The organism is Zhihengliuella salsuginis, assembly GCF_014651715.1.
In the GTDB taxonomy this organism is placed as follows: Bacteria; Actinomycetota; Actinomycetes; order Actinomycetales; family Micrococcaceae; genus Zhihengliuella; species Zhihengliuella salsuginis.
In genome coordinates this window covers 144,806-201,531 of the sequence record NZ_BMXK01000006.1, presented here as the reverse complement: position 1 = coordinate 201,531, position 56,726 = coordinate 144,806, and the positions used below count along the sequence as shown (strand labels likewise).

50 protein-coding genes (1 of these 50 cut by a window edge) are annotated in these 56,726 nt (G+C 72.3%); 22 read left to right on the top strand and 28 right to left on the bottom strand.

Annotated features, from left to right (window positions below; translation table 11 throughout):
* On the top strand, positions 1–595 hold the 3' end of the coding sequence (locus IE069_RS08650; protein ID WP_189349729.1) for a cation:proton antiporter domain-containing protein. It extends 1,004 nt beyond the left edge of the window; 595 of the gene's 1,599 nt are visible here — the last part of the coding sequence; its start codon lies off the left edge, out of view; its stop codon occupies positions 593–595.
* Between the two features lie 28 nt (positions 596–623).
* Here IE069_RS08650 and IE069_RS08645 read toward each other — a convergent pair whose 3' ends face one another.
* On the bottom strand, positions 624–3,143 hold the full coding sequence (locus IE069_RS08645; RefSeq protein ID WP_189349728.1) for a Tex family protein: 2,520 nt from the start codon (positions 3,141–3,143) through the stop codon (positions 624–626).
* 97 nt (positions 3,144–3,240) lie between these two features.
* Here IE069_RS08645 and IE069_RS08640 point away from each other — a divergent pair, with 97 nt between their 5' ends.
* A complete protein-coding gene (locus tag IE069_RS08640; RefSeq protein ID WP_189349727.1) occupies positions 3,241–3,600 on the top strand; it encodes a hypothetical protein in 360 nt (119 codons plus the stop codon).
* Here the strand turns inward: IE069_RS08640 and IE069_RS08635 are convergent.
* On the bottom strand, positions 3,597–4,160 hold the full coding sequence (locus IE069_RS08635; RefSeq protein WP_189349726.1) for a TetR/AcrR family transcriptional regulator: 564 nt from the start codon (positions 4,158–4,160) through the stop codon (positions 3,597–3,599). The two genes, IE069_RS08640 and IE069_RS08635, sit on opposite strands and share 4 nt — an antisense overlap.
* A gap of 143 nt (positions 4,161–4,303) precedes the next feature.
* Between IE069_RS08635 and IE069_RS08630 the strand changes: the two genes are divergently transcribed.
* Positions 4,304–5,845: an MFS transporter gene (locus IE069_RS08630; RefSeq protein WP_189349725.1), complete on the top strand. Its 1,542-nt coding sequence runs from the start codon at positions 4,304–4,306 to the stop codon at positions 5,843–5,845.
* Between the two features lie 32 nt (positions 5,846–5,877).
* Positions 5,878–6,405 carry a DUF1697 domain-containing protein gene (locus IE069_RS08625; RefSeq protein WP_189349724.1) on the top strand — a complete coding sequence of 176 codons (528 nt, stop codon included), beginning with the start codon at positions 5,878–5,880 and terminating at the stop codon, positions 6,403–6,405.
* 7 nt (positions 6,406–6,412) lie between these two features.
* Here the strand turns inward: IE069_RS08625 and eccCa are convergent, their stop codons facing one another.
* The 4 genes from eccCa to IE069_RS08605 are packed head-to-tail and all read right to left on the bottom strand — an operon-like array spanning position 6,413 to position 13,118.
* Complete coding sequence (gene eccCa, locus IE069_RS08620) at positions 6,413–10,429, bottom strand: type VII secretion protein EccCa (protein WP_189349723.1); 4,017 nt, start codon at positions 10,427–10,429, stop codon at positions 6,413–6,415.
* The gene (locus tag IE069_RS08615; protein WP_189349722.1) at positions 10,426–11,532 is read right to left on the bottom strand and encodes a hypothetical protein; all 1,107 of its coding nucleotides are present in this window, start codon (positions 11,530–11,532) and stop codon (positions 10,426–10,428) included. Before IE069_RS08615 ends, eccCa begins: the two co-directional genes overlap by 4 nt.
* 9 nt (positions 11,533–11,541) lie before the next feature.
* Positions 11,542–12,855, bottom strand: a complete 1,314-nt coding sequence (locus tag IE069_RS08610; protein WP_189349721.1) for an EsaB/YukD family protein — start codon at positions 12,853–12,855, stop codon at positions 11,542–11,544.
* On the bottom strand, positions 12,852–13,118 hold the full coding sequence (locus IE069_RS08605) for a hypothetical protein (protein WP_189349720.1): 267 nt from the start codon (positions 13,116–13,118) through the stop codon (positions 12,852–12,854). The genes IE069_RS08610 and IE069_RS08605 overlap by 4 nt, the downstream gene beginning before the upstream one ends.
* Positions 13,119–13,420: 302 nt before the next feature.
* Here IE069_RS08605 and IE069_RS08600 point away from each other — a divergent pair, with 302 nt between their 5' ends.
* Both IE069_RS08600 and IE069_RS08595 read left to right on the top strand, forming a co-directional pair.
* The gene (locus IE069_RS08600; protein ID WP_308425383.1) at positions 13,421–13,840 is read left to right on the top strand and encodes a WXG100 family type VII secretion target; all 420 of its coding nucleotides are present in this window, start codon (positions 13,421–13,423) and stop codon (positions 13,838–13,840) included.
* A gap of 10 nt (positions 13,841–13,850) precedes the next feature.
* The gene (locus tag IE069_RS08595) at positions 13,851–14,156 is read left to right on the top strand and encodes a pore-forming ESAT-6 family protein (RefSeq protein ID WP_189349719.1); all 306 of its coding nucleotides are present in this window, start codon (positions 13,851–13,853) and stop codon (positions 14,154–14,156) included.
* 114 nt (positions 14,157–14,270) lie between these two features.
* On the opposite strand, the gene IE069_RS08590 is transcribed toward IE069_RS08595, so the two are convergent.
* The 3 genes from IE069_RS08590 to nirB form a co-directional block, all read right to left on the bottom strand.
* The gene (locus tag IE069_RS08590) at positions 14,271–15,380 is read right to left on the bottom strand and encodes a uroporphyrinogen-III synthase (RefSeq protein ID WP_189349765.1); all 1,110 of its coding nucleotides are present in this window, start codon (positions 15,378–15,380) and stop codon (positions 14,271–14,273) included.
* Between the two features lie 83 nt (positions 15,381–15,463).
* Positions 15,464–16,522 carry a uroporphyrinogen-III C-methyltransferase gene (gene cobA / locus IE069_RS08585; protein WP_189349718.1) on the bottom strand — a complete coding sequence of 353 codons (1,059 nt, stop codon included), beginning with the start codon at positions 16,520–16,522 and terminating at the stop codon, positions 15,464–15,466.
* Positions 16,519–19,215 carry a nitrite reductase large subunit NirB gene (gene nirB, locus IE069_RS08580; RefSeq protein ID WP_189349717.1) on the bottom strand — a complete coding sequence of 899 codons (2,697 nt, stop codon included), beginning with the start codon at positions 19,213–19,215 and terminating at the stop codon, positions 16,519–16,521. The genes cobA and nirB overlap by 4 nt, the downstream gene beginning before the upstream one ends.
* A 359-nt stretch (positions 19,216–19,574) precedes the next feature.
* On the opposite strand from nirB, the gene nirD reads away from it, so the two are divergent.
* The 3 genes from nirD (at position 19,575) to cspE (ending at position 21,299) form a co-directional block, all read left to right on the top strand.
* Entirely contained in the window at positions 19,575–19,943 is a 369-nt protein-coding gene (gene nirD / locus IE069_RS08575; RefSeq protein WP_189349716.1) for a nitrite reductase small subunit NirD, read from the top strand.
* Positions 19,944–19,960: 17 nt separating this feature from the next.
* Entirely contained in the window at positions 19,961–20,740 is a 780-nt protein-coding gene (locus tag IE069_RS08570) for a sirohydrochlorin chelatase (RefSeq protein ID WP_189349715.1), read from the top strand.
* Between the two features lie 355 nt (positions 20,741–21,095).
* A complete protein-coding gene (cspE, locus tag IE069_RS08565) occupies positions 21,096–21,299 on the top strand; it encodes a transcription antiterminator/RNA stability regulator CspE (RefSeq protein WP_102157271.1) in 204 nt (67 codons plus the stop codon).
* A 102-nt stretch (positions 21,300–21,401) separates the two neighbouring features.
* On the opposite strand, the gene IE069_RS08560 is transcribed toward cspE, so the two are convergent.
* Positions 21,402–21,698, bottom strand: coding sequence for an antibiotic biosynthesis monooxygenase family protein (locus IE069_RS08560; RefSeq protein ID WP_189349714.1), 297 nt, complete (start codon positions 21,696–21,698; stop codon positions 21,402–21,404).
* 78 nt (positions 21,699–21,776) lie between these two features.
* Here IE069_RS08560 and IE069_RS08555 point away from each other — a divergent pair, with 78 nt between their 5' ends.
* Positions 21,777–22,787, top strand: coding sequence for an LLM class flavin-dependent oxidoreductase (locus tag IE069_RS08555; protein ID WP_189349713.1), 1,011 nt, complete (start codon positions 21,777–21,779; stop codon positions 22,785–22,787).
* Here IE069_RS08555 and IE069_RS08550 read toward each other — a convergent pair.
* From IE069_RS08550 to IE069_RS08525, 6 genes are all read right to left on the bottom strand, one after another.
* The gene (locus tag IE069_RS08550; RefSeq protein WP_189349712.1) at positions 22,784–23,638 is read right to left on the bottom strand and encodes an IclR family transcriptional regulator domain-containing protein; all 855 of its coding nucleotides are present in this window, start codon (positions 23,636–23,638) and stop codon (positions 22,784–22,786) included. The genes IE069_RS08555 and IE069_RS08550 overlap by 4 nt on opposite strands.
* 19 nt (positions 23,639–23,657) lie before the next feature.
* Entirely contained in the window at positions 23,658–24,314 is a 657-nt protein-coding gene (locus IE069_RS08545) for a CoA-transferase (RefSeq protein WP_189349711.1), read from the bottom strand.
* Between the two features lie 11 nt (positions 24,315–24,325).
* Positions 24,326–25,024, bottom strand: coding sequence for a 3-oxoacid CoA-transferase subunit A (locus IE069_RS08540; protein ID WP_189349710.1), 699 nt, complete (start codon positions 25,022–25,024; stop codon positions 24,326–24,328).
* 9 nt (positions 25,025–25,033) lie between these two features.
* Positions 25,034–26,269 (bottom strand): thiolase family protein, encoded by a 1,236-nt coding sequence (locus IE069_RS08535; protein ID WP_189349709.1) that lies wholly within the window; start codon positions 26,267–26,269, stop codon positions 25,034–25,036.
* Between the two features lie 419 nt (positions 26,270–26,688).
* Positions 26,689–27,249 (bottom strand): hypothetical protein, encoded by a 561-nt coding sequence (locus IE069_RS08530; protein ID WP_189349708.1) that lies wholly within the window; start codon positions 27,247–27,249, stop codon positions 26,689–26,691.
* A 90-nt stretch (positions 27,250–27,339) separates the two neighbouring features.
* On the bottom strand, positions 27,340–28,551 hold the full coding sequence (locus IE069_RS08525; protein ID WP_229791032.1) for a glycerophosphodiester phosphodiesterase family protein: 1,212 nt from the start codon (positions 28,549–28,551) through the stop codon (positions 27,340–27,342).
* A 194-nt stretch (positions 28,552–28,745) separates the two neighbouring features.
* On the opposite strand from IE069_RS08525, the gene IE069_RS08520 reads away from it, so the two are divergent.
* Both IE069_RS08520 and IE069_RS08515 read left to right on the top strand, forming a co-directional pair.
* Positions 28,746–29,522 carry an alpha/beta fold hydrolase gene (locus IE069_RS08520; protein ID WP_229791031.1) on the top strand — a complete coding sequence of 259 codons (777 nt, stop codon included), beginning with the start codon at positions 28,746–28,748 and terminating at the stop codon, positions 29,520–29,522.
* A gap of 88 nt (positions 29,523–29,610) precedes the next feature.
* Positions 29,611–30,708, top strand: a complete 1,098-nt coding sequence (locus IE069_RS08515; protein WP_189349706.1) for a 3-hydroxyisobutyryl-CoA hydrolase — start codon at positions 29,611–29,613, stop codon at positions 30,706–30,708.
* Positions 30,709–30,775: 67 nt separating this feature from the next.
* On the opposite strand, the gene pcaDC is transcribed toward IE069_RS08515, so the two are convergent.
* The 7 genes from pcaDC to IE069_RS08480 all read right to left on the bottom strand — a co-directional run bounded on the left by pcaDC (position 30,776) and on the right by IE069_RS08480 (position 37,595).
* A complete protein-coding gene (gene pcaDC / locus IE069_RS15785; RefSeq protein ID WP_189349705.1) occupies positions 30,776–31,999 on the bottom strand; it encodes a bifunctional 3-oxoadipate enol-lactonase/4-carboxymuconolactone decarboxylase PcaDC in 1,224 nt (407 codons plus the stop codon).
* Positions 31,992–33,416, bottom strand: coding sequence for a lyase family protein (locus tag IE069_RS08505; RefSeq protein ID WP_229791030.1), 1,425 nt, complete (start codon positions 33,414–33,416; stop codon positions 31,992–31,994). The genes pcaDC and IE069_RS08505 overlap by 8 nt, the downstream gene beginning before the upstream one ends.
* Before the next feature lie 34 nt (positions 33,417–33,450).
* A complete protein-coding gene (gene pcaG, locus IE069_RS08500) occupies positions 33,451–34,029 on the bottom strand; it encodes a protocatechuate 3,4-dioxygenase subunit alpha (RefSeq protein WP_189349704.1) in 579 nt (192 codons plus the stop codon).
* Positions 34,030–34,845 (bottom strand): protocatechuate 3,4-dioxygenase subunit beta, encoded by an 816-nt coding sequence (gene pcaH, locus IE069_RS08495; RefSeq protein ID WP_189349703.1) that lies wholly within the window; start codon positions 34,843–34,845, stop codon positions 34,030–34,032.
* A gap of 55 nt (positions 34,846–34,900) precedes the next feature.
* On the bottom strand, positions 34,901–36,106 hold the full coding sequence (locus IE069_RS08490) for a 4-hydroxybenzoate 3-monooxygenase (RefSeq protein WP_189349702.1): 1,206 nt from the start codon (positions 36,104–36,106) through the stop codon (positions 34,901–34,903).
* An 89-nt stretch (positions 36,107–36,195) separates the two neighbouring features.
* On the bottom strand, positions 36,196–36,939 hold the full coding sequence (locus tag IE069_RS08485; RefSeq protein ID WP_189349701.1) for an IclR family transcriptional regulator: 744 nt from the start codon (positions 36,937–36,939) through the stop codon (positions 36,196–36,198).
* A 32-nt stretch (positions 36,940–36,971) separates the two neighbouring features.
* The gene (locus IE069_RS08480; RefSeq protein ID WP_189349700.1) at positions 36,972–37,595 is read right to left on the bottom strand and encodes a helix-turn-helix domain-containing protein; all 624 of its coding nucleotides are present in this window, start codon (positions 37,593–37,595) and stop codon (positions 36,972–36,974) included.
* Between the two features lie 94 nt (positions 37,596–37,689).
* Here IE069_RS08480 and IE069_RS08475 point away from each other — a divergent pair, with 94 nt between their 5' ends.
* Positions 37,690–38,634: an NAD(P)/FAD-dependent oxidoreductase gene (locus tag IE069_RS08475; protein WP_189349699.1), complete on the top strand. Its 945-nt coding sequence runs from the start codon at positions 37,690–37,692 to the stop codon at positions 38,632–38,634.
* 9 nt (positions 38,635–38,643) lie between these two features.
* Here IE069_RS08475 and IE069_RS08470 read toward each other — a convergent pair whose 3' ends face one another.
* On the bottom strand, positions 38,644–39,189 hold the full coding sequence (locus tag IE069_RS08470) for an acyl-CoA thioesterase (RefSeq protein WP_189349698.1): 546 nt from the start codon (positions 39,187–39,189) through the stop codon (positions 38,644–38,646).
* Positions 39,190–39,293: 104 nt separating this feature from the next.
* On the opposite strand from IE069_RS08470, the gene IE069_RS08465 reads away from it, so the two are divergent.
* A complete protein-coding gene (locus IE069_RS08465; RefSeq protein ID WP_189349697.1) occupies positions 39,294–40,736 on the top strand; it encodes an MFS transporter in 1,443 nt (480 codons plus the stop codon).
* Here IE069_RS08465 and IE069_RS08460 read toward each other — a convergent pair.
* Complete coding sequence (locus IE069_RS08460) at positions 40,733–42,571, bottom strand: glycoside hydrolase family 15 protein (protein ID WP_189349696.1); 1,839 nt, start codon at positions 42,569–42,571, stop codon at positions 40,733–40,735. The two genes, IE069_RS08465 and IE069_RS08460, sit on opposite strands and share 4 nt — an antisense overlap.
* A gap of 317 nt (positions 42,572–42,888) precedes the next feature.
* Between IE069_RS08460 and IE069_RS08455 the strand changes: the two genes are divergently transcribed.
* From IE069_RS08455 to IE069_RS08435, 5 genes are all read left to right on the top strand, one after another.
* A complete protein-coding gene (locus IE069_RS08455) occupies positions 42,889–43,674 on the top strand; it encodes a DeoR/GlpR family DNA-binding transcription regulator (RefSeq protein WP_189349695.1) in 786 nt (261 codons plus the stop codon).
* On the top strand, positions 43,671–44,657 hold the full coding sequence (locus IE069_RS08450; protein ID WP_189349694.1) for a 1-phosphofructokinase family hexose kinase: 987 nt from the start codon (positions 43,671–43,673) through the stop codon (positions 44,655–44,657). The genes IE069_RS08455 and IE069_RS08450 overlap by 4 nt, the downstream gene beginning before the upstream one ends.
* Positions 44,654–46,708: a PTS fructose transporter subunit IIABC gene (locus tag IE069_RS08445; RefSeq protein ID WP_189349693.1), complete on the top strand. Its 2,055-nt coding sequence runs from the start codon at positions 44,654–44,656 to the stop codon at positions 46,706–46,708. The genes IE069_RS08450 and IE069_RS08445 overlap by 4 nt, the downstream gene beginning before the upstream one ends.
* The gene (ptsP, locus tag IE069_RS08440; protein WP_189349692.1) at positions 46,705–48,423 is read left to right on the top strand and encodes a phosphoenolpyruvate--protein phosphotransferase; all 1,719 of its coding nucleotides are present in this window, start codon (positions 46,705–46,707) and stop codon (positions 48,421–48,423) included. Before IE069_RS08445 ends, ptsP begins: the two co-directional genes overlap by 4 nt.
* 67 nt (positions 48,424–48,490) lie before the next feature.
* Positions 48,491–48,769, top strand: coding sequence for an HPr family phosphocarrier protein (locus IE069_RS08435; RefSeq protein ID WP_189349691.1), 279 nt, complete (start codon positions 48,491–48,493; stop codon positions 48,767–48,769).
* A 127-nt stretch (positions 48,770–48,896) separates the two neighbouring features.
* On the opposite strand, the gene IE069_RS08430 is transcribed toward IE069_RS08435, so the two are convergent.
* Complete coding sequence (locus tag IE069_RS08430) at positions 48,897–49,265, bottom strand: arsenate-mycothiol transferase ArsC (RefSeq protein WP_189349690.1); 369 nt, start codon at positions 49,263–49,265, stop codon at positions 48,897–48,899.
* A gap of 265 nt (positions 49,266–49,530) precedes the next feature.
* On the opposite strand from IE069_RS08430, the gene IE069_RS08425 reads away from it, so the two are divergent.
* Positions 49,531–50,607 (top strand): IS1249 family transposase, encoded by a 1,077-nt coding sequence (locus IE069_RS08425; protein WP_189349689.1) that lies wholly within the window; start codon positions 49,531–49,533, stop codon positions 50,605–50,607.
* Between the two features lie 30 nt (positions 50,608–50,637).
* Here IE069_RS08425 and IE069_RS08420 read toward each other — a convergent pair whose 3' ends face one another.
* Complete coding sequence (locus tag IE069_RS08420; protein ID WP_189349688.1) at positions 50,638–50,853, bottom strand: hypothetical protein; 216 nt, start codon at positions 50,851–50,853, stop codon at positions 50,638–50,640.
* A gap of 224 nt (positions 50,854–51,077) precedes the next feature.
* Entirely contained in the window at positions 51,078–54,656 is a 3,579-nt protein-coding gene (locus tag IE069_RS08415; protein WP_189349687.1) for a proline dehydrogenase family protein, read from the bottom strand.
* A 94-nt stretch (positions 54,657–54,750) separates the two neighbouring features.
* Between IE069_RS08415 and IE069_RS08410 the strand changes: the two genes are divergently transcribed.
* Positions 54,751–55,686: a LysR substrate-binding domain-containing protein gene (locus IE069_RS08410; RefSeq protein WP_189349686.1), complete on the top strand. Its 936-nt coding sequence runs from the start codon at positions 54,751–54,753 to the stop codon at positions 55,684–55,686.
* An 81-nt stretch (positions 55,687–55,767) separates the two neighbouring features.
* Positions 55,768–56,726: sodium:solute symporter family transporter (locus IE069_RS15630; RefSeq protein WP_444545868.1), on the top strand; the 959-nt coding region annotated here is incomplete at its 3' end.

Here is a 56,726-nt window from a genome sequence, read left to right as displayed (position 1 = left end):
GTTGACCATCGTCGCGGTCGCCGTCGCCCTCAGCATGGTCGTCTCCTCGATGGTCAACGGGCGCGGCCACCACTTCGCCAGCCGCATCGCCTCGTGGTTCCGCGAGCAGGACGTCCACCGGCTCCGGCTCGAGGACCGGCCGATCGACACGAGCCAGGCCGACGTCGTCGTGCTCGGCATGGGCCGCGTCGGGCGTTCGGCCTACGAGCGGATCCACGCCGACAGCAACCTGCGCGTGCTCGGCATCGACAACGACCACGCGGTCGTCTCGCGGCTCCGGGAGGAGGGCTACTCGGTCCTCGAAGGCGACGCGACGGATATGGAGTTCTGGACGCGGCTCTGCTCGGGCGGCTTCGTGCAGACGGTCGTCCTGGCCATGCCGATCCACGACTCCAACACGTTCGCCCTCGACCAGCTGCGGCAGGCCGGATTCGAGGGGCGGGTCGCCGCCATGGCCCGCCACCAGGACCAGGTGGAGCACCTCGCCGAGGAGGGCGTGCACGGAGTCTTCAACCTCTACGAGGGTGCCGGTGTGGCCCTCGCGGACCTGGCCCTCGGCCCTGCGAAGCCACCGCGGCTCCCCCGCGACTCCTGACCCGGCGCTCGCACCGGGCCGCGCCGGATCAGGCCAGTCCGGCCTTGCGCAGCGCCTCCGCCATCGCGGTGTCGTCGCCTCCGCCCTGACGCTGGCTCGCGTCGGCGCCGCGCCTCGATTCGCCGCGCTGCGGAGCCGGCTTCGACTGGCCCCGCCCGCCGCTGCGGCCGGCCTCCCGGTTCCGGTCCCCTCGGCCCTGACCCGCACCGCGCGTGCCCGCGCCACGGCGCGGCTCCGGCGGACCCGGCTCGGCGGCGGCGCCGTCGTGCCTCGCCTCCCCGGGCAGCGGATCGTCGAGCCGCAGGGTCAGCGAGATGCGCTTGCGCTTCGTGTCGACCTCGAGGACCTTGACCTTGACGATGGCGCCGGAGGTGACGACCTCGCGCGGATCGGAGACGTACCGGGTGCTCATCGCGGAGACGTGCACCAGACCGTCCTGGTGCACCCCGACGTCCACGAACGCTCCGAACGCCGCCACGTTGGAGACCGTGCCCTCGAGGATCATGCCCGGGGCCAGGTCTGTGATGGCCTCGACACCCTCCTTGAGGGCCGCCGTGACGAACTCGCCGCGCGGGTCGCGGCCCGGGCGGGCGAGCTCGTCCATGACGTCGCGGACCGTGGGGACGCCGAACCGCTCGTCCACGAACCGGGCCGGATCGAGCGTGGCGACGGACGCGGCGGCGGCGCCGACGTCGTTCCGGGTCACCCCCGCGGCCGACAGGATGCGCTCGGCCAGGCCGTAGGCCTCGGGGTGGACGGCGGACGCGTCGAGCGGGGAACCGCCGGTGACGCGGAGGAAGCCGGCGCACTGCTCGAACGCCTTCTCCCCCAGGCGCGGGACCTTCTTGAGGTCCTTGCGGGAGGCGAACGGGCCGTTGGCGTCGCGGTAGGCGACGATGTTCCTGCCCAGGGTCGGGCCGACGCCGGCGACGCGGGAGAGCAGCGCCGGCGAGGCCGTGTTCACGTCGACGCCGACCGCGTTCACGCAGTCCTCGACGACGGCGTCCAGCGAGCGGTCGAGCTTGGCGGCGGTCAGATCGTGCTGGTACTGCCCGACGCCGATCGACTTCGGTTCGATCTTGACCAGCTCGGCGAGCGGGTCCTGCAGGCGGCGGGCGATCGAGGCGGCCCCGCGCAGGGAGACGTCCAGGTCGGGCAACTCGGCCGAGGCCAGTGCGGACGCCGAGTAGACCGAGGCGCCGGCCTCGGAGACGATGACCTTGGCCGGCACCGGGCCCGACGCGGTGGCGGCGGTGAAGGCCGGGTTCTTCGCGAGGCGTCCCAGCAGTTCGCCGGCCAGGCGGTCGGTCTCGCGGCTGGCCGTGCCGTTGCCGACGGCGACCAGCGTGGTCGCGTGCTTCGCCGCGAGCTCCTCGAGCACGGCGAGCGACGCCTCCCACTTGGCGCCCGACTTGCCGCCGGCGTGCGGGTAGATCGTGGCGGTCTCGACGACGCGGCCGGTCCCGTTGACGACGGCGACCTTCACGCCGGTGCGCAGGCCCGGGTCCAGGCCCAGCACGGACCGGTTGCCGGCCGGCGCCGCCAGCAGCACGTCGCGCAGGTTCGCGGCGAAGACGCCGATCGCCTGCTCCTCGGCGGCCTCGAAGAGGCGCGAGCGCACGTCCGACTCCAGCCGGGAGAGGATCCGCCCCTTCCAGGCCAGGCGCACGGTCCGCGCCTGCCAGTCGGCCGCCGGGGTGCCGGCCGGTGCGTTCGCACCAACAGCGCGGGCGACGGCGGCCTCGTAGCCGGCGCGGGCCTCGGCGAGCGCCTCTGCGTCAGCCGGGTCGGCCTCGGCGAGGTTCAGGCTCAGGGCGCCGTCGCGCTCCCCGCGTAGCAGGGCGAGGATGCGGTGGCTCGGCAGCTTGTGCACGGGCTCGGCGAAGTCGTGGTAATCGGCGAACTTCGCGGCCTCCTCGCCCGCCCCCGGGGCGACGGCGGACCGGACCACCCCGCCCCTCCAGAGGCGGCCGCGCAGCTCGGTGACGAGCTCGACATCCTGGCCCGCGCGCTCGATCACGATCGCCCGCGCACCGGCGAGCGCGTCGTCGGGCGTCGCTACGGCGGTGTCGCCCTCGGTGCCGTCGGCACTCACGTAGGCCTCCGCCGTCGTCCGCGGGTCGAGGCCGGGGTCGGCGAGCAGGGCGTCGGCGAGGGGCTCGAGCCCGGCCTCGCGGGCGATCTGGGCGCGGGTGCGGCGCTTGGTCTTGAAGGGCAGGTAGAGGTCCTCGACCTCGGTCTTCGTGGTCGCCGCGGCGAGCGCGGCGGCCAGCGCATCGGTGAGCTTGCCCTGCTCGTCGATGGCGGCGACGACCGCGGCCCGCCGGTCCTCGAGCTCGCGCAGGTAGCGCAGGCGCTCCTCGAGGGTGCGCAGCTGGGCGTCGTCGAGCGTGCCCGTGACCTCCTTGCGGTACCGGGCGATGAACGGGACGGTCGACCCGGCGTCGAGCAGCCCGATCGCGGCATCGACCTGCCACGGTTTCACGCCGAGCTCGGCGGCGATTCGGGTGGTGACGGTGGCCGTGGAGTCTGCTGCGCTGGAATTCATCACCGCACCATCTTGCCCTACGTGCACGGCGCAGGCCGTCACCGCGGGCGCGGGACCTCACATCCGCGGCACAGGCGCGACGGCTATCCTCGAAGCCATGCGCAGATCTTCCTCCTTGCTCGCCGTCGGCGTCCTCGGCCTCACCGCCGCCCTGACCGGGTGCTCCACCGTCCAGCAGGCGGCCGAAGACGCCGCGAGCTCCGCGGTCGGCGAGGTCGCAGACGCCGCCAAGATCGAAGCACTGAAGCGCGTGTGCGACCCGGTGACAGACGGGACGCTGGACGCCTCCGACATAACCGTGCTCTCGTCGCTGATCGAGCCGGCCGAGGCCGCGGGCGTTCCCTCGAATCTGCTGGATCCGCTGCGCGAGCTGGCGGCATCGGGAGACGCCGCGCCGCAGGCCGCCGTCGACCGGGCCCAGCAGGCCTGCGACGACGCGATCGCCGCCGCCGGCTAGTCCGTCCGCGCGCCTGACTTCAGCCGGTCGACCTGGTCCAGCACCGAGTCCAGGCGGCGGCGGAAGTAGTCGGCCGTCGAACCCGGAGTGCCCGCGCCGGGCAGCGAGGCGTGGTGGTAGATGCCGTCCCCGAGGAGCATGATGGCGTCCGCCGCGGCGTCGTCGCCCACCTCGTCGCGGATCAGCCGCCACCACGAGCCGTGCACGGCGGCGAGCGCCTCGGCCGCTCCCGGGTGCTGGGCCGAGGCCAGCCGCATGACGACGACGAAGAACGTGTCCAGCTCCGTCCCGGTCTCCACTGAGGTGCGCACGAAGTAGCGGGAGGGCCCCTCGTCGAACGCCTCCATCCGGGCCAGGTCGGCCTCGGCCGCCTCGCCCAGGCGCTCGATCACGCCGTCGGCGAGCGCGTCCTTGCTCTTGAAGTGGTAGAGCAGCCCGCCCTTGGAGACCCCCGCCCGCGCCGCCGTGGCGTCCATCGTGGCGGCGCGCTCGCCATCGCTGCTGACGATCTCGCAGTAGGCGGCGAGGATCTTCTCTCGTGCTGCGGGGGGTCTGGTCATGGGTGACACTCTAGCCAGAGTCGGCATCCGCCGTCGTCCGGGTGATCTCCATGACACCCCCTTGATATAAACCGTCCAGACGGTACAGTTAAGAGTGTGGGAGCCGACCGCCCCACCTCCGCAACTCTCCCCGAGGACGTCCCATGTCTGTGCAGACCGCCACCACCGGCACCGAGCTCTCCGGCACCCGCCGGTGGCTTGCCCTGGTGGTCCTCATGTTCCCGGTGCTGCTGATCTCGATCGACAACACCGTGCTGAGCTTCGCCGTGCCGGCCCTCTCCCGGGCCCTCGCGCCGGACTCCGACGAACTGCTCTGGATGATCGACATCTACCCGCTCGTGCTGGCCGGACTGCTGGTCCCCATGGGCAGCCTCGGCGACCGGATCGGGCGCAAGCGCCTGCTGCTTCTCGGCTCCGTCGGCTTCGCCGCGGTCTCGGCGCTCGCGGCCTTCGCGCCCAACGCGCAGCTGCTGATCGCCGCCCGCGCCCTCCTGGGACTGTTCGGCTCGATGCTGATGCCGGCGACCCTGTCGCTGATCCGCAACATCTTCACGGACGAGCACGAGCGGCGCCGCGCGATCGCGATCTGGGCCTCCGGATTCTCCGGCGGCGCCGTGCTCGGCCCGATCCTCGGCGGATGGCTGCTCGAGCACTTCTGGTGGGGCTCCATCTTCCTGCTCGCCGTCCCCGTGCTGCTGCCGATCCTGATCGCCGGCCCCGCACTGGTCCCGGAGTCCAAGGACCCGAACCCGGGCCCGATCGACCCGCTGAGCATCGTGCTGGTCGTCGGCACCCTGACGCCGATCGTCTTCGGCATCAAGGTCCTGGCCAAGGGCGAGGGCTTCGCGCTCCCCGCCGCGGCGATCGCGTTCGGCATCGCGTGCGGGTACGTCTTCGTGCGCCGCCAGCTCGCCCGGGCGGCGCGGCCGGCCACCGACCCGATGCTGGACGTCCGCCTCTTCCGGAATCCGATGTTCTCCGGCGCGCTGACGGTCAACCTGCTCAGCGTGTTCTCGATGGTCGGGTTCATCTACTTCCTCACCCAGCACGTCCAGCTCGTCGCCGGCTACTCCCCGCTCGAGGCGGGCCTGCTGATGATGCCGGGACTGGTCCTGTCGATCGCGTCCGGCCTCCTCGCGGCCAACCTTGCGAAGCGCTTCCGCGTCTCGGCGCTCATGGTTCTCGGCCTGCTGCTGAACGCGGCCGCCTACGTGATGGTCCTCTTCGTCGGGCAGTCGGGGTCGGTGCTGCTGCTGATGACCGCGTTCTGCGTGCTCGGCGCCGGCGTCGGCCTGGCGGAGACGCTGTCCAACGACCTGGCGCTGTCGGCGGTCCCGCCGCAGAAGGCCGGGGCCGCCTCGGCCATCTCCGAGACCGCCTACGAGACCGGCGCGGTCCTGGGCACCGCCGTCCTCGGCAGCCTGCTCAACGCCGCCTACTCGCGGGGCCTCGCCCTGCCGGGCGGCCTCACCGCGGGCCAGCAGGCGGAGGCGTCGAAGACGCTCGGCGGCGCGCACGAGGTCGCGGAGTCCCTGCCGTCCGGCCAGGCCGCCCAGCTGCTCGAGAACGCCGCCGCTGCGTTCGACTCCGGGGTGATGCTCACGGCCGGGATCGGCGCCGCGCTGGCCGTGGCGGCCGCCGTCGTGATCCACCGCGCCCTGCGGTCCGCGCCCACGCGCCCCTGACGCAGGCCCCGCCCATGGGGCAGACTGGCCCCATGAGCGACTACGCGGCCTTCCTGCGCGGCATCAACGTCTCGGGCCGGCGCATCCCGATGGCCGACCTCGCCGAGTGCGTGGCCGGTGCCGGCGTCCGGGACGTGCGGACGGTGCTGGCCACCGGCAACATCCTCTTCGCCGCGGACGCCCCGCGCGAGGAGGTCGCCTCCCGGCTCGCGTCCGCCATCGGCGGGCGCTTCGGGTTCGAGGCCCGCCTCTTCCTCAAGACCCTCCCGGAGGTCGCGGAGATCGTCGCGGCGTGCCCGTTCGCCCGGACGGACACGCACGACGGCGCCGCCCTCCACACGTACGTCACGTTCGCCTCCAGCGCGCAGACGGTGGCCGACGTCCTCGCCGAGCTGGGGCCGGCGGAGCGCGCGGCCGGCCACGGCGACGTGCTCTTCTGGCAGACGCCCAAGGGCAGCTCGCTCGAGAACCCGGTGGCCAAGGCGCTGGGCCGGGCGCGTTTCAAGGAGTCCAGCACCACCCGGAACATCAACACCCTGGACAAGGTCCTGGCCCGCTGAGCCGCCGCTAGGCGTCCTCGCCGGCGTGGACCGCCTGGAGGGTGGCCGCCTGGCGGCCGCCGTGCAGGTAGAGGCCGCGCCCCGGCGGCTGGCGGCGGGCGCGCACCCCGTTCACGAGGGGCCCCTCGGACCGGTCGCCGTCCATGACGAACGTCGCCCCGCCGGCGTCGCGCAGCGCGGAGACGAACGGCGTGAACAGGCCCCGCGAGGCGCCGCGCACCTTGCGCGCGACGATCGCGTGCAGGCCGATCTCGGCGCCCATCGCCAGGTACTCGGCGAACGGCGAGAGCGGGCTGGCGCCGCTCGAGGCGAGCACGTCGTCGTCGTCCACCACGAGCACGATCCGCGGGCCGTCGAATCCGTCGTCCGCGCCGGCCGCCAGCGGGTTCTCCGGGATGCGCTTGCGCAGCTCGCCCACGATCGCTGTGGTCAGCTGCGCCGCGAGCACGGCCGAGGTCGCGTAGCCGCCCACGTAGTCGGGGCCCACCACGTTCTTCAGCCCGCGCCGCGGATCGAAGACCGCGAACACGACCTCCTCGGAGGAATACTGGCCGACGATCTCGGTCATGAGGTGGCGCAGCAGCGAGGTCTTGCCGCTCTGCTCGTCGCCGAGGATCAGCAGGTTGCGCTCGCCGCCGTCGAAGTCCAGGTGCTTCGGCCCCAGGTCGCGCTCGTTCAGGCCGAACCGGAGGAGGCCGTCGCGGGCGGGCACGGTCTCGGGGGCGACGACGGTCGGCAGCAGGCGCACGCGGCGCGGGCTGCGCCCGGGCTGGCGCTCGGCCACCCGGGCGGCGGCGTCGCGCAGGCCGTGGTTTCCGGTGTCCGCGTCGGCGACCGAATCCAGCCGGGGCAGGGCGATCTGGCCGATGAGCTTGTCGTGGTTGATGCCGCGGCCGGGCCGGTCGGCGGGGAGCCGCTCGGCGCTCCTGCGGCCGTGCGCCGACTCCGACGGCTCGGACAGCCGCAGCTCGAGCCGGGTCCCGAAGAACGACTGCTGCGCGATCCGCACCTCGTTCCACCGGGTCGCGGTCGCCACGACGTGCACGCCGTACCCTCCGCCGCGGCGCAGGATCGAGTGGACGAGCTCCTGCAGCTCCTCGTACTCCTCCAGCAGCGCCCCCCAGCCGTCGACGAGCAGCACGACGTCGGCCACGTCCAGTTCGTCGAGCTCGCCGGCGGCGTGCAGGCGCCGCATGGTGGCCAGGCTGTCGACGCCGCGGATCTCGAAGAGCCGCTCGCGTTCGGCGATGAGGTCGTGCACCTCCTCGAGCGTGCGGCGCAGGGCCTCGCGCGAGGTCCGCCCGGCCATCCCCGCCGCGTGCGGCAGGTCGGCCAGCGGCAGCAGCGCCGAGCCCTTGAGGTCGATGCCGAACAGCGCGACCTCCCGCACGGTGTGCGTGGCGGCGAGCGAGAGCGCGATCGTGCGCAGCGCCGTCGACTTGCCCGTCGACGGCCCGCCGAGGACCACCACGTTGCCGCCCGCGCGCGCGAGGTCGAGCTCCCACGGGCCCTGCCACTGGCGGGCCGGGTCGTCGAGCAGGCCGATCTGCACGTTCAGCTGCCGGCTGCGCGGCCAGGGGCCGGGCGCGGCGTCCCCCGCGCCGTGGCCGGCGGCGGTGTCGAGGGCGACGGCGTCCGGCAGCGGCGGCAGCCAGATCTCGTCGGTGACCCGGTCGAACCCGCGGACGATGTCCACGAGCTCCGACATCACGGTGGCACCGGTGGTGCGCTGCGCGTCCGGGGCGGCGCCGTCGGAGGGGTCGGGCGCCGCCGCGCCCAGCCGGGCGGCGTCCTGGGCGTAGAAGGCCTCCGGCAGCACGGGCGGGCTCGCCGCGTCGTCGGCCGCCTCGGGTTCCTCCGTCTCGGCGGCGATTGGGCCGGAGACGTAGCCGGCCTTGAAGCGGGAGTACGTCGTCGTGTCCACCTTGAGGTAGCCGTACCCGGGCAGCGGCGGCAGGTGGAAGGCGTCGGGGGTCTCGAGGACGGTCCGCGACTCCCCCTCGGACAGGGTGCGCAGGCCCAGGCGGTAGGACAGGTGGGTCTCGAGGCCGCGCAGCTTGCCGGCCTCGATGCGCTGGGAGGAGAGCAGCAGGTGCACGCCGATGGAGCGGCCGATGCGCCCGATCGACATGAACAGGTCGATGAAGTCCGGCTGGGCGGCGAGCAGCTCGCCGAACTCGTCGATGACCACGAACAGGTGCGGCAGCGGCGGCAGCTCGTGGCCGCGCTCCGCCCGGTGCAGCTGGTAGTCGGTGATGTTGGCGATGTTCCCGGCGTCCTTGAGGACCTGCTGGCGGCGCAGCACCTCGCCCTCGAGGCTCGCGTAGATGCGGTCCACGAGGGAGGCCTCGTCGGAGAGGTTGGTGATGATGCCGGCCACGTGGGGCATGCCGGCGAAGGGCGCGAACGTGGCGCCGCCCTTGTAGTCGACGAGCACCATGTTCAGCAGCTCGGGCGGGTGCGTGACGGCGAGGCCGAGCACGAGCGTGCGCAGCAGCTCCGACTTGCCCGATCCCGTGGCGCCCACGCACAATCCGTGCGGGCCCATGCCGTGCTGGGCGGACTCCTTGAGGTCCACGTAGACGGGCCGGGAGCGGTCGTCGACGCCGATCGGCACCTTGAGGAAGTCGGGGTTCTCGCGGGGCTGCCAGAGCCGCTCGACGTCCCGGGCGGTGAAGTCCTCGAGGCCGAGGTGGGCGGTGAAGCGTCCGGCATCGCCGCCGTCGTCGTACTCCCTGGAGTCGGGCGAGAGGCGCAGCGGCGCGAGCATCCGGGCGATCCCCGCGGCCGTCGCGCCGTCCGAGGCGGACAGGACGCCCTCGCACGTCTGCGGGTTCAGGGGGTCGGACGTGTAGTCCTCCAGCCGGAATCCGGTCTCCGTCTGGACGATGCGCAGGGAGACCTCGTCGGGCTCGTCCTGCTGGCGGCCGACGAGGTGCACGGCCGTCATCGCGAGGTCGTCGGCCGTCAGGCCCGCGTCCGGCAGCGGCAGGTTCTCGACCCGGCCGGCGTGCTCGAGGTCGACGACGACGAGCCGCGGCTGCACCTGGGTGCGCTGGGCGACGAGGAAGTTCTTCCGCGCCGCGGTGAAGCGCCGGTAGCGCTCGCGGATCGACTCGTCGAGCAGGTCCCGCAGGGCCGCGCGCGACGGCGCCAGGCGGTTCAGCGGCCCGCGGTCGGTGGGCCGGGACTGGTCCAGGACGTGCGGCAGCTGGTTCAGCCACGCCCAGGCTCCGCGGTGGCGGGGCGGGACCGCGGCCGCGACCTGCAGGTCCTCGGGGCTGTGCAGGGCGGCGGCGGAGAGCAGCAGGTTCCGCACGGCCTGGTGCCCGAACTCCTCGTCGCCGACGATCGAGACCGTGTGGTGCCCGGCGAGCGAGACCGTGACGGGCATGTCTGGGGCGGAGGCGAACCGGCGCAGCAGGGACCGCATCTCCTGGTCCATGTGCGGGTCGGGCCGCTCCCCCTGCCCGGTCTCGCCCTCGAGGCGCAGGTCGCGGGCGGGTGTGGTGCCGGCGCCGAGGCGCACGCGCAGGAAGTCCTGGTGGTGGCGGCGCCGCTCCCACAGCCGGTGCGGGTCGCCGACCACCTCGTAGAGGGCGGCCGGGGCGGGGTCGCCGGCCTGGGCCCGGCGACGCTGCTCGCGCTCCTCGAGGAGGAAGTCGTGCCGGCGCTCCTCGAGGTACTCGAGGTAGCGGTCGCGCTGGTGGCGGCGCTGCCGGCCGGCCTTGCCGCGCTGGGAGAACATCATGACGATCGCGCCGGTGACGGTCACGATCATCATCAGGGCGCCGACCGCGGCGAACGGCGACCCGCGGAAGAGCATCATCACGGTCATCGACCCGGCCGCGCCGAGCAGCGGGATGAGGCCGAGGAACCCGGTGCCGGATCCGGCCGCGTCGCCGACGTGCGGCGGCCGCTGCACGAACGACGTCCCGGTCTCGCGGGCAGGGCTGGTGGTCCGGGCGGGGCGGTGGACCAGCACGACGCCGTCGGCCGCCTTCTCGTCTGCCTGCGGGCTCACGCGGCGTCTCCCGGTGCGCCGCTCGCGGCGTGGAGGGCGTTGGCGGCGAGCGCGGCGACCTGCAGGCGGCGCCGCTCCCCCACGAGCCGCAGATCGACGGCCAGCCCGGCGGCGAGGTGCCGGTCGTGGTCGAGGTGGTGCGCCGGCGTCGTCCTGCGCCGGGTGGCGGAGACGGGCTGGGCGTCGAGGTTCGCCTCGGCGAGGCGGACGTCGGAGGCCGGGCAGGCGTGCGGGTTCACGACGACCGGCAGCACGGGAAGTCCCGGGCTGGACGCCCGGATCCCGGCGAGCAGGCTGGCGGCCGCGCCGCCGGAGCCCGGGGTGGCCGGGACCGCGACGACCAGGGCGTGCAGGTGCCGGAGGTCCGCGTGCGCGTCGAGTTCGATCAGGGACACCGCGCAGGTGCGGCTGAGCCCCTGGTACAGGCCCTCGCGGTCGGCCGCGGTCAGTGGCCGGTCGCCGGCGTCCAGGGTCAGCCGGTGCAGATTCCCTGGCAGGGCCGCGGCGTGGGCGCGCAGCTCGTGCAGGCCGATCTCCCCGTGCGCGCCGGCGAGCGCCGCGAGCCCGGCCAGCCCCCCGCGGGGCGAGCCGGCGGGCAGCCGCGGGAGCAGTCCGCTCGGCCGGCCGACGGCGTCGACGGCGGCGATGTGGTCGGCGCGGACGTCGGAGAGGACGAGCGCGAGGGCGGCGACGAGCGTCGAGGCCCCGGCGCCGCCGGTCGCGCCGACGACGCCGATGCGCCGGCCGGTGGTGACGGGGCGCTGGCACGCGTCGAGGGCGCCCGCGAAGTCGCCGGGGAACGAGTCCGAGCCGATGCTGCGGCGGATCGTCTGGGCCAGGCGCAGCCAGAGGGGGTCGCCGTGGCGGGCGGCCCGCTTCCGCAGTTCGTCCGGCAGGTCGAGCGGCTCCTCGTCCTCCGCGGCCGGCTGCGGCCGGGACCGCGGCGGCACGGAGGGCGGGGGCGGCGTCGGGCGCGGTTCGGGCTGCGGTTCGGTCTGCGGGCGGGCCGGCTCCTGAGGGCGGGCGCGCGGCGGCGCGGCGGGCGTCCACCCGCCGGGGAACCGCTGGTCCGGGGAGCGCTGGGGCATCTGGTCGTCGCTCATGGCTCGCTCCTAGAACGTCTCGGCGAGCTGCGGGTAGAGGTCGAAGACCCCCAGCAGCACGGGCAGCAGGGCGACGGTCAGGACGGACTCGGCGCGCCGGGCATTCAGGCGCAGGCCGGCCGCCATGTGCTCGGGCACCTCGAGCGGTCGCAGCACCAGCGGCAGCAGCGCGAGCGCGAGCACGGCGGCGGCCAGCAGCGCCGCCGGGACCGCCCCGCGCAGCGAGTAGGCGAGGACCGCGGTGCCGAAGGCGGCCGCGCCGAGGAGCACCGCGCGCTCGAGGGCCAGCGGCAGGTTCCGTGCACGCAGGGCGGTCACGGCGATGAGCAGGACCGCCAGCGCGGTGCCCCACCCGTTCGCCCCGCTCGTCAGCAGGCCGTGGGCGGCCGCTCCGAGCGAGAGCGCGCAGATCACGACCGCCCCGACGAGCCCCTGGTGGGCGTCCCCGTAGGCGCGGCGCGCGTGGGCGACGGCCGGACGCTCGCCGCGGGCGACGGCGTCGTGCAGTGCGTTCATACCGGACAGGGCCAACGCGAGGCGGGGCGCGAACCCCAGCAGGAACGCCGTGCCGACCCCGGCGACGGCGGCTGCGACGCCGGCCTCGGGCCAGAGCTGGCTCCCGCCGCCCCAGAACAGGGCCAGCACGACGGCGGTGGCGGCCGTGACGAGCGCGCCGCCGGAGCTGCGCCGCGCCGCCTGCCACGCGATCAGCGCGGCCGCGATCCATGCCGGCGCCAGCCAGACGCCCCACGGCGCGGCCTCCGACCCGAGGAGATAGGTCGCGGCGATGGCGCCGCCGCTCAGGACGATGAGTTCGACGTCGCACGCGAGCCGTTCGCGCGGGACGACGGCCGCGCCCAGCAGGGCGAGCGCGGCGAGTCCGACGCCGGCACCGACCTGCGTGGCCGGAGCGGTCGAAGCCGTCGCCAGCACCAGGGCGGCGACCCCGAGGACTGCGACGACGACCGTGCTGACGAGGCGGCGCGCGTCGAAGGTCCACTGGTCGGCAGACCCGCCGGCGAAGCGTTCGGCCTCTTCGGCCAGGTCGTAGACGACGGGGTGCGGCACGGCCTCGTCGCGGCGGTCGAGTTGCAGGACGGTGCCGTCGCGGACGCCGGCCGTCGCGAGCGTCGCCTGCGGGGCGAGGCTCGCGGAGCCGACGGGCGTCAGTGTGAGCTCCCGGGGCCCTCCCAGGCCGGGCGCGGCGCCGGCGATCCGCAGGATGTCGGGCATGATCGCGCCCAGCTCCTGCTGGGACGGCAGGAGCGCCTCGACGTTGGACGTCGGAGTCGAGATGGTCACGCGCGTGTACCCGGCGCTCATGCGCGGGCCCCCGGCACGACTCCGGGCGCCGGCAGCGCCAGTCCGGTCCGGTCCTGCTGCGCGGCGAAGAGGTCCACGACGAAGGAGTAGCCGATGCAGCCGGCACAGACGACGGCCGCGATCACGATGCCGATCAGCAGAAGCCTGGCCCCGTCGCTGTAGGTGCGGCGGGTGCGCTCGGCACCGAAGAGGAGGGACTTGAGCAGGCGGTCGCGCCGGACCGACACGGACTCCAGAATCTGCTGGTCGTAATCGAAGGCCACGTGCTTCCTCTCGGCCGGTGCTACACCCGGGGGTGGATAATCAGACATCGATTCGTACCGCCGCTCGACGTCCCGAGCGGAAGCCGGGCCCGGCCCCCGCATGGGGTCACGGGCCGCGCCAACGGCGGCTACGTCCCCCATGATGTCATGCCGGAACACCCCGATCCGAAGTTATCCACAGCTTCGCAGTATCGGGTGTTCCACGGTTACGACGGCTGATAGCGTTCTCGGCATCAGGGTTCATCAAGCTCTTTGACGAGACCTGGTCATCTGATCTTTGAAGCCTACGAGGAGTGGCGGTTATGAAGTTTGACATGGGAGCGTCGACGCTTTCGACGCTGAACCAGCAGACGGCCGGATCCAACGACGAGCTCGGTTCGTTGGTCCGCCAGTTGGTGGATGCAGTGACCCCGTTGCAGGGCAAGTTCAACGGCGCCGGACGCGCCGCGTTCGACAACTTCAAGGCCCGCGCGGACGAGATCTCCGCGGACCTGAACCAGTCGCTGGCCAAGATCGCCGAGGGCCAGCAGGCGATGCATGTCGCCACGCAGACCGGCGACCAGGAGGCTGCGGACAACGCCAGCCGCAGCCAGGGGGCGGCGAACTTCGACGCCGCACGCTTCAGCGGCGGAGGAGGCGGCGGTTCCGACGCCTCGGCCTCCGTCATCAACCCGTCCGAGCCGGCGTCCACCCTGCCGGCCAGCGTCAACATCAACCGCTAAGGAGTCCAGCATGTCCACGGATCGCATTTCCTTCGACACCGGCGCCTCCTCGCAGGTGCAGTCCGACATCGGCCAGCTCGTCAGCCGGCTCGAATCACTCATGAGCGAGCGGGACCAGCAGGTCAGCGCGGCCATGTCCGACTTCCAGATGGACGGGGCGGACGCCGAGTACCAGGCGGTCGAGACCCGCTGGCGCAACGCGTCGAGCGAGGTCAAGAACATCATCGCGCTCATCCGGTCGACCCTGGAGACCAACGACGAGACCGCGACGTCGACGCAGGCCCGCACGCGCAGCGCCATCTCCAACATCGGCTGACCCCGGTCCCCGCCGCCGCTCGGCGCGTCATCGGAAGAACAGGTCCAGAGGACCGGTGACAGCGTCGACGTCCCGCACAGCCGCCCCGTCCTCACGACCGTGGGGGACGACATGTCAGACGTTGAGGCGGTAGCCCCGCTTGATCACCGTGGCCACGAGCTTCGGGTTCGGCAGCGACTGGCGGAGCCGGCTGACCGCCATGTCCAGCGCGTGGTCGCCCTGGCCCTCCGGCAGGATGCCGATCAGGTCGGCGCGGGAGAGCACCGCGCCCTGCGCGTCCGCGATCGCCCGGAACAGCGCCAATTGCGACGAGCCGAGCTCCGTCGTCTCCCCGCCCAGCGTGACCTGGCTGCCGCGGATGCTCAGCTCGCCGAACGCCGTGGCGCAGCGCTGCGTGCCGCGGTCCGAGAGGTACTCGACGACCTGCCGGATCATCGCACCCATGCGGAACCGCTCCGGCACCAGCGGCTCGATGCCGACGTCCTGGAGCGGCTGGGCCGTCACCGGGCCGACGGTCGCGGCGACCACGTTGGTCTGGAAGGCCCGGACCAGCTCCCAGTAGCGGCCGCGCTCGTGGGCCGCGCTCCAGAGCGCGTCGACGGCGGGAGCAGCGGTGAAAGTGACGACGTCGAGGCCGCCGCCGATCACGGCGTCGATCAGCTTCTCCACCTTCTCCGCACTGCCCTCGGGCACCACCCACCGGTAGGGGGAAACGGTGAGAACGGTGGCGCCGGCTGCCTGGAGGCGGGCGATGTCGTCCAGGTCGGCGTAGCCGTGCATCTGGATCGCGACGGTCCTGCCGTCCACCCCGAGCTCGAGAACGGAGTCCACCAGGGTCGACGTGCGTTCGTCCTCGCTGATGCCGTCGTCGGTGAAGCCGGCGGCGCGCACGGCGCCCCGGGCCTTCGGCCCGCGCACGTAGATCGACGCGTTCTCGAGGACCTCTGTCAGCTCGTCGCCCTGGCCGTGGGCGTCTGCGGACTCCACCCATCGGCGCATCCCGTACGCCGTGGTCACCAGAAGGTAGTCGGGCCGGGCGGCGATCAGCTCCTGGGTCTCCCTGACGAGCTCGGCATCCTCGGCGATCGGGGCAATCTTCAGGACGGGCGCGTGCAGGACCTCGGCACCGCGCCGTTCGAGCGCGTCGATCAGATCCTCCGAGCGCCGGTCGCTGGTCACGCCGATCCGGAAGCCCGTCAGCGATCCGCCCGCGGCCTCAGGGATCGCGACGGTGTCCGGCTTGTCCGGGCTGCAGGCCGAGCCGGCCGGTCGCTCCGCCTCGGAGCCAGCCTGTTCGCTCTTGTCCGTCACGCGCGCGAGTCCTCCCTCGATCCGGCCGCCGCACCCACGTGCGCGGCCAGTTCTTTCCAATCGTTTCCGACGGCGACCACGTCGCCGATGACAACAACCGCGGGCGAAGCGCACTTGGCTTCGGCCGCCGCCATGACCAGCTTATCCAGCGTCGCCACGGTCGAGCGCTGCGTGTCGGTGTACCCGCGCTCGATGACGGCCGCCGGGGTCTTGGGTTCCAGGCCGTTGCGGATCAGGCCCGCAACGGTCTGCGGCAGCGTGGCCACCCCCATGAGCACGACGATCGTCCCGCCGAGCCCGGCCAGGTGCTCCAACTCGTCGTCGCTGAACGGCTGGTGCCCGGAGGCGACGGTGAACATCTTCGCGACACCGCGATGCGTGACCGGGATGCCCACCGTTCCGGGAACGGAGATCGAGCTCGTGATGCCGGGAATCGTGGTGACGGGCAGGCCGGCCGCGACACAGGCCTCGACCTCCTCGCCGCCGCGCCCGAACACGAACGGATCCCCGCCCTTGAGCCGGACCACGGACTTCCCCTCCAGCGCGGAGGCGACCATCATGTCCTGGATCCGCCCCTGCGGCACCTTGTGGTGGCCGGGCGTCTTGCCGACGTCGATCAGTTCGGCGCCGGGGGCCAGCTCGCCGACCATGCCGGCCGGCCCCAGCCGGTCGTAGTAGACGACGTCGGCCTGGGCCAGTGCCTTGCGTCCGGCCACGGTCAGCAGATCGGCCTCGCCCGGGCCGCCGCCGACGAGGGTCACGGTGCCGTGCTCGGCTGCCGCCTCCTCCTGCACCAGCATGACGCGCCGTTCGCGCGCCAGCGCGGGCAGAAAGTCCCAGCCGGGATTGCCGTCGTCGACCGCGACGATGAGGCTGGCGCGGGACAACGCGGGGCTGAGCCCGGCCATCTCCGAGGGGACGACGGCGGTCGTCACCGCCGCGCCGAGGCTGCGGTAGCGCGCGACCGCGCGGCGCGCGGCGCGCTGGGCGCCGCACACCACCACGATGTGGCCCGACAGCTGCGTCGTTCCGATGAACGGCGCGTTCGCGGTCATGACGCCGCACCGCCGGCGGGGGCGCCGACCGGGATCGAGGCACCGAGCGGGACCGGGCCGGCTGGACGCTTCTGACCGCGCTCCTCGACGTAGGCGAGGGTCTCGTCCTTCTGGTCGGGTGCGTTCACGAAGGAACGGAAGCGGCGCAGGCGCTCCGGATCCTTCAGCGTCGCCGCCCACTCATCCTCGTAGCCCTCCACGTGGCGATTCATGGCAGCTTCCAGCTCCTCGCCGAGGCCGAGGGAATCCTCGACCACGACGGAGTACACGTGCTCGATGCCGCCATCCAGGTCATCCATCCAGTGTGCCGTGCGCTGCAGACGATCAGCGGTTCGGATGTAATACATGAAGAAGCGGTCGATGTACTTCAGCAGGGTCTTGTCGTCCAGATCCTTGGCCAGCAGCTTGGCGTGGGCCGGGTTGGCGCCGCCGTTGCCGCCGACGTACAGGTTCCAGCCGGCTTCCGTCGCGATGACGCCGACGTCCTTGCCCTTGGCCTCCGCGCATTCGCGGGCGCAACCGGAGACGCCCATCTTGAGTTTGTGCGGCGACCGCAGGCCGCGGTAGCGCAGTTCCAGATCGATGGCCATCCTGACCGAGTCCTGCACGCCGTAGCGGCACCACGACGAGCCGACGCAGCCCTTGACCGTGCGCAGGGACTTGCCGTAGGCCTGACCGGATTCGAAGCCGGCCTCGACGAGCTCCTTCCAGATCTCCGGCAACTGCTCGAGCCGCGCGCCGAACATGTCGATGCGCAGGCCGCCGGTGAGCTTGGTGTAGAGCCCGTACTTCTGGGCGACGTTCGCGATCACGCCGAGCTTCTCGGGGGTGATCTCGCCGCCGGGGATGCGCGGGACCACCGAGTAGGTGCCGTCCTTCTGCATGTTCGCCAGCGCGCGGTCGTTGGTGTCCTGCAGGCCGCCGAGGTCGCCGTCGAGCGGGTGGGCGTTGTGCTGGGAGGCGAGGATGTTCGCGATGGCGGGCTTGCAGATGTCGCAGCCGAGGCCGGTCCCGAAGCGCTCCATGACGGCCTCGAACGAGTGCAGGTCGGCCAGCCGGACCGCCTCGAAGAGCTCCGCGCGGGAGAACTCGATGTGCTCGCAGACGGCCTTGGAGACCTCGACGCCGTTCCTGGTCAGCTCCTTCTCGATGAGCTTCTTGAGCATCGGGACGCAGGAGCCGCACGAGGTTCCGGCCTTGGTGCACCCCTTCACCCCGGCCAGGTCCTGCACCGGTTCCCGCCCCTCGCACGTGCCGCAGCCGCCGACGGTGTCGCGGATGGTGCCGGCGGTGACGTTGTTGCAGGAGCACAGGGTGGCGTCGTCGGGCAGCTCGGTGTCCGGGGCGTCGCCGCCGCCGGCCGCCGACAGGTAGGCGCCGGGCTCACCGGGCAGCTCGCGCCCGAGCAGCGGGCGCAGCGACGTGTAGGGGGCGGCGTCGCCGACGAAGATGCCGCCGAGCAGGGTCTTCGCGTCGTCGCTGACGACGAGCTTCTGGTAGACGCCGCGGGCGGGGTCCGCGTAGACGACCTCGAGCGCGCCCTCGGCCTTCGCGAACGCGTCGCCGAAGCTCGCGACGTCGACCCCGGAGAGCTTGAGCTTGGTGGCGGTGTCGAACCCGCCGAACTCGGCGTCGCCACCAGCGAGGCGGTCCGCGGCGATCTCCGCCATCGTGTTGGCGGGGGCGACCAGGCCGATGCAGAATCCGCCGAAGTTGGCGACCTCGCCCACGGCCCAGACGTTCTCCACGTCGGTCGCGCACGTCTCGTCGATGACGACGCCGCCGCGCGGCCCCATGCGGAACACCGGCGTGTAGTCCTCGGCCGGCTCCTGGTCGGTGCCCTCGAGGTCGTCGACGGTTTTGCCGGCGGCGAGCGCTGCGGCCTCCCTGGCCCGGTTGTTGAGCGTGCGGGCCAGCTCGTCGCGCGGCCGCACGCCGATGGAGACGATCACCATGTCGGCGTCGATGACGCGGCCGTCGGCCATTTCGACGCCGGTCACGCGCTCCTCGCCGTCGGCCTCCTCGGTGAGGACCTTGGACGGGAAGACGCCGCTGTGGACCTCGAGCCCCTTCCCGGCGATCAGCCGGCCCATGGCCTGTCCGGCGCCCTCGTCGAGCTGGGTGCCCATGAGCCAGGAGCCGCCGTCGATCACGATCGGTCTGGCGCCCAGGGACTGGACGCCGGCGGCGGCCTCCAGGCCGAGCAGTCCGCCGCCGATGGTGACCGCGTTGATGGTCCGGCCGTACTTCTCGGTGAGCTCGGCGATCTCCCGGTTGATGTTCCAGACGTCCTCCAGGTAGCGGTACACGTGGGTGTGCTCGCTGCCGGGGATCGGGAGGGTCGCCGCGTTGGAGCCGGTGGCGAGGACCAGCTCGTCGTAGGGGAAGCGGCGGCCATCGTCGGTGACCGCCTCTTTGGATCCGAGGTCCAGGTCGACGACGCGGGCCCCGCGCACCAGCTCGATCCCCTCGTTCCCCCAGAGGTCCGCGTCGAAGGTCAGGTCGACGTCGGTCCGGGTGAGCGCCTGCGACAGTGCCACGCGGTCGTAGGGGACGTGCGCCTCCTCGGTCAGGACGGTCACGTGCGATCCGGCGAGGCCGCGGGCGGACATGGCGTCGGTGAAGCGGTGCGCGGCGGGGCCGCCCCCGACGACGACGATCCGGCGGGTGCCCGTGCTGGTGGCGTTGCTCATGGTTCCCTCGCTTGGTTGGAAGAGGCGGTGCGGCGCGGCCTGGCGGACCGGCGCCTGTTGATTCACTGCCCTCCAACCTAGGGACCCGGATTTGCCCGGCAGTGTCCGGGGTGTCACGCACGGGAAACATCTTCTCTGCCCCGCACCGCCGCCCGGGTGAGCGCTGCGAAACGCCGTCGAAACAACCGTCCGGGGTCGCGATCGCGCGGGTTCCTCGCCTCACGCGCCGGCCGCGGAACGCGTGAGACGCGGTTTACCGGGGCGATACGGGTCGCGCTCCCCACCTGTAACAAGGCCTTCCTAGGCTGGTGCCCGACCCCGAACGAAGCACCACCCGAGCAACCACGGAGGAGCCCGACATGACGATTCTGATCGACGAGGCAGCACACGTATCCACTTGGGTCGAGGCCTGCTGGCTGGACGACCTGAAGCCCGGCTGGGGCGAGGCCGCATGGATCGACGGGACGCAGATCGCCCTGCTGCGCTTCGCGGACGGCTCGTTGTTCGCCGTAACGCAGAAGTGCCCGGGCACGGGGGCTCAGGTAATGTCTCGCGGCATCATGGGCAGCCGAAGCGTCGACGGCGAGATCGTCAAGACGATCGCCAGCCCGCTGCACAAAGAGGTCTACCGGCTGGACACGGGAGACTGCCTGAACGCGGACGACGTCGACCTTCTCGTCTACCCCGTCCGGGTCGAGTCGTCCCGCGTGATGGTGGGGTTGGGATAACGATGGGAGCCGCACTGATGTCGCGAACAGACGCGAACCACTCGCCGTCGGCGAACGACGCCTGGACCGGGTGGGTTCCGCAGGTCGAGGCCGGCACGCTCGTCGCCGCCTCGCACGGCACGGGGAGCCCCTCCGGCCAACGCGCGATCCGCGCCCTGGTCGAGGCCGTCGCCGCGGCCCGGCCCGGCCTGCGGATCGCCGAGGCCTTCGTCGACGTCCAGACGCCCGACGTGCCGGCCGTGCTCTCGGCCGCGGGCCCGCGCCCGCGGATCGTCCCGCTGCTGCTCTCGACCGGGTATCACACCCGCCACGACCTCGCCGAGGCTGCCGACGCCGCTGAGGGGACCACCGTGACCCGCGCCCTCGGTCCGGACCCGCGCCTGGCGGACGTCCTGGCGCTGCGCCTGCGCGAGGCGGGCGTGCGCAGGGGCGACCAGATCGTCATGGCGTGCGCCGGGTCGACGGACCCCCAGGGAGTCGCCGACTGCCGCGCGATGGCCGGGCTGCTCGCGCAGAGGGTCGGCGCGAAGGTGGAGGCGGCCTTCGTCTCGGCGGCCGATCCGTCGGTCGGGGCCGCCGTGGCGAGCGCCCGGGCACGCACGCAGCGCGGCTGGTTCGGCTCGCGTCAGCGCCGGGGCCGCGTCGTCGTCTCGACCTATCTCATGGCTCCGGGGCACTTCGCCGCCCTCGTCGCCGGATCCGATGCCGACATCGTCGCCGAGCCGCTGCTCGTCCCCGGTCTCCCGGTCCCCCGGGAACTCGTCGATATCGTCCTTGACCGCTACGACCAGCCGTAGACCCGCTGCGGCCTCCCGCCCGAACGCGGCGTCGACACGTCGAACAGGACGACCCGGCGCCGCGATTTCGGCCTGAAACCCGGGCTGAAGGGCCCCTCCGAGGGGTCCGCTGAGAAGAAAAGACGACTGATTTGTGGCAAGGGGTATATTCCCCGGCATTTATCGCGTACTGTTGGAGCTGTAGTAGTCGTAGTTTTTCACGCAGTATTTGCAGTGCCATGTCCTTTGCAGGCTTGACCGTTGTAATTCGCGGTGAACTTCCCGCAGCTACGCGTAGGCCGCGCACCTTGCGGTCACACAACCCGCGCACCAGCGTGCTTTGTCTCGCGTGCAATGTCTTGAAAGGACAAACATCATGGCAACAGGTACTGTCAAGTGGTTCAACCCGGAAAAGGGCTTCGGCTTCATCGCTCCTGAGGACGGCTCCGCCGACGTGTTCGCTCACTACTCGGCAATCCAGTCGAACGGCTTCCGTTCGCTGGACGAGGGTCAGCGCGTCGAGTTCGACGTCACCCAGGGCCAGAAGGGCCTGCAGGCGGAGAACATCCGCCCGGTCTAAGTGAACGGCCTCACGGCCTTCGTTTAGCTTTCGCCGACGACGCGGACTAGTCCGCCGACGGCAGCTAGGGCGCCCCACCATCTGGTGGGGCGCCCTACGCGTTTAAGCGCCGACCTCCTCGAAGTGCTCGACGAGCGGGAACGGGTCGTAGAAGCGGTGCAGCAGCTCCTTCCACCGCTCGTACCCGGCGGAACCACGGAAACCCTCGGTGTGGTGCTCGATGCTCTCCCACTCGACCAGCAGCAGGTACTTCGAGGCGTCCTCGGCGCAGCGCAGGAGCCGGACCTCCAGGCAGCCCGGCATCGACGAGATGATCGGCCGGGCCTCGGCGAACGCCGCTTCGAAGGCCGCCTCCCGCCCGGGAACCACGGGCAGGACGGCGTGTTCGGTGGTGGACATGACCAGCCTCTCATCGGGTTTGTCCCGGAATAGGGCGACGCCGGGAATGAAGTCGGGCGCCGCACGGTTGGCACCTGAGTGAGCCCAACCCTATCTGTCCTTGATCTGGCCCCCATCCGTTCCAGCGCGACCTCCGGCCCCGGCGAGGTCGCGGCCTCCTTCGCCGAGTCCGTCGTCCTTGCGCAGACGGCCGAGAAGCTCGGCTTCCACCGCGTCTGGTACGCGGAGCACCACAACATGCCGTCCATCGCCTCGAGCGCCACCAGCGTCCTGATCGGCCACGTCGCCACGCAGACGTCCACCATCCGCCTGGGCGCCGGCGGCATCATGCTGCCGAACCACTCCCCTCTGGTCATCGCCGAGCAGTTCGGCACCCTGGCGACCCTCTACGGCGACCGGATCGATCTCGGGCTCGGCCGCGCGCCCGGCAGCGACCAGCTGACGTTCCAGGCCCTGCGCCGAGACCCCGCCTCGGCGGAGTCCTTCCCCCACGACGTCCTGGAGCTGCAGGCCTACTTCGGCACGGAATCCCGCATCAAGGGCGTCAACGCGTACCCGGGATACGGCACCAATGTGCCGCTGTACATCCTGGGCTCGAGCCTCTTCGGCGCGCAGCTGGCCGCCCAGCTGGGCCTGCCGTACTCCTTCGCCTCCCACTTCGCACCCGACGCCCTCCAGCAGGCCGTGCGGGTCTACCGGGAGAACTTCCAGCCGTCCGAACAGCTGTCCGAGCCCTACGTGATCGCCGGCGTCGGCGTCGTCGCCGCGGACACCAACGCGGAGGCGTCCGAGCTCATGGAGCAGGTCCGGCGCGACCGCGTGCAGCGGTTCGTCGGGCGCAACCGGGACGTGCCGTTCACCGAAGACGAACTCGACATGGTCATGGCGTCGCCGGCCGGCGAGCAGATCCTGAAGATGCTCAAGTACACCGCGGTCGGGACCACGGAGGCGGTCGGCGAGTACCTGGAGCAGTTCGCGCAGACGGCGGACGCGGACGAGCTGATCACCGTGCAGTCGCCCATCGAGGCCGACGCCCGCCTGAACTCCCTGCGCATCACGGCCGAGGCCGCGGGCCTCACCGCTCCCTAGCGCTGGAGGGCCAGCGCCTCCTCCACCTGCGCGGCGGCCTCCTCGAGCTGCGGCAGCAGGGTCGCGGCCCGTTCCCGGGCGGTGTCCCCGGCGCCGGGTCCGCCGACGCTCATCGACACGTTGAGCGCGGCGACCACCCGGCCGCCGGGCCCGCGCACGGGGACGGCCAGCGAGCTCAGGCCCCGTTCGAGCTCCTGGTCCACCAGGCACCAGCCCTGCTCGCGCACGCGCTCCAGCTCGGCGCGCAGCTCGTCGGGGGCGGTGATCGTGTTCTCGGTCAGCGCGGCCAGCCCGCCGCCGGCGGTCAGGCGCGCGACGACGTCGTCCTCCCCGCCGCGACCGCCCGCGCCGTGCGGGTCGCCGGAGAAGGCGAGCAGCACCCGCCCCATGCTGGTGGCGTAGGCGGGGAACCGCGTGCCCACGGAGATGCCGACGCGCATGATGCGGCGGGTGTGGACGCGCGCGATGTAGACCACCTGGTCGCCGTCGAGCACGGACGCCGACGCGGACTCGCCGACCGCGGCCGAGAGCTCCTCGAGCACGGGCTCGGCCAGCTGCGGCAGGTCGTGGCTGGAGACGAACGCGTACCCGAGGCGCAGCACGCGGGCGGTCAGCTCGAAGTGCTTCCCATCCGTGCGCACGTAGCCGAGGTCCGTGAGCGTGAGCAGGAACCGGCGGGCCGTCGCCCGGGTCAGCCCCGTCACCCGCGCGACATCCGTGAGCGTCATGGACGGGTGCTCCGCGTCGAACGCGCGGATCACCTCGAGCCCGCGCTCGAGCGACTGGACGTAGTACGACGACGGGTTCTCACCCGCCGCGGCCGGCGCACCGGTGTTCGCTGACTCGGACATAGGAGTTCAGGCTACCGAATCAGGCGCGCTTCAGCTCGATCGGGACGCGGGCGGCGAGCTCCTCGAAGGTGGTGCCGTGACTCGAACGGACCCGCACGCCGTCCCCGTCGATGAGGAACACGGCCTGCTCGGTGTAGATCCGGGAGACGCAGCCGAGCCCGGTCACGGGGTAGGTCAGGGCCTCGACCAGCTTGGAGTCGTCGGCCTTGGTGAACAGGCTCATCATGACCCACGTGGACTTGGCGCCGATCGCCAGGTCCATGGCCCCGCCGACGGCCGGGATCGCGCCCTCGGCGCCGGTGTGCCAGTTGGCGAGATCGCCGCCGGCCGAGACCTGGAAAGCCCCGAGCACGCAGACGTCCAGGTGGCCGCCGCGCATCATCGCGAACGAGTCGGCGTGGTGGAAGTAGCTGGCCCCGGCGAGCTCCGTCACCGGGATCTTGCCGGCGTTGATGAGATCGCCGTCGACCTCCCCCTCCGCGGCGACCGGGCCCATGCCCAGCATGCCGTTCTCCGTGTGCAGGGTGACACCCTGCTCGTCGGTGAGGAAGTTGGAGACGTTGGTCGGCTGGCCGATGCCCAGGTTCACGAACGCGCCGGCGGGGATGTCGGCGGCGACCAGCTGAGCCATCTCGTCGCGGGTCAGGGCCGCCTCGGTGGTGGTGAACGTCGTCATGGTGCGCTTCCTTACTTCTTCTTCGGTGCCAGCGCCGGCGTGGGGCCGGATTCGATCGCGACCACCGTGTCCACGTAGATGCCCGGGGTCACGACGGTCTCCGGGTCGATCTGCCCGACGGGCACGATCTCGTCGACCTGGACGATCGCGTTGCTCGACGCCGTCGCCATGACGGGTCCGAAGTTGCGGGCCGTCTTGCGGTAGACGAGGTTGCCGAACGTGTCGGCGCGCAGCGCCTTGATCAGGGCGAAGTCCGCCTTGATCGGGGTCTCGAACACGTACCCGACGCCGTCGATCTCGCGGGTCTCCTTGCCCTCGGCCAGCATGGTGCCGTAGCCGGTGGGCGTGAAGAACCCGCCGATGCCGGCGCCGGCGGCCCGGATGCGCTCGGCCAGGTTGCCCTGCGGCACGAGCTCGAGCTCGAGCTCGCCGGCCCGGTACGCCTCGTCGAAGTGCCACGAGTCCGACTGCCGCGGGAAGGAGCAGATGACCTTCTTGACGCGGCGCTCCTTGATGAGCAGCGCGAGGCCCGCGTCGGCCTGGCCGGCGTTGTTGTTCACCACCGTCAGGCCGGTGGCGCCGCACTCGAGCAGCGCGTCGATCAGTTCCATGGGCTGGCCGGCGTTGCCGAACCCGCCGATCAGCACGGTGGAGCCGTCGGTGATCTGCGCGACGGCGTCCGCGGCGTGCTCTGCGATCCGTGGTGCCATGTGTCTCTCCTACTTTGCGTTGACGTTTTCGAGGACGACGGCGATGCCCTGGCCGACGCCGATGCACAGCGCCGCCACGCCGTACCTCTCGCCCGATTCCTGCAGGCGGCGGGCCAGCGTGCCGAGCACGCGGAGGCCGGAGGCGCCGAGCGGGTGGCCGATGGCGATGGCGCCGCCCCAGGCGTTGACGATGTCCGGGCTCGAGAGCCCGTCGGCGGTCCAGGCGTCGAGGCACGCGATCGACTGCGCGGCGAAGGCCTCGTTGAGCTCGACGGCGGCGATGTCCGGCCACGCGAGGCCCGCGCGCCGGAGGGCCAGGTTGGCAGCCTCGACCGGCGCCTCGCCGAAGTACCGGGGCTCGTTGGCGAAGGTGCCGCGGCCGATGATCCTGGCGATCGGGTCGAGCCCGAGAACCCCGGCGGCGGCCTCGGAGCCGAGCCAGGCGGCGGAGGCGCCGTCGTTCATGGGCGAGGCGTTGCCGGCCGTGACGGTGCCGTCCCCGGCGGGGCGGAAGACGGTGCGCAGGCCGGCCAGGGCCTCGGCGGTGGAGTCGGGGCGGACGGTCTCGTCGCGTGTGACCTCGGAAGAGCGCTTGTTCGCCGGCGGGACGGGGACCACGAGGTTGTCGTACTTCCCCTCGTCCCAGGCCCTGGCGGCGAGCTGGTGGGACTGCGCCGCGAACTCGTCCTGCGCCTCGCGGGAGATGCCGTGCTTCTCGCGCAGCTGCTCGGTGGCCTCGCCGAGGGAGACGGTCCATTCGGCGGGCATCTCCGGGTTCACGAGTCGCCAGCCGAGCGTCGTGTTGGCGAGCTCGAGGTTCTGCATCGGGAACGGGCGCTCGGTCTTGGGCAGGACCCAGGGCGCGCGGGACATCGATTCGACGCCGCCGACGAGCATCAGGTCGGCCTCGCCGACCTCGATCTGGCGGGAGGCGACGATCGCCGCGTCGAGCGAGGATCCGCAGAGGCGGTTGACCGTGGTGCCCGGGATGGACGTCGGCAGCCCCGACAGCAGGGTCGCCATGCGGGCGATGTTGCGGTTCTCCTCGCCGGCTCCGTTGGCGTTGCCGAAGACGACCTCGTCGATCGTTCCGGCGGCGACGTTCTCCGCGTCGAGGCCCGGCGCGCGGTCGAGGAGCGCCCGGACCACGTGGGCGGCGAGGTCGTCGGGGCGGTGGGCGGACAGCGAGCCGCCGATCTTCCCGAACGGCGTGCGGACGGCGTCGTACACGTAGGCCTGCGGCATGAAGTCTCCCATCAACGTCTTCGGCGAATGGCGCACGCTCCAAGGGCGAGCCTCCGAAGTGTGCGGTATGCGCACCGATGTGCGCTGATTGAACTTTATCGTGGGCCGGGGCGAGAGGCAAGCATTGTTGCGCACCGCGGGCGCGCGACGGCGCCTCATCCCGGTGGTTCAACCCCCGGGCGGACCGCAGCGCACGACGACGGCGCAGCCGAGCAATTCGTCCGCTCCCCGGGCCGCGACGCCAGTCCCCGGACTGCGCACGGCACTGCCGGGCGAATCAGGCCCGACTCCCCCGGTGGCTACATATCTCCCCTGGTCATGACCCGGGGAAAGATGCAGCTACCGGGGGAATGAAGGGCGGTGCGGCGAAAACGCATCTGCGCTGCCCGGAGACTCGTGCAATCGCCCGGGGACAGACCCTAGAACCCGGCGAGGACGGCTTTCCAGGCCGCCTTCCAGTCGGCGACGTCGTCCGGCGCGGCGATCCGCTCGTGCGTGGCCGTGACGAGGACCTTGTCCGCCCCCTTGTCCTCGAACGAGACGGCGACGCGGGTGCCGTCCGTGAAACCGGACCTCCAGTAGGCGCGCTTGCCGGTGTCGGTCGTCCGCGCATCGCCCTCGAGCGCGACGCCGCCGATGCCGCCGTGCTCGGCCAGGTGGTCGAGGATCAGCTCGCCCCAGGCGCGCGCCACATCGTCGCGACGCCCGGCAACGGTGCGGCTCGCCGACCCCTCGAACGTACCGTCGGGCCGCTGCCCGGGCAGCCGGCGCCCGATGTGCTGCTCGTAGGCGACGGCGATGGACTGCGCCCACCACCCGTTGTTCGCCCCGGTCTCCGCGTCCAGGTGCCGGATCGCGATCCCGGCGATCTCGGGATGCGGCAGCTCGCGGGCCCCCTCGCCGTCCAGGAGCGCGACCCAGTCGTCCCAGCTGCGGCCTGTGGCCTTCTCGATCGCGGCAGTGTTCGTCGGCTTCACCATGGCCACAGCCTAACCCTCTGAATACGACGACGGCGGTGCGCACCCTGGAAGTCCAAGGTTGCGCACCGCCGTCGTCATGAGTCCCGCAGGTCAGTTGCCGAACGTGTCCAGCAGCTGGTCCTGCGCCGTCCACAGGCCCAGGGAGTCGCCGCCGTTGTTCAGCACCGCTCCCCCGCCGTTGTAGTACGCGTCGTCGCTGTCGGTGCCCGCGGCCGAGTACACGCGCAGGGTCCCGCCCGGCTCCAGGACGTAGCCGTCGCCGACGGCCAGGATGTTGTTGGCCGCGTCGCGGACGTGGTAGCCGGAGACGTCCACGGGCGCCGGGCCGTCGTTGACCAGCACCAGGTGCTCGCCGGTCTCGTCCTGGGTGTCGGAGCCGGGGACGTTGTTGTTCGACTCGAGGATGCGCACGCCGCCCTTGCCCGGGAACGGGTCGACGCCGTCGAGGTAGCGCTCCAGCTGGATCGGGAAGTCGCCGGTCACCCGGTCGACGCCGAGGTCCAGCACGCCGTCCAGCGCGTCCGTCGCGTTCACCGTGTAGACGCCGATCTCGAGCCCGGCGCCGTGCACGCGGTCCACCCCGGCCTGGTCGAGGACGCGGTAGTTGGTGCCGTACGAGTCCACGAACTCGGACATCGCACCGATCTCCGCGACGGACGGAATGGTGCCGGAGAGCTGCTGCAGGGGGATCTCGGGAGCGAGCCCGGCGAAGCGGATGTTGGAGGCGGCATCGAATCCCAGGACCTCGACCTTGCCGGCGGCCACCAGCTTCCGCCAGGCCGGCTCCTGCAGGGCGTCGGCGACGACCTGCTCGACGCCGGGCGAGTTCTGCGGGGACTTGATCTCGATGTAGACGCCGGTCTGCGTGGTGGCCACCGCCGCGGCGTCGGACAGGTGCGGGATCTTCTCGCCGGCGAACTTCTCCGAGAAGTAGGAGCCGGCGTCCAGCTGCTGCAGCTCGTCCCACGTGAAGGACGTGATCGGGTCGTCCTCGCGGCCCGGGAACACCTCGGCGACGTCGGTGGTGCGCTTCGGGGTGTTGTCGTGGAAGAGGAACGGGACGCCGTCGGCGGAGAGCTGCACGTCGATCTCGAAGAAGTCCGCCCCGGACGCGCGCCCGTCCTTGAACGCGGCCACGGTGTTCTCCGGCGCGGTGCCGGCGGCGCCGCGGTGGCCGATCATGACCGGCTGCTCCGACTCGTCGGTTCCCGCGTAGTCGGCAAGCGCCGGGGCGGCGGTGGACAGCGCGATCGTTCCGACGGCGACGGCGGCCGCCAGGGTGCGGGCTCGGGTGTGCTTCACGGGTTCTCCTCCGGGTTGGTCCCCTGCGTGTGCAGGGGTTCGGCCGGCTGTCACGTTTTGTTGCGCCGGCCGACCCGTCCATCCAACCGTCCCGGGGTAACGTGCACTTGAGGACCGCATGAACGCGGGTGGACATCTGCCGGTGCCGCCCGCGGCGGACGCAACCGACCCGACGAGCAACCCCTGGAGCGATCTTGGCTGTCCCCACCATCTCCCCCATCCGCCTCAACGACGCCGACGTCTCGCTGCCGACCCTGGTGCTGGGCCCGTCCCTGGGCAGCACGACGGCGTCACTCTGGCACCTCGTGGCGCCCCACCTCGCCCCGCACTTCCGCCTCGTCGCCTGGGACCTGCCGGGCCACGGAGAGGCCGCGGTCCCGGTGGAGTCCTTCTCGCTGGCCGAGCTCGCCGCGGGTGTGAAGGCCATGGCGGACGAGACCATCGCGGGCCCGGTGCACTACGCCGGCGTCTCGATCGGCGGCGCGGTCGGCGTGCAGCTCGGCCACGACTACCCGGAGGCCTTCGCCTCGCTGTCGATCCTCTGCAGTGCGGCGAAGATCGGCACCCCCGAGACCTGGCACGAACGCGCCGACCTGGTCCGCCGCCAGGGCACCGAGGTCCTCGAGGAGGGATCGAAGCAGCGCTGGTTCGGCCCGGGCTTCGTCGACGCCCACCCGGGGCGGGCCGCGGGAGTGATCGACTCCCTGCGCGCCACCGATGCCGGCGCCTACGCCTTCGCCTGCGAGGCCCTCGCCGACTACGACCTGCGCGCATCCCTCGCGGCGATCACCGCGCCCCTGCTCGCGGTCGCCGGCGAGCACGACGCCGTCTGCCCGCCCGCCGCGGCCGAAGAGCTGGCGGGCGGGGTACGCGACGGGCGCTCCGCCGTCGTGCCCGGAGCGGCGCACCTGGCGCCGCTGGAGGCGCCGGAGACGGTCGCGGGGCTGATGGCGCGGCACGTGCTCGGCTGACACGCGGGCTTCGCGCGCGGCGGCCGCGCCGGCGCTAGGGTGGTGGCACCAGGGCCCCGCGCTCGAGTCGAACACCGCAGGAGGAGACGTGACGGACACCGAGGAGCGCATCATCGCGCAGGTCGCCGACGGGCTGGGGATCATCACCCTGAACCGGCCGGAGAAGATCAACGCGCTCACCGAGGCGATGGTCGACGCGATCGGGAGGACCCTCGACGCGTGGCTGGACGACGACGGCGTCCGGATCGTCGTGCTGCACGGTGCCGGCGGGCGCGGATTCTGCGCCGGCGGCGACATCAAGGTCTTCTACGAGGCGATCACCGCGAACCGGCACGGCGACTTCCTGCGCTTCCTCTCCCGCGAGTTCGAGGTCGACCAGCAGATCGCCACCTACCCGAAGCCCGTCGTCGCGTTCATGGACGGCCTCTGCATGGGCGGCGGCGTGGGGCTGGCATCTCACGCGGGCGTGCGGATCGTGACGCCGCGGTCGGCGGTCGGCATGCCGGAGGCGAAGATCGGCTACAGCCCCGACGTCGGCGGCACCCACCTGCTCGGGCGCGCGCCGGGCCGGATCGGCGAGCACCTGGCCGCCACGGGGGCGGCCATGGGCGCCGGCGACGCGATCGACGCCGGGTTCGCGGACTTCTGCATGGCCGAGGACGGGTTCGACGACCTGCTGGCGACCCTGCACGACCTGGCCGGCGACGCCGTCGCCTCCGCCGCCGGCGCGGGCCCGCAGGCCGACACGGTCCGTGCCGCACTCGAGGTCCTGCTCTCCGTCCCCGCCCCGCGCGAGACGCGCACCCTGCTCGCGGCCCAGCCGTGGATCGACGCGGCCTACGGCCAGGAGAGCCTGCCGGTGATCCTCGCCGCGCTCGACGCGGTCCCCTACCCGGCGGCGCGCGAGGCCGCCGCGGCGGTCCGCGCGAACTCGCCGCTCTCCGTGGAGACCGCCCTGGCCGCGGTGCGGGCGGCCCGGGCGGAGGACTTCCTGCCGGAAGCGTTCACGCGCGAGCTGCGCATCGCCGACTTCCTGATGAACTACCCGGACCTGCCGGAGGGCATCCGCGCGCAGGTCATCGACAAGGACCGCAGCCCCGCCTGGTTCGCCGAGGAGCTGGGCGCACGCGAGCGGGCGGCGATCGCCGAGGTCGTGGCGCAGGATTCGGTCACGCTCGACGAGTGACCCGTTTTCGCTCCTCCCGCGCGGGCGGGCTCCGCGGACCCGCGCCGCGGAACCCGCCCGAAACGGGTCACTCGTACTCGGCGAGGACCCGCTGGCCGATCTTGAAGGCCACGTTCGCCGCGGGCACTGAACAGTAGATCGCCGACTGCAGGAACACCTCCTTGATCTGCTCCGCGCTCATCCCGTTGCGCACGGCGGCGTGCACGTGCATCTCCAGCTCGTCCCAGTACCCGCCGGCGATCATCGCGGTCAGCGTGATGGCGCTGCGGGTCACGCGGTCCAGGCCGTCGCGCGTCCAGATGGTGCCCCACGCGTAGCGGGTGATCATCTCCTGGAACTCGGCGGTGAACGGGTCGACCCCGGCGTTCGCGCGGTCCACGTGGGCGTCGCCGAGGACCTGCCGGCGCACGCCCATGCCGGCGTCGTAGGGGTCCCCGGGCAGGCGTTGCGCGGCCGGCCCGGGAGTGGAGGAGCGCGCGGGCAGGGGGGCGAAGAAGTCGCCCAGCAGTTCGGCGGTCGCCTCCGGGTCCTCCGCCGGCGCCAGGTGCGCGGCCGAGGGCACGACGGCGGCGCGCCCGTCCGCGACGCCGCCCGCCAGGGTCTCGGCGTCGGCGGGCGGGCAGACCACGTCGTGGGCGCCGGCGATCGCCAGCACCGGGGCCGTGATCGCGCCCAGGTCCCCGCTGAGGTCGTACCCGGCGAGGGCGCGGCAGGCGTGGGCGTAGGAGTGCCGGTCGGTGTTCTGGAGGACGTGCAGCAGCGATGTGCCGACCTGCGGGTGCGCCTCCAGGAAACCGGGGGCGAACCAGCGCTCGGCGGACCCGGAGACCATGGTCGGGGTGCCGGCGGCCGCCACGAGCTCGGCCCGCTCGTGCCACCCCTCGGGGGTGCCGATCTTCGCGGCGGAGCAGATGATCGAGATCCCGTCGAAGAGCTCCGGGTGGTCGTGCCCTAGCTGGGCGCCGGCCGCCCCGCCGATTGAGACGCCCGCGTAGAACAGCGGGGCCGCGCCCTTCGCCGCGACGACCCCCTCGGCCCGCAGCGCGGCGACCAGGGCGGCGACGGCGTCCGCCAGCTCGCCCATCGTGTAGTCGGCATCGGACGCGTCGGCGCCGGCGTGGCCGGGCAGGTCCCACCCGATGACGGTGAAGCGCTCGGCGAGCAGCGCCGCGGTCGTGCCCCACAGCGCCTCGACGCCCGTGCCGAGCGAGGGCCCGACGACGATCGCGGGCCTGGACGCCGCGCCGGCGGGGTCGGTGAGCAGGGTCGGGCGCAGGGCGGGCTCAGTCATGCAGGTCCAGCTTTCGGTAGGTCTCGAGGTGGGTGTCGATGAAGTCGTCGGCGGCGCCGAGGTAGCCGCCCGGGTCCAGCAGCCCCGCGAGCTCGGCGTCGCCCACGGCGGCGGGGTCGATCGCCGCGCGCAGCAGCTCGCGCAGCGGCGGTCCGCCGGACTGGGCGGCGCGCACGAGCTCGGTCACGGCCGCCTTCCCGGAGGCGGTGGGGGTGGACACGTGCGGGGCGAGGCGGGCCATGATCCGCTCGCTGAGCACCAGGTCGCCGGAGAGCCCGAGGTTTGCGCGCATGCGCGCGGTGTCGACCTGCAGCCCGGCGGCGAGAGCGGCGAGCTGCTCGGCGGCCGCCGCCGCGGTGCGGATCAGGGAGCGCAGGGCGGACCACTCGGCGTGCCAGCCGCCGTCGGGGCGCTCGTCGTCGGCCGCGGCGGCCGCGGCGTACAGCTGCGCGAGCTGGGCCGGCGCCGCGATCGAGGCCTGCTTGAGCGTGACGGCGAGGACCGGGTTCTGCTTCTGCGGCATCGCCGAGGAGCCGCCCCTGCCCTCGGCGGCCGGCTCGCGCAGCTCGCCCACCTCGGGGCGGGAGGCGAGCAGCACGTCGTGGCCCACCTTGGCCGCGGCCACCACGACGTCGGCGAGCGCGGCGCCCAGCGCCGTGACCGGCAGGCGCTGGGTGTGCCAGGGCGCGCCCGGGTCGGCCAGCGACAGGCGGTCCGCGAGGCGTGTGGTGAGCTGCGCCGTCGTCGTGCCGGAGCCGGTCAGGGAGTCGGCGAGGGAGGCGAGTGTGCCGGCGGCCCCGCCCCACTGCACAGGCGCCGCGGCGAGGGCGGAGCGGGCGCGGTCCGCACCGGCGGCCACCCCGGAGAGCCAGCCGGCGGCGCGCAGCCCGAAGGTCGTCGGCAGGGCGTGCTGGGTGAGCGAGCGCGCGACGCAGAGGGTGCCCCGGTGGGTCTCGGCGGTCTCCGCGAGCGACGCCGCGGCGGCCGCGAGGTCGGCGGTCAGCGACGCGCCGGCTCGGCGGGCCATGAGCATGAGGGCCGTGTCGATGATGTCCTGGCTGGTGGCCCCGCGGTGCACGGACGCCGCCGCGGCCGCGGCCCCTTCCGCGTCCGCCCCGGCGGCCAGGGCGGCGTCCCGGGTCGCCGCGCGGAGGTCGGCCAGCAGCGGGATGAGCGCGTTGGCCCCGTCCCGGGTGCGCGCCGCCAGGGAGGCGAGGTCGTACCGGGAGGCGTCCGCCGCCGCGGCCACCGCATCCGCCGCGGCCGACTCGGCGAGCCCCGCATCGGCGAGGACGCCCACCCAGGCGGCCTCGACGTCGAGCATCGCCTGGACGAACGCCGTGTCGCTGGTCGCGCGGGCGGCCTCGCTGCCGGCGCTCACGGGGTCCAGCAGGCCCGCGTCTCGGGGATCCATCATGCTCCTCAACATAGCCCGGCGGCCCCGGGACGGCCTAGGACTCGCGCGGGTAGGACAGGAAGACGGTCTCGGCGCCGCCCTGCAGCCGGAGGTCGAACCGCAGGGAGCCGTCGGCCTCGCGCTCGGCGATCATCGTCTGTCGGCGCTCCGCGTCCAGGGAGGCCAGCAGCGGGTCGTCCGCCAGCGCCTCCGTGTCCTCCGGCAGGTAGATCCGCGTGAACAGGCGGTTGGTCAGCCCGCGCGCGAACACGGTCATCGCGATGAACGGGGCCTTGCCGGACTCGGTCGGCCCCGGGTTCACGGTGGTGAACGTGTAGTGCCCGACGTTGTCGACGGCGGCGCGGCCGAACCCGGTGAACGTATAGCCATCGCGCACCAGCGAGCCGGTCTCCCGGCTGATCGCACCGGTCTCGTCCGCCTGCCAGATCTCGAGCAGGGCGTCGGGGATCGGCGCCCCGTCGCCGTCGACGACATTGCCGTGCAGGCGGATCGACCGCGGGTGGCCGGGGGCCAGCAGCTCGCTGTCCTTCTCGTACGGCAGCGCGTACCCGAAGAAGGGGCCGACCGTCTGCCCCGGGGTGGGGACGAGCTTCAACTCTGGTGCCTGCGTCATCTAGTGCTCCTCATCCTGCGCGTCGTCTTCCATCCAGGTCCGGTTGCTGCCGGTCAGCACGATGTCCCAGTTGTACCCGGTGGCCCACTCGTGGCTCGTGATCGAGTGGTCGTAGGTCGCGACCAGCCGCTCGCGGGCCTTGGGGTCCACGATGGTCTGGTAGATCGGGTCGAGCGCGAACAGCGGGTCGCCGGGGAAGTACATCTGGGTGATCATCCGCTGGGTGAAGTCCGTGCCGAACAGGGAGAAGTGGATGTGCGCCGGGCGCCACGCGTTGTGGTGGTTCTTCCACGGGTACGGAGCCGGCTTGATCGTCGTGAAGCTGTACTCGCCGTTCGGCCCGGTGATCGCCCGGCCGACGCCGGTGAAGTTCGGGTCCAGCGGGGCCGGGTGCTGGTCGCGCTTGTGCATGTAGCGCCCGGCCGCGTTGGCCTGCCACAGCTCGATCAGCTGGTTGCGCACCGGGCGGCCGTCGCCGTCGAGCACCCGCCCGGCGACCACGATGCGCTCGCCGATCGGCTCCCCGTTGTGCTGGATCGTCAGGTCCGCCTCGAGCGGGTGCACGTCCCGCTGGCCGAAGGCCGGGGCCCAGAGCTCGATCGTCTCCGGGTCCGCGTGGTGCGGGTCCTTGGTCGGGTGGCGCAGCAGCGACGAGCGGTAGGGCGGGTAGTCGAGGCGCGGCTGGGTCTCGAGGCGGCCGGCCGCGGCGTAGTCGGCGCCGATCGACTCGATCTCGCCGGTCAGCTTGTCCTGCGAGTCCATGGTGGCGGCGGGGTCGAGTGCGGGCTGCTGCCCGCCGACGGGTGGCTGGCTCATGTGCGCTCCTTCTCTGGTGCTTGGTCTGGGGTTCTCGGGTTCGGGTGGTGCCGGCTCAACCGTGGGGCCAGCCCGTGTACGACTCGGCCAGGTACTGCCGCCCGTACCGGGAGGAGACGACGGCGTCGAGCTCGCCGAGCGCGCGGCGCGCCACGAACGGGTCCTGCCCGGGCGGGGTGTGCAGCATGGAGGTCATCCAGCTCGAGAAGTTCTGGGCCTTCCAGACCCGGCGCAGGGCCGTGTCCGAGTAGGCGTCGAGCAGCGCGTCCGAGCCGGTCGCGTAGAAGCTGTCGATCGCCTCGAAGAGGATCTTCACGTCGGCGAGCGCCAGGTTCAGGCCCTTCGCCCCGGTCGGCGGGACGGTGTGCCCGGCGTCGCCGGCGAGGAAGAGCCGGCCGTGGGACAGCGGCTCGCGCACGAACGAGCGGAAGCCGAGCACCGTCTTGTCGAAGATCGGCCCGGTCTTCAGCTCGAACCCGTCGGGGCCGGCGACGCGGCCGGCCAGCTCGGACCAGATCCGGTCCTCGCTCCAGTCGTCGACGTTCTCGGCAGGGTCGCACTGGAAGTACATGCGCTGGACGGACTCGCTGCGCTGGGAGATCAGCGCGAATCCGGACGGCGAGTTCGCGTAGATCAGCTCCGGGGCGGACTTCGGCGCCTCCGCGAGGATGCCGAACCACGCGAACGGGTACTCGAACTTGTACTCGCGCTCGCCGGCCACCGCGCGCCGGCAGAAGCTGCGGGAGCCGTCGGCGCCGACGACGATGTCGGCGTGGACCTCGCAGGAGGTGCCGGCGTCGTCCCCGTCGCCGCCCTGGACGAAGCCGATCTTGGGAGCGCCGGTCTCCAGATCCCATACATCGGTGACCTCGGCGCTGTAGCGGACGTCGCCGCCGTCGCGGGCGCGGGCCGCGGCGAGGTCGACGAAGACCTCGTTCTGCGCGTACAGGGTGACGGTCGCGTCGACGAGGTCCTTGAAGTCGAGCGGGTGGGACTCGCCGCCGAAGCGCAGGTCGATGCCCGCGTGCTCGTCGCCGTGGGTCGACACGCGGGAGTCGACGCCGGTGTCCGCCAGCAGCGCGACGGAGCCGGCCTCGAGGATGCCGGCGCGGTGGGTGGTGCGGATCGTCTCGTGGTCGCGGGATTCGACGACGATGTTCTCGATCCCTGCGGACGCGAGCAGATGCGAGAGCATGAGCCCGGCGGGTCCGCCGCCGACGATGCCGACGCGGGTCTTGATCACGGTCGGTGTCTGCCCCATTGCGGTCCCCTTGCTCGAGTGGCGTGTACCGCACCAGTCTGTGCGGCCAGCCACAGGGAATCCACCGAATTCCCATTCAATAGGAAGTTCTAGTCGCCACGCGCCTGTAGGTCGCGGGAGACGCCGCGGGCGGCGGTCATCAGGGCCATCGAGACAGCGGGCAGCGCGTCCGAACCGCGCGGGATCACGACGCCGAGGGCGGCCACGGCGTGGCCGGCGCGGTCCAGCACCGGGGCGGCGGCCCCCGTCGTCGTGTCGTCCAGGAAGCCGTCGAAGGTCGCCCAGCCGCGGTGGCGGATCTCGGCGAGGGTCCGGCGGAAGTCGCCGTGCAAATCCGCGACGGCCCGCTCGTGGCGGGAGAGGTAGCCCGACTGGACGTGCGCCGGGGCGAACGCGAGCAGCACCATGCCCATCGACGTCTGGTGCACGGGCAGCCGGCCGGCGACGTGCGCCTGGTTGACGGCCGCCCCGGGGCGGGAGAGCCGCTCCAGGATGAGGACCTCGTCCTCGTGCAGGACGGAGAGCTGGGTGTGCTGGCGCAGCAGCTGGTTGAGGTCCTCGAGGTACGGCAGCGCGAGCTGGCGCAGATCGCGGGTGGCCGAGGCCCGGTTGGCGAGCTCCCACAGGCGCATGCCCAGACGCACGGCGCCGCCCTCGCGCACCACGAACCCCTGGCCGGCGAGGTCGTCGACGAGCCGGTAGGCCGTGGCGGCCGGCAGCTGCGCCCGCGCGGCGATCTCGGCGACCGTCAGCCGCGGCTCCTCGGCGGTGAACGACTCGAGGATCCGGACCATGCGGTCCAGCAGCTTGTCGCCCGAGCGTGAGTTGGCCATGGCCCGATCCTATCGGCGCCCGGCCCGCCGCGTCAGACCTGGGAGACGTGGACCTTCTGCCCGTCGGCGCCGAAGAGGGCGACGAGCTCGACCGCCTCGGGCCCGGCCGCGTCGAACCAGTGCGGGGTGCGGGTGTCGAACTCGGCGGCCTCCCCGGGGCCGAGCTCGAAGTCCCGGGCGTCCGCGCCGATGCCGAGCACCAGTCGCAGCCGCCCGGCGATCACGTACATCCACTCGTGGCCCGGGTGGCTGCGCGGCTTCGGCGCCCGGCGCTCCGCGGTGCCCGGCAGGATCTGCTTGTAGACCCGCAGCCCGGGGCCGTCGTCGTTGCCGCCGCCGACCACGCCGTGGCTGAGCGGCAGGATGGTGCGCCCGTGGCGGCGGATGGGCCGGATGTGGACGCGCGGGTCGCCGACGGGCGGCGCCCCGACGAGGTCGTCCAGCGGGACCCGGTAGTGGCGCGCGAGCGGCAGCAGCAGCTCGAGCGTGGGCTTGCGCCCGCCGGATTCGAGGCGCGAGAGCGTGCTGACGGAGATGCCCGTCGCGTCCGCCACGGCGGAGAGGGTGAGGTCGCGGGACTGCCGGATCAGGCGCAGCCGGGACGCGACGCCGTCGAGGGTCTCGCGGTCGTGGTCGGGGTTCTGGCATTCGCTCATCCACTTAGTTTGCCATACCGGCAAGACCGCTTGCCAATCTGTGCCCGCGCGGCGCACACTGTTTATGCGAACGCTTCTCAACTTTGGAGGAATCATGCAGAACACCACCTACGACGTCGCCATCATCGGCGGCTCCGTCGCGGGCCTCGCGGCGGCCACCACCCTGGGCCGCTCGCGCCGCCGCGTCGTCGTCCTCGACGCGGGACACCCCCGCAACGCCCCCTCGCCCGCCGCGCACAACGTCTTCGCGCACGACGGCGCCGCCCCGGCCGACCTGCTGGCCCGAGCGCGCCGCGACGCCGAGAAGTACGGCGTGGAGCTGCGCTCGGCCGAGGTGCAGTCACTGGAGGAGCACGCCGGGGCGACCGGCCGGCTCTTCGGCGTCTCCCTCGACTCCGGCGAGCGCCTGACCGCCCGCCGCGTCCTGCTGGCGACCGGGCTCGTGGACGTCCTGCCGGAGATCGACGGCCTGGCCGAGCACTGGGGCACGTCCGTGCTGCACTGCCCGTACTGCCAAGGCTGGGAGGTGCGCGATCAGAAGATCGGGATCGTCGGCTCGGGCCCGATGGCGACGCACCAGGCCCTGCTCTTCTCCCAGCTCAGCGACCAGGTGACGCTGGTCGCCCACGACGCCGAGGTCGCTGCCGACCAGCGGGCGCAGCTCACGGCGGCCGGCGTCGCCGTCGTGGACGCGCGGATCGCGCGGGCGACGAGCGGGGGCGGGCGGCTGACCGGCGTCGTGCTCGAGGACGGCACGGAGCTCGCCTTCGAGGCCCTGGCGGTGCAGTCGCGCATGCTCGCGCGCGCCGAGCTCTACACGGGGCTCGGCGGGGTCCTCGCCGAGAACCCGATGGGCGTGTTCATCGAGACGGACCCGCGCGGGGCGACCGCGATCGAGGGCGTGTGGGCGGCCGGGAACAGCGCCGACATCGGGGCCAGCGTGCCGCACGCGGCCGCCGCCGGCGTCACGGCCGGCGCGCAGCTGAACATGGACCTGATCACCGCGGACGTCGCGGCGAAGCTCGCCGCGGCCGTCTGAGCGGCGCGGTCACCAGGTGCTGGGCGCCGGGCGGCGGGCGCTCGGCAGCCGGGTCTCCTCGAGCCAGTCGGCGACCCACGCGGGCTCGCGGAGATCCGCCGGGACGTCCGCACCGAGGACGTCGATCACCTCGGACATCGGCACGGGGCCCTTCGGCCCCTTGAAGCGGGCCGCGATCATCCCGGAGGCGTAGACCTCCCCGTCGACGACGATCCGCTGCTCGAGGAACGCGTGGCGCTCGTCGAGGCCCACGATCCGGGACTCGATCTCGAACCTGGTGCCGAGCTCGACGGACTTGCGGAAGCGGATCGTCTCCGCCTGGACCACCGGCTGCCAGCGGCGGCGCCGGATCCGCTGCCACGCGCCGGCGCGCAGCAGCAGGTCGAAGCGGCCGAGGTCGAAGATCGAGAAGTACATGCCGTTGTTGATATGGCCCGCGAAGTCGATGTCGGTGAGCGTGGCGCGCATCGGCATTCTGCCGACGTCGAACAGGCCCAGTTTCGGGCGCGTGCGCCAGGCGAAGGCGAGCAGAATCAGCCGGAAGATCATGTGCATGTGATCCACATTACTACCCGGTAACTTTCTCGGCCACACCCGCCGCCCCGGCGCGGCGGCGCCACCGATTGACAACTGCCAACTGGTGGCCAGAGAATCGACCCATGCCCCTGCCCCGACCGCTGCGCCCCTTCGCGTACCGCGACTACTCGATCCTTGTCAGCGCCATGATCGCGTCCGTCTTCGCGCACGGCATGTGGGCGGTGGCGATGGTCTACCAGGTGCGCGAACTCGGCGGCGGGCCGGCCCAGCTCTCCGTCGTCGCGACCGCGTCGAGCCTCGGCCTGGTGACCCTGGTGCTGCTCGGCGGCATCACGGCGGACCGGCTCTCCTGCCGGAAGATCATCATCGCGGTCGAGGCGCTCAGCCTGGCCGTCATGACGGGCACCGCGGTGCTGGCCACGACCGGGATGATCGAGCTGTGGCACCTGACCTTGGCCGGCTTCCTCGGCGGGGCGGGCGCCGCGTTCTTCTACCCGGCCTACTCGGCGCTGCTGCCGCGCATGCTGCCGGCAGCCGACCTGCTCGCGGCCAACGGCGTCGAGGGCACCATGCGCCCCGTCCTGCAGACCGCGGCTGGCCCGGCGGCGGCGGGCATGATCGTCGCCGCGCTCAGCCCGGGCCACGCGATCGTCGGGATCGCGCTCTGCCACCTGGCCGCCGTCGTCGTCCTGCGCTTCATCAGCCGCAACCCCGCCTACGACACCCACGGCGAGCACACCCTCGCCGGGGCCCGGCACGACGACGGGGCCCCGCAGCAGGCGACCGCCGTCAGCGCGGCGCCCTCCACCGGCGCCCTGCCCGTGGTGGCGCCATCCACGGGCGCGCTGCCCGTGGTCGAGCCCACGCGGACCGGGGCCGCCCCGGAGCCGGGCTCCGGACCGGCGGCGGACCCCGGTGCGGAGCCCGCCGGCCGGCCGAGCATGCTGGGCGAGATGCGCGAGGGCTTCGCCTACACCCTGGCCACCCCGTGGCTGAAGTGGACCCTGGTCTTCGCGGTGCTCTCCGTGGTCAGCTTCATCGGCCCGATCGAGGTGCTGCTGCCGTTCATCGTCAGCGACCGGCTCGACGGCGACGCGCGGACGTTCGGGTTCGTGCTCGCGGCGTTCGGGATCGGCTCGGCGGTCGGCTCGATCACCACGGCGTCCCTGCGCCTGCCGCGCCGCTACCTGACCGTCATGGTCCTGGTCTGGGGATTCGGCACGGTGCCGCTGGCCGTCGTCGGGTTCGTGACCGAGGTGTGGCACCTCTTCGCGGCGGTCTTCGTGGTCGGCGTGACGGGCGCGATCGGCAACGTCATCTGGGGCACGCTCCTGCAGCGGCGCGTCCCGGCACGCATGCTGGGCCGGATCTCGAGCCTGGACTTCTTCGTGTCGCTGGCCCTCATGCCGGTGTCCATGGCCGTCGCCGGCCCGCTCGGCGAGGTCCTGCCGCTGTGGGTGATCTTCTGCGTGGCGGCGTTCGCCTCCCCGGTGGTGGGCGTGGCCGCCTGGCTCGCGGGCCGCTTGCGCGAGGACGAGATCGCCCACCCCCTCCGCTCGGGCTAGACCGGCAGCGACGCGTTGATCGCGTCCGCCGCCCGGATCAGCGCCAGGTGGGAGAACGCCTGCGGGAAGTTGCCGGCCATGCGCATGTGCTCCGTGTCGTACTCCTCCGCCATCAGGCCCAGCGGGTTGGCGAAGCCGATCAGCTTGTCCATGAGCGCGCGGGCGTCGTCGATCCGGCCCGAGCGGGCGTACTGCTCGACCAGCCAGAAGCAGCACGCGAGGAAGGGATGCTCCCCCGGCGGCAGCCCGTCGAGGCCAGCGTCGGTCCGGTAGCGCAGGATGAGCCCCTCATCGTCGACCAGGTCGCGCTCCATGCGGGCCACCGTGCCGAGCATCTTCGGGTCGTCGTACGCCACGAAGCCGACCTGCGGGAGCACCAGCAGCGACGCGTCGACCTCGGTGCCGCCGTAGGTCTGGGTGAAGGCCTCGACCTCGGGGTTGTACCCCTTCTCCATGATCTCCGTGTAGAGGGCGTCGCGCCGCTGCTCCCACAGCTCCACGTCGCCCTCGAGGCCGTGCTCGCGGACCGCGCGGACGCCCCGGTCGAACGCCGCCCACATCATCACGCGGGAGTGCGTGAAGTGCTTCTTCTCGCCGCGCATCTCCCAGATGCCGTGGTCGGTGCGGTCGTAGTTGCTCTCCACGTAGGTCAGCAGCGCCTTCTGCAGCGGCCATGAGAAGTGGTCCTCGAGCCCGCCCATGTTGCGCAGCTTCTCCAGGGCGACCATGACCTCGCCGACGACGTCGCCCTGGTACTGGTCGACCGCGCCGTTGCCCTCGCGGACCGGGGTGGAGCCCTCGTAGCCGGGAAGGTGAGAGAGCTCGCGCTCGGGCAGGCGCCGCTCGCCGGCGAGGCCGTACATGATCTGCAGGTCCTCGGGGTTGCCGGCGATCGCGCGCAGGAGCCAGTTGCGCCACTGCACGGCCTCCTGCTGGTAGGCGTGGGTCATCATCGCCTCGAGCGTCAGCGCGGCGTCGCGCAGCCAGCAGAACCGGTAGTCCCAGTTGCGCTCGCCGCCGAAGGCCTCCGGCAGCGAGGTCGTCGGGGCCGCGACGATCCCGCCGGTCGTCTCGTGGGTGAGCGCGCGCAGGACCAGCAGCGAGCGCTGGACCATCCGGCCGTACTGGTTCTGCTCGGGGAAGTCGCGCGCCCAGCTGCGCCAGTAGGAGGCCGTGTCCTGGAGGGCGACGCCGACGTCGATCCGGTCCGGGACCTGGCGGTGCGACGGGTACCAGGAGAGCTCGAAGTCCACGACCTCGCCGGCGGAGATCAGGAAGTCGCCCTCGTGCTTGAGGTCGCTGGCGCGCGGCAGCCGGTCGCCGTGCAGGACCAGCGCATCCGGTCCGCCGACGGCGACGATCGACTTGCCGCCGCGGCTGGCGATGCCGTGCCGGCGGACCCAGGGGACGACGTCGCCGTAGTCCAGACGGAACGTGATCTCCTGGTGCATCCGCACGCTGCCGGCCAGCCCCTCCACCCGGCGGATCAGCGAGGCCCGGTGCGCGCCGATCGGCATGAAGTCCGTGACGAGCGCGTGCCCGGACGACGTCTGCCACAGGGTCCGCAGCACGAACGTGGAGTTGAGATAGCTGCGCTCCACCACGACGGGCGTGTCTTCGTCGTTGGCCCCGATCCCCCCTCCGCCGCCGTTGTCCGGCGCGCCGGACGGGGCCAGCAGCCACCGGCCGTGGGACTGGTCGCCGAGCAGCGCCGTGAACTGGGCGCTGGAGTCGAAGCGCGGGAAGCACAGCCAGTCGACGCTTCCGTTCAGGGAGACGAGGGCGCCGGTGTGCAGGTCGGACAGCAGTGCGTAGTCCTCGATGGGTGATGCCATTGCTCCAGACAACCCCAGGACCGGCCCCGATGCAAGGTCTTGAGCATCCCGTTTCGGCCACGGATTACGCCCTCGTCACGGCCCGGTTTCGCGCACGGCCGGGGGTACCGCATGTCGCGCACGGCCACGCTGGCGCCGGCCGGAGGCAAACGGCGGGCGGACACCGGGAGAACTGCCCGTTTCCGTGGGTTTTCTGCCAAACATCTTGACGTTCCCACATGAACGGGCATAAAGTCATGCAAACACAGATTGCATGTGATGCCCGTTACGTCGACCACGTCGGCGTGGACGGGCGGACCGAGACAGAAGGAGGCGCCATGTTCGCCGAGGAACGCCACCAGCTCATCGACGGGCTGATCAGCGAACACGGCAAGGTGACCGTCTCCGCCCTGGCCGACCGGTTCTCCATCACCCGCGAGACCGTCCGGCGCGACCTCGCCCAGCTCGAGGCGGACGGCATCCTCCGCCGCGTCCACGGCGGCGCCGTCGCCGCGACCACCGCCAGCACCAGCGAGCAGAGCCACGTCACCCGCACCACCCTGCACGCCGACGCGAAGGCGCGCATCGCCGACGCCGCCCTCGCCCTGCTGCCCGCGGGCGACGTCTCCGCGGTACTCGACGCCGGGACGACGACGGAGCTGCTCGCCACGCGCCTGACCGGGGAGTACGCCGCCGCACGCGGTTCCGAACTGCTGACGATCACGCACGCGCTGCCAGTCGCGCACCGGCTCCCGGCCGGGGCGGGCCTGCAGCTCGAGTTCGTCGGCGGCCGCATCCGGGGCCTGACCAGCGCGGCCATCGGCCCCCGCGTGGTCGAGCACTACGCGTCCCTGCGCCCCGACATCGCGTTCATCGGCACCAACGGCCTGCACCCGACCTTCGGCCTGAGCACCCCGGACGACCTCGAGGCGGCGGTGAAGTCGGCCATCGTCGACTCCGCGCGCCGCGTCGTCGTCCTGGCCGACGCCAGCAAGTTCCATGCCGAGGCGCTCGTCCGCTTCGCCCACCTCGACGCCATCGACACGGTCGTCACCGACGCCGCTCCCGATGCCGATCTCGCCGCGGCCCTCGACGCCGCAGAAGTGGAGGTCGTGCTCGCATGATCGTCACCCTGACCGCCAACCCCAGCCTGGACCGCACGATCGAGCTGGACGGCCGGCTCGAGCGCGGCGGCGTGCAGCGGGCGGGCTCCACGCACGCCCAGCCGGCCGGCAAGGGCGTCAACGTCTCGCGCGCCGTCGCCGCCGCCGGGTCCGCGACCCTCGCGCTGCTGCCCGGCGACACGGCGGACCCGCTCGTGCTCGGTCTCGACGCCGCGTCCCTCCCCTACCGGGCGATGCCGATCGGCGCGTCCCTGCGCAGCAACATCACGCTGACGGAGCCGGACGGCACCACCACCAAGATCAACGAGCCCGGCCCGCACCTGGACGCCGACCAGCAGCGGGAGCTCGGCGGACTGGTCGCCGACGCGGCCGACGGCGCCGCCTGGCTCGTCCTCGCCGGCTCGCTGCCGCCGGGCGTCGAGGCGGACTTCTACGCGCGGCTGACGGCCACGCTGCGCCGCGAGCTCGGCGGCCGCTGCCCGAAGATCGCCGTGGACACCTCCGGCGCCCCGCTCGCCGCGTTGTTCGACGGCGGCACGGGCTTCGGCGCCGCGGCCGTCCCGACGCTGCTCAAGCCGAACGCCGACGAGCTCGCCGAGCTCGTGGGCGGCACCACCGAGGCCGAGCTCGAGGCCGATCCGCACCGCGCCGTCGCAGCGGCCCGGGAGCTGATCGGCGCCGGGGCCGAGGCCGTGCTCGCCACGCTCGGTGCGGCCGGGGCCGTCCTCGTCACCGCCTCGGGCGCGTGGCAGGGCACCCACGCACCGGTGACCGCCCGCAGCACGGTGGGCGCCGGAGACTCCTCCCTGGCGGGCTTCGTGCTCGCCGAGTCGGCGGGCCTGCCCCGCCCCGACTGCCTGCGGCGGGCCGTCGCCTACGGCGCCGCGGCGGCCTCGCTGCCCGGCTCCACCATCCCCACCCCCTCCCACACCACCGAAGACGCCGTCCGCGTCGTCCCCCTCACCGGTAAGGACCAGCCATGACCGACATCCAGGGTTCACAGGAACTGATCACCGAGGAGCTCGTCCGCCTGGACGCCGACCTCGGCACCGACAGCGCGGCCGTGATCGATGCGCTCGCCGCCATCGTCGCGTCCACCGGCCGTGCCACCACGGCGGAGGACCTCGCCGCGGACGCGAAGGCCCGCGAGGCGAAGACGGCCACCGGCGTCCCCGGCGGCATCGCGATCCCGCACTGCCGCTCCGCCGCCGTGACCGTCCCGACGCTGGGCATGGCCCGGCTGGAGCCGGCCGTGGACTTCGGGGCGAAGGACGGCCCCGCCGACCTGGTGTTCTTCATCGCCGCCCCGGAAGGTGCCGACAAGGACCACTTGAAGCTGCTCTCCAAGCTCGCCCGCGCCCTGGTCAAGAAGGACTTCACGGCGGCCCTGCGCGCGGCGCGGACCCCGGCGGAGATCGTCGAGCTGGTGCGCGGCGTCGTCGCACCGGCGGAGACGGGCACGACGGCGGCTCCGGCCGCCGCTGCGGCGCCCGCGGACGCCCCGGACGCGGGCGGCGGGCAGGCGGCCCCCGAGGCCGCTCCGAGCACCAAGCCCAAGCTCGTCGTCGTGACCGCGTGCCCGACCGGCATCGCCCACACCTACATGGCCGCCGACTCGATCGCGCAGGCCGGGGAGGAGTCCGGCGTCGAGATCGCCGTCGAGACGCAGGGCTCCGCTGGCGCGACCCCGCTGGACCCGGCCGTGATCGCGGCCGCCGACGCCGTGATCTTCGCGGTCGACGTGGACGTGCGCGACCGCGACCGCTTCGCCGGCAAGCCTGTCATCCAGGTGCCCGTCAAGCGCGGCATCGACGAACCCGCCGAGCTGGTCAAGCGGGCCGTCGCCGCGGCCTCCGACCCGGACGCCCGCCGCGTGCCGGCCGCGTCCGGATCGGGCCCGGACGAGTCCGCGCAGTCCGGCGACCGGGAGAGCGTCGGCGGCGCCCTGAAGCGCGCGCTGCTCACCGGCGTCAGCTACATGATCCCGTTCGTGGCCGGCGGCGGCCTGCTCATCGCGCTCGGCTTCCTGCTCGGCGGCTACGACATCACCGGCGTCGCCGACGACATCCTCGCCGAGAACACCCTCTTCAACCTGCCCGACGGCGGCATGTCCGCCTACCTGGGCGCGGTCGCCTTCAAGATCGGCGCCCTCTCGATGGGCTTCCTGGTCCCGGCCCTGGCCGGCTACATCGCGTTCGCGTTCGCCGACCGGCCCGGCATCGCCCCCGGTTTCACCGCGGGTGCCGTCGCCGGCTTCATGGGCGCGGGCTTCCTCGGCGGCATCGTCGGCGGCCTGATCGCCGGCCTCGCCGCGCGCTGGATCAATTCGTGGTCCGTGCCGCGCTGGCTGCGCGGCCTGATGCCGGTCGTGATCGTCCCGCTGCTCGGCTCGATCATCGCCTCCGGTCTCATGTTCCTCTTCCTCGGCGGCCCCATCGCCGCGCTGACCGAGGGCCTGAACAGCTGGCTCTCCGGCATGACCGGCACCGCCGCGGCGCTGCTCGGCCTGATCCTGGGCCTGATGATGGCGTTCGACCTCGGTGGCCCGGTCAACAAGGTCGCCTACTCCTTCGCCGTCGCCGGCCTCGGCGCGGCCTCCCTGGCCACCAACCCGGCCCCGCTGATGATCATGGCCGCCGTGATGGCCGCCGGCATGGTCCCGCCGCTGGCGATGGCCCTGGCCACCACCATCTCGCCGAAGCAGTTCTCCGGTGCCGAGCGCGAGAACGGCAAGGCCGCCTGGCTGCTGGGTGCCGCGTTCATCTCCGAGGGCGCCATCCCATTCGCCGCCGCCGACCCGCTGCGCGTCATCCCGGCCTCCATGCTGGGCGCCGCCACCACCGGCGCGATGATCATGAGCTTCGACGTCGTCAGCCAGGCCCCGCACGGCGGCATCTTCGTCTTCTTCGCGATGGACGGCACCTGGCCGATGTTCATCGTCGCCACCCTGGCCGGCACGGTGGTCTCCGCCGCCGCCGTCCTGGCGCTGAAGAAGTTCGCCCGCAAGTCCGTCCCAGCCGAGGTTGCAGCATGAGTGAGCCCATCCAGCACGACGACGCCCGCACCTTCGCCGGGGTCGGCGTCAGCGCCGGCCGCGTGATCGGCTCCGTGAAGCGGATGCCGGACCCGGTGGCCCCGCCCGCCGACGGCGACCCGATCGCCGGCGGCGCCACCGTCGAGGAGGAGTCGGAGCGCCTCAAGCAGGCCACCCAGGCCGTCGCCGCGACGCTCAAGGAGCGCGCGTCGAAGGCCACCGGCGACGCCGCGGACGTCCTGAAGGCCACGGCCCTCATGGCCTCGGACCGCACGCTGCTGAAGTCGGCGACGAAGCTCGTCGCCTCCGGCACGAGCGCCGAGTCGGCGATCTGGGAGGCCGCCGACGCGGTCGCGACCCAGCTCGCGGCCCTGGGCGGCTACATGGCCGAGCGGGCCACCGACGTCCTGGACGTCCGCTCCCGCATCGTCGCCGAGCTGCGCGGCGTGCCCGCCCCGGGCATCCCGGACGCGGACGAGCCGTTCGTGCTCTGGGCCGTGGACCTGGCCCCGGCCGACACGGCCACGCTGGACCCCGCCAAGGTCCTGGCCCTCGTCACGTCCGACGGCGGCCCGCAGTCCCACACCGCGATCATCGCCCGCTCGCTCGGCCTCCCGGCGATCGTCGCCGCGACGGAGACGACGGCGCTGGCCGACGGCGACGTCGTGTTCGTGGACGGGATCAACGGGACCGTGACCCGGAACCCGGGCGACGCCGAGGCCCGCCTGGCGGAGGCGTACGCGTCCCGCACCGAGCTGCCGGCCTTCGACGGCTCGGGCTCCCTCGCCGACGGGCACCCGGTCCCGCTGCTCTCCAACGTGGGCAGCGGCGAGGACGCGGCCGCGGCCGCCGCGGCGGGCGCCGAGGGCGTCGGCCTGCTGCGCACCGAGTTCTGCTTCCTGGGCCGGGACCAGGAGCCGGGCCACGAGGAGCAGGTCGCGGCCTACCGGGCCGTCTTCGACGCGTTCGGCGGCCGCAAGGTAGTGGTCCGCACCCTCGACGCGGGCGCCGACAAGCCCTTGCCGTTCCTCACCGACGACTCGGAGCCGAACCCCGCGCTCGGCGTGCGCGGCTACCGCACCGACACCGCGACCCCGGGCGTCCTGGCCCGCCAGCTCGCCGCGATCGCCGAGGCCGCCGACGGCTCCGAGGCGGACGTGTGGACGATGGCCCCGATGATCTCGACGCCGGCCGAGGCCGCCCGCTTCGCCGCCCTGTGCGCCGAAGCCGGGCTGAAGACGCCGGGCGTCATGGTCGAGGTCCCGTCGGCGGCGGTGCTCGCGCGGCAGCTGACCGCCGAGGTGGACTTCGCCTCGATCGGCACGAACGATCTGACCCAGTACACGATGGCGGCGGACCGCCAGCTCGGCGCCCTCGCCGAGCTGAACGACCCGTGGCAGCCGGCCGTCCTGCACCTCATCAAGGCCACGGCCGACGGCGGCGCGGCCGCGGGCGGCGACGGCTCCCCCAAGCCCGTGGGCGTGTGCGGGGAGGCGGCCGCGGACCCGGCCCTCGCCGTCGTGCTGGTGGGTCTGGGCGTCGCGACCCTCTCGATGAACCGGCGGGCCCTTCCCGCCGTGGCCGCGATCCTGAAGACTGTCACCCTGGACGACGCGCGGCGCATCGCCTCCCTGGCTCTCGCTGCGGGGTCCGCGGGCCAGGCGAAGGAGAGCGTGCGCGCGCAGCTGCCGGACCTGGAAACCTTCGGACTCTAGAACCGCCTGCACCTACCGGCGCCGGCCCGTGCGCGGGCCGTCACCACCCAACCAGAAGGAGAACCTCATGGCAGAACGCATTGCCACCATCGCCAGCCGCGTCGGCCTGCACGCCCGCCCGGCCTCCATCTTCGCCGAGGCCGCCGCCGAGCAGCCCGTCGAGGTAACGATCGCGCTCGAGGGCGAGGCGCCCGAGGAGGCGCTGGACGCCTCGAGCATCCTCTCGCTGATGGGCCTCGGCGCCGAGCACGGCACCAAGGTCGTGCTGCGCGCCGAGGGCGATGGGGCGGACGCCGCCCTGGACGCGCTCGTGGCCATTCTCGAGACGGACCACGACGCCGAGTAGTCCGGTCCGCTTCCCGCCCGCTCCTGCGGGCAGACGGCCGCTCTCCCCGCCGCGGGGAGGGCGGCCGTCGTCGTCCGCCCTGGACGCCCCGGAGGAGGCTCGGGGAATCCGGGCCCCGCGGGCGGCCTCAGCTGCCGGCCAGGTGCTCCCAGAGGACGGCGACGCGGTCCTGGAGGGAGTCGGCGACCCGCTCCGCCCCGGACGCCTCGTCCTCGCGCGCCTCCGGGAGGTCCCAGTCCGCGTACTCCTTGTCCGGGTAGACGGGGCAGGCATCGCTGCAGCCCAGGGTGATCACGACATCTGCGGAGCGGACGGCGTCCTCGGTCAGCGGCTGCGGGGCCAGGCCCTCGACGAGCAGCGACCGGGTCTCCGGGTCGAGATTCTCGCCCGAGAGGGAGCCGGCCGAGCGCACGGTAACCGCGTCGCCGGCGGCATCCCGGAGGAAGGCGGCGGCCAGGCGGGCGCGCCCCACGTTCTCCACGCAGACGAACAGCACCTCGGGCCCCTCCGCCGTCGCCGCGCCCAGCGACTGCTGGATCCGGCGCAGCCGATCGTTCGCGGAGCGCCCGGCCGTCGCGGGTTATAGGCCAAGATGTGTGTCTGCGAGGGGACTGCTTCCCAGCAATAGCGGGCCAATTTCGCTCTTGACATAGGCTGAGTCCTTTATGCGTGAAGGATGCTTGCAATCGACCTGCCTGCCCGGTATGCGGTGCGCGGATGAAGAAGAACGGACACACCAGCAAGGGCACGGTCCGCTGGCGTTGCCCGGCCGGTTCCTGCGGAGCGAGTACGACCCGGGCCGGCCGCGCGCCGACGTCGCTCGCAGGCACGAGTTCGCCGCGTTCATCGGCTGGATCACCGGCAAGGACAACCAGGGCGCCGGCTCCATGAGCGCACGCACGTTCCGCCGGCGCACCCTGTGGTGCTGGAACGTGGCCCCGACGATGCCCGTGACCGGGGTCGTGGACCGGTATCTGATGCTCGATGGCACCTATTTCAACGGGTGGTGCGTGCTCGTCGCCTACAACGGCGCCTACGTCACCGGCTGGCAGTGGTGCGACCGGAAGAAACGCGCTTCGTGGGACGCGCTGATATGCCGGCTGCCGGCCCCGGACATCGCCGTCATCGACGGCAACGGGCCCCTGGCCTCGGCGATCCAGGCGCATTGGCCCGAAACGGCCCGGCAGCGCTGCTACTTCCACATCCGCCAAGCCGCGCACAAGCACCTGACCCGGAAACCGAAACTCAAGGCAGGTCAGGAGCTGCTCGCCCTGATCAAGGCACTGGGCCGGGTTTCCACGACCGTGGAGGCTTCGGCCTGGACGAGCGCCTACAGCCAGTGGTGGTCACGCTGGGACGAGTTCGCCGGGCACCGCACTCACGCCCGCGACGGCGCCGTCCGCCCCTCGCACGTCAAGCCCGGCCAGAAGTGGTGGTACACGCACCTGCGACTGCGTCGGGCCCGGAAACTCATCGACGATCTGATCCGCCACGACGAGCTCTTCACATGGCTCTCCCAAGCCGTCGAGGACGAGGTGCTGCCGCGGACGACGAATCCGCTCGAGGGAGGCATCAACGCCGGCATCAAGGACGTGCTGCGCGTTCACCGCGGGCTGCGCGAGGACCACGCGCGTCGAGCCGTCGACTGGTACCTCTACCAGCGGACCGAGCATCCAGCCGAGCCCTGGGACCACGTCCGGCCCGAGCACTGGCAACCGGTATCGCGCACGAGCACACCGGTCGAGGACGATCCCCTCGGACCAGCCACCTACGACACCGGCTTCAGCTGGGAAGACGGCAACGGGATCCAGCAAGGCTGGGGCGGAGGACGCCGATGACACGCCCGAAAAAGACACACATTCTGGCCGCTAACCCGCCGTCGCGGCCAGGTAGTCGCGGAGCTGGGCGTCCCCGGCCAGCGCCGCGTAGGACTCGAACACGAACCACTCGACCATGATCGGGGCGAACGTCCCCCGGTAGCGGTCGGCGAGGCGCACGGCCTCCCGCTCCAGGATGTGCAGGTCCAAGGTCGACGCGTCGCCGGGCACCGGGTGCTCCGGGCTCGCGGCGGTCTCGTTGCGCATCGTTTCCATCCTCCGGTTCGTGTGGCGGTTTCCCGTTAAACAACAGCGGGGACGGCGCACCGTGGACGAAACCACGGGTACGACGATCCCCAGCAGGAAACTGTACGTCGTCGCGGCCGGCGACGCCGCACCTGTTGCACCATGAGACACCGGCCGGCGCCGGAACGACGCAGCGCCCCGGCCCCTCGACGAGGGAACGGGGCGCTGCACCGCCTGGCGGACGACTAGATGATGTCGTCGCTGAGGTGGTCCGGAGTGCCGAAGCGATGCGTCGTGATGGAGACGGCCTGCTCGTGCACGAACGGCAGCAGCTCCACGCGTCCGGAGGAGACGACCGGGTGCGAGTAGATCGCGACGATCGGCGCACCCTCGGCCGCCTCGTGGGCGGCCGTCGCGGCGCTCTCGAGATCGTCGGAGATCAGACGGATGCGGCTGGAAGCGTGCGGTCCCTCCGCGGCGCCGAGCTGGGCCAAGCGCAGCTCCCAGTCGTCGTTGTTCTCCTCGGCCACCAGCACGCCGGCGTTCCGCAGGATCGACAGGACCTCGTCGGAGACGTCCTCGACCGACACGGTCACCCGGGCGTCCGGGGCGACGTGCCCGTGGGCCTGCCAGACCGTGAGCCCGGCGCCGACCACGCGGAAGAGCTCGGCCGTCAAGCGGTCGCTCGGCTCCCCGCCGAGGCGGACCGTGACCGGGACCGGGCGGTACCGGAACAGGTTGCGCTCGGCCTGCAGCCCGGACGGGTCGCGGGTCGCACCGAATTCCCGGGCCCACTGGTCGACGTCGTCGGCCAGCGCATTGGCCAGCCACGTCGCGCTCTCCTCGCTGAGGACGCCGCGCGCGGCGTCCAGCAGGGCGGCCGGGGCGCCGACGACGGCGGCGCTCATGCCCTCGAGCGGAACGTCCCTCCATTCGCCGAGGCCCACGAGGTAGTTCGGTCCGCCGGCCTTGGTCGTCGCGCCGACGGCCGACTTCTTCCAGCCGCCGAACGCCTGGCGCTCGACGATCGCGCCCGTGATACCGCGGTTGATGTAGAGGTTGCCGGCCTCGACGTGCTCGAGCCAGTACTCCAGTTCCTCGACCTCCAGCGAGTGCAGGCCGGAGGTCAGGCCGTAGTCGGTCGCGTTGACGTACTCGACGGCCTCCTCGAGGGTGTCCGCGGTCATCACGCCGAGGATCGGCCCGAAGTACTCCGTCAGGTGGTACTCGCTGCCCGGGCGGACTCCGACGCGCACGCCGGGGCTCCACAGCTTCCCGGACTCGTCGAGCTGCTGCGGCTCGAAGATCCACCGCTCGCCGTCGTTCAACTGGGTCAGACCGCGCTTGAGCTTGCCTTCCGCCGGGCCGATGATCGGCCCCATTTGCGTGGCGGGCTCCCACGGGTAGCCGACCTGCATGGAGCCGACGGCGTCGACCAGCTGGTTGCGGAAGCGCCGGCTCGTGGCCACCTCGCCCACGAGGATCACGAGCGAGGCCGCCGAGCACTTCTGGCCGGCGTGAGCGAACGCGGAGTAGGCGACATCCTTGGCCGCCAGATCCAGGTCGGCGCTCTCGGTCACGATGATGGCGTTCTTTCCGCTGGTCTCCGCGAGCAGCGGAAGGTCCTTGCGGAAGGAGCGGAACAGCTCCGCGGTCTCGTAGCCGCCCGTGAGGATCAGGCGGTCCACCGCGGGGTGGCTGACGAGCTGCGTGCCGAGCTCGCGTTCGCTGAGCTGCACCAGCTGCAGCACGTCGCGGCTGATGCCGGCCTCGTCGAGGGCCTCCCAGACGGCCTGCACCATGACGGACCCGGAACGCGCGGCCTGCTTGGCCGGCTTGATGATGACCGACGAGCCCGAGGCCAGCGCGGAGAGCACGCCGCCGGTCGGGATCGCCACCGGGAAGTTCCACGGCGGGGTCACGACGATCAGCTTGCTGGGCTGGTACTCGGCACCCTGGACCTCGTCCAGCTCGCGGGCGAGCTTGCCGTAGTAGTGGGCGAAGTCGATCGCCTCGGAGACCTCGGGGTCGCCCTGGTCGATGGTCTTTCCGCACTCGGAGGCCATGACCTCGAGCAGGTCGGCGCGGTGGTTGGCGAGCTTCACGCCGACGCGGTCCATGACCTTCGCGCGCTCGGCGCCCGAGAGCTGCGACCACGCCGTGGACGCGGTCAACGCGGTGTCGACGGCGGCCTCCACCTGCTCGGCGGTCTCCAGCGTGTGGTCGCGGATCAAGTCGTTGCCGAGCTCCGACTCCTGGGCGCGCGCCAGGATCCCGGCGCCCCAGACCCGGTTTCCCGGCAGGTCCGGGTCGGTGTCCGGGGTATTGGAGAATCCGGACTCGAAGCCGGCTGCCGCGGCGTCGTCGTAGGCGAGGTCCTCGTTCGAACGGTCCTGCGTGCGCTTCGACGACGGCACGGCGCCGTCGGCGAAGTGCTCGCCGTCGAGATCCGCCAGCGAGGCGAGGAAGCGGTCCTTCTCGCGCTCGAAGAGGGCCTCGTTCTCATCGAGCTCGAACACGGCGGACATGAAGTTCTCCTGGCTCGCCCCCTCCTCGAGGCGGCGGATCAGGTAGGCGATCGCCACGTCGAACTCGCCCGGGTGCACCACCGGGGTGTAGAGCAGCAGGCTGCCGACCTCGCGGCGGACGGCCTCGGCCTGGCCCGTCGCCATGCCGAGCAGCATCTCGAACTCGAGCGGAGCGGCGTTCGAGTGCACGTCGATGCCGCGGGCCTTCGCCAGCAGGTGGGCCAGCGCCAGGTCGAACAGGTTGTGACCGGCGACGCCGACCCGGACGTTCTTCACGTGCTCCGGGGTCAGCGCGTACTCCAGGACGGCCTTGTAGGAGGCGTCGGACTCCTGCTTGGAATCCCAGGTGGACACGGGCCAGTCGCGGACGTCGGCCTCCATGATCTCCATGGGCAGGTTCGCGCCCTTGACGAGGCGGACCTTGATGGGGGCGCCGCCGTCGGCCACGCGCGCGGCGGACCATGCCTGCAGTCGCTGCATGGCGCCCAGCGCGTCCGGCAGGTACGCCTGAAGCACGATTCCGGCCGGGAGCCGCTTGAACTCGTCGCGGTCGAGCAGGCGCTCGAAGACGGCCATGGTCAGCTCGAGGTCCTTGTACTCCTCCATGTCCAGGTTGATGAACTTGGCGGGGCTGTACGTCGCTGCCTGGCGGTAGAGTGGGGCCAGCTTCTCGACGATGTCCTCCACAGCCGATTCGAAGGCCCAGTGGTTGTGCGGCGAAACGGTCGAGGACACCTTGAGCGACACGTAGTCGACGTCGTCGCGCGCCAGCAGCTTGGCGGTGCCGTTGACTCGGCGCTCCGCCTCGCGCTCGCCCAGGATGGCCTCGCCGAGGAGGTTGACGTTCAGGCGGGTGCCCTCGCGGCGGATCTTGTGGATCGCCGGCCCGAGGCGCGATTCGGTGGCGTCGACGATCAGGTGCGAGACCATCTGGCGCAGGACGCGCCGGGCGATCGGGACCACGATGCCGGGCAGGACCGGCCCCACCTGCGCGGCGACCTTCAGCGCGGACTTCTGGTACCAGGGCAGGAAGTCCGGCATTTTCGCCGTCAGCTCTGCGAGCTTGCGGGCGGCCGCCCGGTTGCTCTCCGGACGCACGACTCCGTCGACGAACCCGACCGAGAAGTCGAGCCCGTTGGGGTCCTTGAGTACACCGGCGAGCCGCTGGGCGGCCGTGTCGACGGGAATAGTCGAGGCTTCGGTGAGCCAACGACGTACCAATGCAATGGCCTCGTCTGCGAGGTCCTGCGGGCGCACCTGCTGTGCGGCCGCCTCAGGGATGGAGTTAGTGGTCATGCAGACGAGTATGGGGCAAGATTTATTGCAGCAAAAACGAACAAATCAGAACGATTCCGTTAAGCAAATCCGAACGATTCCAGGGAGGTTTCGCATGCTCGACATTCGCCGTCTGAGACTGCTTCGCGAGCTCAGCATCCGAGGCACTCTCATCGAGGTGGCAGAGGAGCTGAACTACTCGCCGTCGTCCGTCTCCCAGCAGTTGTCAGCCCTCGAGAAGGAGGCCGGAGTGCAGCTGTTGCGCCGCGTCGGGCGGCAGGTCCAGCTGACTCCCCAGGCGCACGTCCTCGTGGCCCACACGGAGGAGCTCCTGGCGTCACTGGAGCTGACCGAGGCGGCCCTCGCCGCGAGCCAGACCGAGGTGACGGGCACGGTGCGGGTTGCGGTCTTCCAGACGGCCACCCTGGCGCTGATGCCGGGCGCACTCCGCCGGCTGCGCCTGAACTACCCGGAAGTGCGCGTGATCATGTTCCAGCACGAGCCGGAGACCGCCCTGCGTGACACGTGGGCGAGGGAGTTCGACCTCGTGGTCGCCGAGCAGTACCCGGGCCACGCGGCGCGGCACCACCCGGGGCTGGACCGGAGGCCGCTGCTGCGCGACGTGATCAGGCTGGCCGTCCCGGGCAACCCGGACTCGCCCGAGGAGTTCTTCCGAGTGGACCGGCTCGAGGACACGGCGCACCTCCCGTGGGTCATGGAGCCCCGGGGTTCGGCCGTGCGCCACTGGGCGACCCAGGCCTGCCGGATCGCCGGCTTCGAACCCGAGATCCGCTACGAATCGGCCGACCTCCAGGCCCAGGTCCGGCTCGTCGAGTCGGGCAACGCCGTGGCGCTGCTGCCGGACCTGATCTGGACGCAGCGGGACACGACGGCCCGGCTGCTCGATCTGCAGGAGCTTCCACGCCGGGAGGTCTTCACCTCGATCCGGGATTCGACCGCCTCCCACCCCGCCGTGGCCGCCGTCAGGGCGGCGCTCGAAGAGGAGGCCTCCCTGCTGTCGAGTGACGCGGACATCATCTCCAACATGTAACGTTTTCATCACGATGTGATGCAGGCAACGTGGCAGAGTGTCATACTCAGAAGCTGTTCACTTACGCCAATTGAGGACACAATGACTGATACAACATTCCAGACCATTGCGATCGTCGTGTACTTCGCCGCGATGATCGCGATCGGCGTGTATGCCTATCGGCAGACGTCCAATCTCGACGACTACATGCTGGGCGGACGCCGCCTGCGGCCGGGGACCGCCGCACTGTCCGCCGGCGCATCCGACATGTCCGGCTGGCTGCTCATGGGCCTGCCCGGTGCGATCTACGCGAGTGGCCTCGTGGAGGCCTGGATCGCCATCGGCCTGACGATCGGCGCGTGGCTGAACTGGAAGTTCGTTGCGCCGCGCCTGCGCTCGTACACGGAGATCTCCAACAACTCGATCACGGTCCCCTCCTTCCTGGAGAACCGCTTCCGCGACAAGTCCCGCCTGCTGCGCATCATCGCCGGCGCGATCGTCCTGGTCTTCTTCACGTTCTACGTCTCCTCCGGCATGGTCGCCGGCGGCACCTTCTTCGAGGCGTCCTTCGGCCTGCCGTACATCTGGGGCATGCTCGTCGTCGCCCTGGTGACCCTGAGCTACACCCTGTTCGGCGGCTTCCTCGGCGCCACGCTGACCGACGTCGCGCAGGGCATCCTGATGCTCATCTCGCTCATCCTCGTGCCGATCATCGCGTACTTCGTGATGGGCCCGTCGGGCGTTGCGGAGGGCATCCAGGCAGCCGACGCCGAGGCCGGCATCAACCACCTGTCGCTCTTCGGCGGGGCCACCTTCATCGGCGTCGTCTCCGCCGCCGCGTGGGGCCTGGGCTACTTCGGCCAGCCGCACATCATCGTCCGCTTCATGGCGCTGCGCTCCGCCAAGGACGCCAAGGTCGGCCGCCGGATCGGCATCAGTTGGATGATCCTGACCGCCCTGGGCGCCGTCGCCGTGGCCCTCATCGGCCTGGCGTACTTCAACCGCGAGGGCACCCCGCTGGAGAACCCTGAGACGGTCTTCCTGGACATGTCCCAGATCGT

Coding starts and splice junctions, on each gene's coding strand:
- IE069_RS08645 (WP_189349728.1), bottom strand. CDS start 3,143: ATGAATTCCAGCGCAGCAGACTCCACGGCCACCGTCACCACCCGAATC.
- IE069_RS08640 (WP_189349727.1), top strand. CDS start 3,241: ATGCGCAGATCTTCCTCCTTGCTCGCCGTCGGCGTCCTCGGCCTCACC.
- IE069_RS08635 (WP_189349726.1), bottom strand. CDS start 4,160: ATGACCAGACCCCCCGCAGCACGAGAGAAGATCCTCGCCGCCTACTGC.
- IE069_RS08630 (WP_189349725.1), top strand. CDS start 4,304: ATGTCTGTGCAGACCGCCACCACCGGCACCGAGCTCTCCGGCACCCGC.
- IE069_RS08625 (WP_189349724.1), top strand. CDS start 5,878: ATGAGCGACTACGCGGCCTTCCTGCGCGGCATCAACGTCTCGGGCCGG.
- IE069_RS08615 (WP_189349722.1), bottom strand. CDS start 11,532: ATGAGCGACGACCAGATGCCCCAGCGCTCCCCGGACCAGCGGTTCCCC.
- IE069_RS08610 (WP_189349721.1), bottom strand. CDS start 12,855: ATGAGCGCCGGGTACACGCGCGTGACCATCTCGACTCCGACGTCCAAC.
- IE069_RS08600 (WP_308425383.1), top strand. CDS start 13,421: ATGAAGTTTGACATGGGAGCGTCGACGCTTTCGACGCTGAACCAGCAG.
- IE069_RS08595 (WP_189349719.1), top strand. CDS start 13,851: ATGTCCACGGATCGCATTTCCTTCGACACCGGCGCCTCCTCGCAGGTG.
- cobA (WP_189349718.1), bottom strand. CDS start 16,522: ATGACCGCGAACGCGCCGTTCATCGGAACGACGCAGCTGTCGGGCCAC.
- nirB (WP_189349717.1), bottom strand. CDS start 19,215: ATGAGCAACGCCACCAGCACGGGCACCCGCCGGATCGTCGTCGTCGGG.
- nirD (WP_189349716.1), top strand. CDS start 19,575: ATGACGATTCTGATCGACGAGGCAGCACACGTATCCACTTGGGTCGAG.
- IE069_RS08570 (WP_189349715.1), top strand. CDS start 19,961: ATGTCGCGAACAGACGCGAACCACTCGCCGTCGGCGAACGACGCCTGG.
- cspE (WP_102157271.1), top strand. CDS start 21,096: ATGGCAACAGGTACTGTCAAGTGGTTCAACCCGGAAAAGGGCTTCGGC.
- IE069_RS08560 (WP_189349714.1), bottom strand. CDS start 21,698: ATGTCCACCACCGAACACGCCGTCCTGCCCGTGGTTCCCGGGCGGGAG.
- IE069_RS08550 (WP_189349712.1), bottom strand. CDS start 23,638: ATGTCCGAGTCAGCGAACACCGGTGCGCCGGCCGCGGCGGGTGAGAAC.
- IE069_RS08545 (WP_189349711.1), bottom strand. CDS start 24,314: ATGACGACGTTCACCACCACCGAGGCGGCCCTGACCCGCGACGAGATG.
- IE069_RS08540 (WP_189349710.1), bottom strand. CDS start 25,024: ATGGCACCACGGATCGCAGAGCACGCCGCGGACGCCGTCGCGCAGATC.
- IE069_RS08535 (WP_189349709.1), bottom strand. CDS start 26,269: ATGCCGCAGGCCTACGTGTACGACGCCGTCCGCACGCCGTTCGGGAAG.
- IE069_RS08530 (WP_189349708.1), bottom strand. CDS start 27,249: ATGGTGAAGCCGACGAACACTGCCGCGATCGAGAAGGCCACAGGCCGC.
- pcaDC (WP_189349705.1), bottom strand. CDS start 31,999: ATGACTGAGCCCGCCCTGCGCCCGACCCTGCTCACCGACCCCGCCGGC.
- IE069_RS08505 (WP_229791030.1), bottom strand. CDS start 33,416: ATGATGGATCCCCGAGACGCGGGCCTGCTGGACCCCGTGAGCGCCGGC.
- pcaG (WP_189349704.1), bottom strand. CDS start 34,029: ATGACGCAGGCACCAGAGTTGAAGCTCGTCCCCACCCCGGGGCAGACG.
- pcaH (WP_189349703.1), bottom strand. CDS start 34,845: ATGAGCCAGCCACCCGTCGGCGGGCAGCAGCCCGCACTCGACCCCGCC.
- IE069_RS08490 (WP_189349702.1), bottom strand. CDS start 36,106: ATGGGGCAGACACCGACCGTGATCAAGACCCGCGTCGGCATCGTCGGC.
- IE069_RS08485 (WP_189349701.1), bottom strand. CDS start 36,939: ATGGCCAACTCACGCTCGGGCGACAAGCTGCTGGACCGCATGGTCCGG.
- IE069_RS08480 (WP_189349700.1), bottom strand. CDS start 37,595: ATGAGCGAATGCCAGAACCCCGACCACGACCGCGAGACCCTCGACGGC.
- IE069_RS08475 (WP_189349699.1), top strand. CDS start 37,690: ATGCAGAACACCACCTACGACGTCGCCATCATCGGCGGCTCCGTCGCG.
- IE069_RS08470 (WP_189349698.1), bottom strand. CDS start 39,189: ATGCACATGATCTTCCGGCTGATTCTGCTCGCCTTCGCCTGGCGCACG.
- IE069_RS08465 (WP_189349697.1), top strand. CDS start 39,294: ATGCCCCTGCCCCGACCGCTGCGCCCCTTCGCGTACCGCGACTACTCG.
- IE069_RS08460 (WP_189349696.1), bottom strand. CDS start 42,571: ATGGCATCACCCATCGAGGACTACGCACTGCTGTCCGACCTGCACACC.
- IE069_RS08455 (WP_189349695.1), top strand. CDS start 42,889: ATGTTCGCCGAGGAACGCCACCAGCTCATCGACGGGCTGATCAGCGAA.
- IE069_RS08450 (WP_189349694.1), top strand. CDS start 43,671: ATGATCGTCACCCTGACCGCCAACCCCAGCCTGGACCGCACGATCGAG.
- IE069_RS08445 (WP_189349693.1), top strand. CDS start 44,654: ATGACCGACATCCAGGGTTCACAGGAACTGATCACCGAGGAGCTCGTC.
- ptsP (WP_189349692.1), top strand. CDS start 46,705: ATGAGTGAGCCCATCCAGCACGACGACGCCCGCACCTTCGCCGGGGTC.
- IE069_RS08435 (WP_189349691.1), top strand. CDS start 48,491: ATGGCAGAACGCATTGCCACCATCGCCAGCCGCGTCGGCCTGCACGCC.
- IE069_RS08420 (WP_189349688.1), bottom strand. CDS start 50,853: ATGCGCAACGAGACCGCCGCGAGCCCGGAGCACCCGGTGCCCGGCGAC.
- IE069_RS08415 (WP_189349687.1), bottom strand. CDS start 54,656: ATGACCACTAACTCCATCCCTGAGGCGGCCGCACAGCAGGTGCGCCCG.
- IE069_RS08410 (WP_189349686.1), top strand. CDS start 54,751: ATGCTCGACATTCGCCGTCTGAGACTGCTTCGCGAGCTCAGCATCCGA.